58 protein-coding genes and 1 pseudogene (2 of these 59 only partly in view) are annotated in these 54,135 nt (G+C 69.0%); 31 read left to right on the top strand and 28 right to left on the bottom strand.

The features are described from left to right. The 5 genes from QLQ83_RS14750 to QLQ83_RS14730 all read right to left on the bottom strand — a co-directional run. On the bottom strand, nt 1-53 hold the 5' end (the start) of the coding sequence (locus tag QLQ83_RS14750) for a mechanosensitive ion channel family protein (protein WP_282736275.1). Its footprint begins 1,699 nt before the window's first position; only the first 53 of its 1,752 coding nucleotides appear in the window; it begins with the start codon at nt 51-53; its stop codon lies beyond the left edge, outside the window. 45 nt (nt 54-98) lie between these two features. Further along, nucleotides 99-1,154, bottom strand: coding sequence for a L,D-transpeptidase family protein (locus QLQ83_RS14745; RefSeq protein WP_407650044.1), 1,056 nt, complete (start codon nt 1,152-1,154; stop codon nt 99-101). Between the two features lie 132 nt (nt 1,155-1,286). Beyond that, complete coding sequence (locus QLQ83_RS14740) at nt 1,287-2,297, bottom strand: serine hydrolase (RefSeq protein WP_282736273.1); 1,011 nt, start codon at nt 2,295-2,297, stop codon at nt 1,287-1,289. Further along, nucleotides 2,294-3,430 carry a heparan-alpha-glucosaminide N-acetyltransferase domain-containing protein gene (locus tag QLQ83_RS14735; protein ID WP_282736272.1) on the bottom strand — a complete coding sequence of 379 codons (1,137 nt, stop codon included), beginning with the start codon at nt 3,428-3,430 and terminating at the stop codon, nt 2,294-2,296. The genes QLQ83_RS14740 and QLQ83_RS14735 overlap by 4 nt, the downstream gene beginning before the upstream one ends. Then, a complete protein-coding gene (locus tag QLQ83_RS14730; protein WP_282736271.1) occupies nt 3,430-3,789 on the bottom strand; it encodes a hypothetical protein in 360 nt (119 codons plus the stop codon). Before QLQ83_RS14730 ends, QLQ83_RS14735 begins: the two co-directional genes overlap by 1 nt. Before the next feature lie 162 nt (nt 3,790-3,951). On the opposite strand from QLQ83_RS14730, the gene QLQ83_RS14725 reads away from it, so the two are divergent. The 5 genes from QLQ83_RS14725 (at nt 3,952) to QLQ83_RS14705 (ending at nt 9,223) form a co-directional block, all read left to right on the top strand. Beyond that, entirely contained in the window at nt 3,952-5,106 is a 1,155-nt protein-coding gene (locus QLQ83_RS14725) for a ChaN family lipoprotein (protein ID WP_282736270.1), read from the top strand. Between the two features lie 146 nt (nt 5,107-5,252). After that, nucleotides 5,253-5,723: an aminoacyl-tRNA deacylase gene (locus QLQ83_RS14720; protein ID WP_282736269.1), complete on the top strand. Its 471-nt coding sequence runs from the start codon at nt 5,253-5,255 to the stop codon at nt 5,721-5,723. A 132-nt stretch (nt 5,724-5,855) separates the two neighbouring features. Continuing rightward, nucleotides 5,856-6,263 carry a glutaredoxin family protein gene (locus QLQ83_RS14715; protein WP_282736268.1) on the top strand — a complete coding sequence of 136 codons (408 nt, stop codon included), beginning with the start codon at nt 5,856-5,858 and terminating at the stop codon, nt 6,261-6,263. A gap of 88 nt (nt 6,264-6,351) precedes the next feature. Further along, complete coding sequence (locus QLQ83_RS14710; protein ID WP_282736267.1) at nt 6,352-8,115, top strand: chloride channel protein; 1,764 nt, start codon at nt 6,352-6,354, stop codon at nt 8,113-8,115. Further along, nucleotides 8,102-9,223 carry an extracellular solute-binding protein gene (locus QLQ83_RS14705; protein ID WP_282736266.1) on the top strand — a complete coding sequence of 374 codons (1,122 nt, stop codon included), beginning with the start codon at nt 8,102-8,104 and terminating at the stop codon, nt 9,221-9,223. Before QLQ83_RS14710 ends, QLQ83_RS14705 begins: the two co-directional genes overlap by 14 nt. A 15-nt stretch (nt 9,224-9,238) precedes the next feature. Here the strand turns inward: QLQ83_RS14705 and QLQ83_RS14700 are convergent, their stop codons facing one another. Together QLQ83_RS14700 and QLQ83_RS14695 are read right to left on the bottom strand one after the other, a co-directional pair. Beyond that, entirely contained in the window at nt 9,239-9,673 is a 435-nt protein-coding gene (locus QLQ83_RS14700; protein WP_282736265.1) for a GFA family protein, read from the bottom strand. A 61-nt stretch (nt 9,674-9,734) separates the two neighbouring features. Further along, nucleotides 9,735-10,940: a methyltransferase gene (locus QLQ83_RS14695; RefSeq protein ID WP_282736264.1), complete on the bottom strand. Its 1,206-nt coding sequence runs from the start codon at nt 10,938-10,940 to the stop codon at nt 9,735-9,737. Nucleotides 10,941-11,079: 139 nt separating this feature from the next. Between QLQ83_RS14695 and QLQ83_RS14690 the strand changes: the two genes are divergently transcribed. After that, a complete protein-coding gene (locus tag QLQ83_RS14690) occupies nt 11,080-11,946 on the top strand; it encodes an SDR family oxidoreductase (RefSeq protein WP_282736263.1) in 867 nt (288 codons plus the stop codon). 201 nt (nt 11,947-12,147) lie between these two features. On the opposite strand, the gene QLQ83_RS14685 is transcribed toward QLQ83_RS14690, so the two are convergent. Then, nucleotides 12,148-13,116, bottom strand: coding sequence for a YbgA family protein (locus QLQ83_RS14685; protein ID WP_282736262.1), 969 nt, complete (start codon nt 13,114-13,116; stop codon nt 12,148-12,150). A 124-nt stretch (nt 13,117-13,240) separates the two neighbouring features. Continuing rightward, nucleotides 13,241-13,705: a GFA family protein gene (locus QLQ83_RS14680; protein ID WP_282736261.1), complete on the bottom strand. Its 465-nt coding sequence runs from the start codon at nt 13,703-13,705 to the stop codon at nt 13,241-13,243. A gap of 229 nt (nt 13,706-13,934) precedes the next feature. On the opposite strand from QLQ83_RS14680, the gene QLQ83_RS14675 reads away from it, so the two are divergent. The 3 genes from QLQ83_RS14675 to QLQ83_RS14665 all read left to right on the top strand — a co-directional run bounded on the left by QLQ83_RS14675 (nt 13,935) and on the right by QLQ83_RS14665 (nt 19,155). Beyond that, nucleotides 13,935-17,414 carry a putative bifunctional diguanylate cyclase/phosphodiesterase gene (locus tag QLQ83_RS14675; protein WP_282736260.1) on the top strand — a complete coding sequence of 1,160 codons (3,480 nt, stop codon included), beginning with the start codon at nt 13,935-13,937 and terminating at the stop codon, nt 17,412-17,414. Between the two features lie 159 nt (nt 17,415-17,573). Beyond that, nucleotides 17,574-18,557 carry a Spy/CpxP family protein refolding chaperone gene (locus QLQ83_RS14670; protein ID WP_282736259.1) on the top strand — a complete coding sequence of 328 codons (984 nt, stop codon included), beginning with the start codon at nt 17,574-17,576 and terminating at the stop codon, nt 18,555-18,557. A gap of 250 nt (nt 18,558-18,807) precedes the next feature. After that, the gene (locus QLQ83_RS14665; RefSeq protein WP_282736258.1) at nt 18,808-19,155 is read left to right on the top strand and encodes a putative quinol monooxygenase; all 348 of its coding nucleotides are present in this window, start codon (nt 18,808-18,810) and stop codon (nt 19,153-19,155) included. A gap of 6 nt (nt 19,156-19,161) precedes the next feature. Here QLQ83_RS14665 and QLQ83_RS14660 read toward each other — a convergent pair whose 3' ends face one another. Together QLQ83_RS14660 and QLQ83_RS14655 are read right to left on the bottom strand one after the other, a co-directional pair. After that, entirely contained in the window at nt 19,162-19,890 is a 729-nt protein-coding gene (locus QLQ83_RS14660) for an aspartate racemase/maleate isomerase family protein (protein WP_282736257.1), read from the bottom strand. 108 nt (nt 19,891-19,998) lie between these two features. After that, a complete protein-coding gene (locus QLQ83_RS14655) occupies nt 19,999-20,280 on the bottom strand; it encodes a DUF503 domain-containing protein (RefSeq protein WP_282736256.1) in 282 nt (93 codons plus the stop codon). Nucleotides 20,281-20,418: 138 nt separating this feature from the next. On the opposite strand from QLQ83_RS14655, the gene QLQ83_RS14650 reads away from it, so the two are divergent. After that, entirely contained in the window at nt 20,419-21,084 is a 666-nt protein-coding gene (locus tag QLQ83_RS14650) for a glutathione S-transferase family protein (protein ID WP_282736255.1), read from the top strand. 19 nt (nt 21,085-21,103) lie between these two features. Here the strand turns inward: QLQ83_RS14650 and QLQ83_RS14645 are convergent, their stop codons facing one another. Continuing rightward, entirely contained in the window at nt 21,104-22,045 is a 942-nt protein-coding gene (locus QLQ83_RS14645; protein ID WP_282736254.1) for a pirin family protein, read from the bottom strand. 156 nt (nt 22,046-22,201) lie between these two features. On the opposite strand from QLQ83_RS14645, the gene QLQ83_RS14640 reads away from it, so the two are divergent. The 4 genes from QLQ83_RS14640 to QLQ83_RS14625 all read left to right on the top strand — a co-directional run bounded on the left by QLQ83_RS14640 (nt 22,202) and on the right by QLQ83_RS14625 (nt 23,653). Next, nucleotides 22,202-22,591, top strand: a complete 390-nt coding sequence (locus QLQ83_RS14640; RefSeq protein ID WP_282736253.1) for a gamma-glutamylcyclotransferase family protein — start codon at nt 22,202-22,204, stop codon at nt 22,589-22,591. Nucleotides 22,592-22,658: 67 nt separating this feature from the next. Further along, complete coding sequence (locus QLQ83_RS14635) at nt 22,659-22,982, top strand: hypothetical protein (protein ID WP_282736252.1); 324 nt, start codon at nt 22,659-22,661, stop codon at nt 22,980-22,982. 108 nt (nt 22,983-23,090) lie between these two features. Then, entirely contained in the window at nt 23,091-23,336 is a 246-nt protein-coding gene (locus tag QLQ83_RS14630; protein WP_282736251.1) for a type II toxin-antitoxin system CcdA family antitoxin, read from the top strand. After that, nucleotides 23,336-23,653 (top strand): CcdB family protein, encoded by a 318-nt coding sequence (locus tag QLQ83_RS14625; protein WP_282736250.1) that lies wholly within the window; start codon nt 23,336-23,338, stop codon nt 23,651-23,653. The genes QLQ83_RS14630 and QLQ83_RS14625 overlap by 1 nt, the downstream gene beginning before the upstream one ends. Before the next feature lie 29 nt (nt 23,654-23,682). On the opposite strand, the gene QLQ83_RS14620 is transcribed toward QLQ83_RS14625, so the two are convergent. The 5 genes and pseudogenes from QLQ83_RS14620 to QLQ83_RS14600 form a co-directional block, all read right to left on the bottom strand. Continuing rightward, complete coding sequence (locus QLQ83_RS14620; protein WP_282736249.1) at nt 23,683-24,135, bottom strand: hypothetical protein; 453 nt, start codon at nt 24,133-24,135, stop codon at nt 23,683-23,685. Nucleotides 24,136-24,157: 22 nt separating this feature from the next. Continuing rightward, nucleotides 24,158-24,565: a PhzF family phenazine biosynthesis protein gene (locus tag QLQ83_RS14615; RefSeq protein ID WP_282736248.1), complete on the bottom strand. Its 408-nt coding sequence runs from the start codon at nt 24,563-24,565 to the stop codon at nt 24,158-24,160. 95 nt (nt 24,566-24,660) lie between these two features. Continuing rightward, a pseudogene (locus QLQ83_RS14610) lies at nt 24,661-25,017 on the bottom strand (PhzF family phenazine biosynthesis protein); the annotation flags it as partial. Beyond that, on the bottom strand, nt 25,014-26,039 hold the full coding sequence (gene rhuM / locus QLQ83_RS14605) for a RhuM family protein (RefSeq protein WP_282736247.1): 1,026 nt from the start codon (nt 26,037-26,039) through the stop codon (nt 25,014-25,016). The pseudogene QLQ83_RS14610 and the gene rhuM, both read right to left, overlap by 4 nt. After that, nucleotides 26,036-26,281, bottom strand: a complete 246-nt coding sequence (locus QLQ83_RS14600) for a hypothetical protein (protein WP_282736246.1) — start codon at nt 26,279-26,281, stop codon at nt 26,036-26,038. Before QLQ83_RS14600 ends, rhuM begins: the two co-directional genes overlap by 4 nt. A 363-nt stretch (nt 26,282-26,644) precedes the next feature. Here QLQ83_RS14600 and QLQ83_RS14595 point away from each other — a divergent pair, with 363 nt between their 5' ends. The 4 genes from QLQ83_RS14595 to QLQ83_RS14580 all read left to right on the top strand — a co-directional run bounded on the left by QLQ83_RS14595 (nt 26,645) and on the right by QLQ83_RS14580 (nt 28,964). Then, nucleotides 26,645-26,923 carry a peptidylprolyl isomerase gene (locus QLQ83_RS14595; protein ID WP_106229285.1) on the top strand — a complete coding sequence of 93 codons (279 nt, stop codon included), beginning with the start codon at nt 26,645-26,647 and terminating at the stop codon, nt 26,921-26,923. A gap of 130 nt (nt 26,924-27,053) precedes the next feature. Next, on the top strand, nt 27,054-27,260 hold the full coding sequence (locus QLQ83_RS14590; protein WP_282736245.1) for a DUF6494 family protein: 207 nt from the start codon (nt 27,054-27,056) through the stop codon (nt 27,258-27,260). A 7-nt stretch (nt 27,261-27,267) separates the two neighbouring features. Continuing rightward, on the top strand, nt 27,268-28,191 hold the full coding sequence (locus QLQ83_RS14585; RefSeq protein ID WP_282736279.1) for an ABC transporter ATP-binding protein: 924 nt from the start codon (nt 27,268-27,270) through the stop codon (nt 28,189-28,191). Between the two features lie 2 nt (nt 28,192-28,193). Beyond that, entirely contained in the window at nt 28,194-28,964 is a 771-nt protein-coding gene (locus QLQ83_RS14580) for an ABC transporter permease (protein ID WP_282736244.1), read from the top strand. Between the two features lie 4 nt (nt 28,965-28,968). Here QLQ83_RS14580 and QLQ83_RS14575 read toward each other — a convergent pair whose 3' ends face one another. Then, entirely contained in the window at nt 28,969-29,877 is a 909-nt protein-coding gene (locus QLQ83_RS14575; RefSeq protein ID WP_282736243.1) for a carbamate kinase, read from the bottom strand. Between the two features lie 228 nt (nt 29,878-30,105). On the opposite strand from QLQ83_RS14575, the gene yejK reads away from it, so the two are divergent. The 3 genes from yejK to QLQ83_RS14560 all read left to right on the top strand — a co-directional run bounded on the left by yejK (nt 30,106) and on the right by QLQ83_RS14560 (nt 33,357). Next, nucleotides 30,106-31,113: a nucleoid-associated protein YejK gene (yejK, locus tag QLQ83_RS14570; RefSeq protein ID WP_282736242.1), complete on the top strand. Its 1,008-nt coding sequence runs from the start codon at nt 30,106-30,108 to the stop codon at nt 31,111-31,113. Nucleotides 31,114-31,207: 94 nt separating this feature from the next. Further along, a complete protein-coding gene (locus tag QLQ83_RS14565; protein ID WP_282736241.1) occupies nt 31,208-31,792 on the top strand; it encodes an NAD(P)H-dependent oxidoreductase in 585 nt (194 codons plus the stop codon). Between the two features lie 251 nt (nt 31,793-32,043). Further along, the gene (locus QLQ83_RS14560; RefSeq protein WP_282736240.1) at nt 32,044-33,357 is read left to right on the top strand and encodes a GGDEF domain-containing protein; all 1,314 of its coding nucleotides are present in this window, start codon (nt 32,044-32,046) and stop codon (nt 33,355-33,357) included. Here QLQ83_RS14560 and trxC read toward each other — a convergent pair. Next, a complete protein-coding gene (gene trxC, locus QLQ83_RS14555) occupies nt 33,272-33,709 on the bottom strand; it encodes a thioredoxin TrxC (protein WP_282736239.1) in 438 nt (145 codons plus the stop codon). The genes QLQ83_RS14560 and trxC overlap by 86 nt on opposite strands. Nucleotides 33,710-33,867: 158 nt before the next feature. Between trxC and QLQ83_RS14550 the strand changes: the two genes are divergently transcribed. Then, nucleotides 33,868-35,667 carry an ABC transporter transmembrane domain-containing protein gene (locus tag QLQ83_RS14550; protein ID WP_282736238.1) on the top strand — a complete coding sequence of 600 codons (1,800 nt, stop codon included), beginning with the start codon at nt 33,868-33,870 and terminating at the stop codon, nt 35,665-35,667. Between the two features lie 14 nt (nt 35,668-35,681). Here QLQ83_RS14550 and QLQ83_RS14545 read toward each other — a convergent pair whose 3' ends face one another. The 5 genes from QLQ83_RS14545 to QLQ83_RS14525 form a co-directional block, all read right to left on the bottom strand. Then, nucleotides 35,682-38,084 (bottom strand): DNA polymerase II, encoded by a 2,403-nt coding sequence (locus QLQ83_RS14545; protein WP_282736237.1) that lies wholly within the window; start codon nt 38,082-38,084, stop codon nt 35,682-35,684. Between the two features lie 20 nt (nt 38,085-38,104). After that, nucleotides 38,105-38,407, bottom strand: a complete 303-nt coding sequence (locus QLQ83_RS14540) for a DUF1294 domain-containing protein (RefSeq protein ID WP_282736236.1) — start codon at nt 38,405-38,407, stop codon at nt 38,105-38,107. Beyond that, nucleotides 38,404-39,174, bottom strand: coding sequence for a metallophosphoesterase (locus QLQ83_RS14535; protein ID WP_282736235.1), 771 nt, complete (start codon nt 39,172-39,174; stop codon nt 38,404-38,406). The genes QLQ83_RS14540 and QLQ83_RS14535 overlap by 4 nt, the downstream gene beginning before the upstream one ends. Nucleotides 39,175-39,315: 141 nt before the next feature. Then, nucleotides 39,316-39,630: a cupin domain-containing protein gene (locus tag QLQ83_RS14530; RefSeq protein ID WP_282736234.1), complete on the bottom strand. Its 315-nt coding sequence runs from the start codon at nt 39,628-39,630 to the stop codon at nt 39,316-39,318. A gap of 372 nt (nt 39,631-40,002) precedes the next feature. Beyond that, nucleotides 40,003-42,720, bottom strand: a complete 2,718-nt coding sequence (locus QLQ83_RS14525) for a cation-transporting P-type ATPase (protein WP_282736233.1) — start codon at nt 42,718-42,720, stop codon at nt 40,003-40,005. A 227-nt stretch (nt 42,721-42,947) separates the two neighbouring features. Between QLQ83_RS14525 and QLQ83_RS14520 the strand changes: the two genes are divergently transcribed. The 8 genes from QLQ83_RS14520 (at nt 42,948) to QLQ83_RS14485 (ending at nt 50,791) form a co-directional block, all read left to right on the top strand. Beyond that, nucleotides 42,948-43,844, top strand: coding sequence for an NAD(P)-dependent oxidoreductase (locus QLQ83_RS14520; RefSeq protein WP_282736232.1), 897 nt, complete (start codon nt 42,948-42,950; stop codon nt 43,842-43,844). Next, nucleotides 43,841-44,605 (top strand): SDR family oxidoreductase, encoded by a 765-nt coding sequence (locus QLQ83_RS14515; RefSeq protein ID WP_282736231.1) that lies wholly within the window; start codon nt 43,841-43,843, stop codon nt 44,603-44,605. The genes QLQ83_RS14520 and QLQ83_RS14515 overlap by 4 nt, the downstream gene beginning before the upstream one ends. Before the next feature lie 87 nt (nt 44,606-44,692). After that, nucleotides 44,693-45,547 (top strand): AAA family ATPase, encoded by an 855-nt coding sequence (locus QLQ83_RS14510; protein WP_282736230.1) that lies wholly within the window; start codon nt 44,693-44,695, stop codon nt 45,545-45,547. 3 nt (nt 45,548-45,550) lie between these two features. Next, a complete protein-coding gene (locus tag QLQ83_RS14505; protein ID WP_282736229.1) occupies nt 45,551-46,741 on the top strand; it encodes a vWA domain-containing protein in 1,191 nt (396 codons plus the stop codon). Nucleotides 46,742-46,858: 117 nt separating this feature from the next. After that, a complete protein-coding gene (locus QLQ83_RS14500; protein WP_282736228.1) occupies nt 46,859-47,494 on the top strand; it encodes a hypothetical protein in 636 nt (211 codons plus the stop codon). Further along, on the top strand, nt 47,491-48,246 hold the full coding sequence (locus QLQ83_RS14495; protein WP_282736227.1) for a DUF3307 domain-containing protein: 756 nt from the start codon (nt 47,491-47,493) through the stop codon (nt 48,244-48,246). Before QLQ83_RS14500 ends, QLQ83_RS14495 begins: the two co-directional genes overlap by 4 nt. A gap of 150 nt (nt 48,247-48,396) precedes the next feature. Further along, complete coding sequence (locus QLQ83_RS14490) at nt 48,397-50,118, top strand: proline--tRNA ligase (protein ID WP_282736226.1); 1,722 nt, start codon at nt 48,397-48,399, stop codon at nt 50,116-50,118. Between the two features lie 178 nt (nt 50,119-50,296). Continuing rightward, complete coding sequence (locus QLQ83_RS14485) at nt 50,297-50,791, top strand: transglycosylase SLT domain-containing protein (protein WP_326521415.1); 495 nt, start codon at nt 50,297-50,299, stop codon at nt 50,789-50,791. A gap of 176 nt (nt 50,792-50,967) precedes the next feature. Here QLQ83_RS14485 and ccoM read toward each other — a convergent pair whose 3' ends face one another. Genes ccoM through rfaH form a run of 3 tightly spaced genes read right to left on the bottom strand, consistent with a single transcriptional unit; the run spans nt 50,968 to nt 52,305 of the window. Next, nucleotides 50,968-51,216: a cytochrome c oxidase subunit CcoM gene (gene ccoM, locus QLQ83_RS14480; protein ID WP_282736225.1), complete on the bottom strand. Its 249-nt coding sequence runs from the start codon at nt 51,214-51,216 to the stop codon at nt 50,968-50,970. Next, a complete protein-coding gene (locus tag QLQ83_RS14475) occupies nt 51,213-51,719 on the bottom strand; it encodes an FKBP-type peptidyl-prolyl cis-trans isomerase (RefSeq protein ID WP_282736224.1) in 507 nt (168 codons plus the stop codon). The genes ccoM and QLQ83_RS14475 overlap by 4 nt, the downstream gene beginning before the upstream one ends. 43 nt (nt 51,720-51,762) lie before the next feature. After that, nucleotides 51,763-52,305 (bottom strand): transcription/translation regulatory transformer protein RfaH, encoded by a 543-nt coding sequence (gene rfaH / locus QLQ83_RS14470; protein ID WP_282736223.1) that lies wholly within the window; start codon nt 52,303-52,305, stop codon nt 51,763-51,765. A gap of 256 nt (nt 52,306-52,561) precedes the next feature. On the opposite strand from rfaH, the gene QLQ83_RS14465 reads away from it, so the two are divergent. Continuing rightward, nucleotides 52,562-53,923 (top strand): AmpG family muropeptide MFS transporter, encoded by a 1,362-nt coding sequence (locus tag QLQ83_RS14465; protein ID WP_282736222.1) that lies wholly within the window; start codon nt 52,562-52,564, stop codon nt 53,921-53,923. 22 nt (nt 53,924-53,945) lie between these two features. Here QLQ83_RS14465 and QLQ83_RS14460 read toward each other — a convergent pair whose 3' ends face one another. Next, nucleotides 53,946-54,135, bottom strand: partial view of an SEC-C domain-containing protein gene (locus QLQ83_RS14460; protein ID WP_282736221.1) — the 3' end only. 1,637 nt of this gene lie beyond the right edge of the window; 190 of the gene's 1,827 nt are visible here — the last part of the coding sequence; the start codon falls outside the window, past its right edge; its stop codon occupies nt 53,946-53,948.

Here is a 54,135-nt window from a genome sequence, read left to right as displayed (position 1 = left end):
CAGGAGACGGCCAGCAGCACCACCAGCAAGAACCAAGCGAGCGGGGTCTTCATAAGCGTCCTTCACGGGTTGTCGGAAACTCCCTGTTCCGGTCGTCGTCACCCCTCCTGGCGCGTCTCCAGCTGGCGGTGCCAGGGCCGCATCGCCAGGATCTCGTCGAACCACTGCAGCGACTCGGGCTCGATGGCCTCCTCCGCCAGCGGTGCCAGCGCCACCGGCTGCCAGCTGCTGGCCTCCAGCGACTCACGCAACCGGGCATAGTCCACCGGGATGTCGGCCGCGGCCTCGTTCGCCTGCAGCTGGCCCAGCGCCTCCAGCAGGTCGCCCATGCCGTTCTCCTGTTCCTCGAGCGGCTTGAACGACTGCACGTAGAGGCGCTCGCCTTCCTGGCCCACCTTCACCGGCATGTCGATGATGTTGACCCGCTCGCCGACCTCGATGCGCGAGAAGAGCGCCTCGATGGTCTCCGGCATCATGCGGATGCAGCCGCGACTGGCACGCATGCCGATGCCGTCCGGACGATTGGTGCCGTGGATCAGGTAGCCCGGGATGTCGAGCATGATGGCGTGCTGGCCCAGCGGGTTGTCCGGGCCGGGCGGCACCACTTCGGGCGGGGGCTCGCCGTTCTCCCTGGCTTCCTGGCGGACCGACTCGGGCGGGTACCAGGCCGGGTCCTTGAGCTTCATGGTGGTCTTGGTCACGCCCAGCGGGGTGTTGAAGCCCTCACGGCCGATGCCGATGGGGTAGGTCTCCACCCGCGGCGTCTCGCCTTCGGCAGTGTCAGGATAGTAGTAGAGACGCAGCTCGGACACGTTGATCACCACCCCCTCGCGTTGCGCCGGCGGCAGGATATAACGCGCCGGGACCACCACCTCGGTGCCCGGGTCAGGGGCCCAGAGGCTGACCTCAGGGTTGGCGTTGCGGATCTCCTCATAGCCGACGTTGTGCTCACGGGCGATGTCGAGCAGTGTCTGCCCCTCGCTCGTCTCGACGGTATAGACCTCGCCGACCATGTTGCCCGTCTCGGGCAGCGGGTAGTGGCCGCGGGGCCACTCCTTCTCGGCCATGGCCGTCACCGGCAGGAGCAGCAGCGCGAGGGACAGGGCCAGGGGGCGGCAGCGCCTGGCCACGGGGGGGGTCACGGAAGCGTTCATGGTGTTCATGGACTCGAGGATGTCGTCGGGGGAAAGGGGGTTGCTTTGAGAACAGTGTTTCATGGCACCCGCGTCACGGCAACCGGGGGCGAGGCAGGCCCGCCACCCGCACGCCGCGAGAGGAGCACCTGCTCACCACTCCTCGCGCAGGACCCGACCGACATCGCGCAGTGTGCGCTCGGCCAACGCCACGTCCGCCACCCCGCGGACACAGGCGACCACCACCAGCCGGTGCTCTTCGGTGTCGGCGATGCCTGCATCGCAGGCCCGGCGTCGCTGGGTCCCGGTCTTGTGGGCGAAGGGGATGGCCGGTCCGAAGCCGGCCTTGAGGCGTCGCTCCCCGCTGCGGGTCCGTGCCATCACGCGAAGCAGCCGCTCGGAGGCCTCGGGACCCAGCGCCTGCCCCTCGGCGAGCGCGGCCAGCAGCTCGGCGAAGCCATCCAGCCGGCCGCTGTTCAGTGCTCCGCCATAGTAGGCGTCGAAGGCGGCATCCAGGGAAGGCAGCCGCCAGGCCGAGCGCGGCACCCCGAGACGGCGAGACAGCCAGTCGAGCCGCGCCTGGTCGGAATCCCGCTTCTGCAGCTCGATGAAGTCGAGTCCGTCCAGGGCGAAGGCCTCGTGGTGCAACTGCGCGTAGACATGCCGACGCACGTCCACCAGGGTGGTGATCGGGCCCAGTCCCTCGGGCACCAGGGCCCGGGCCCGCGTATTGATCGCGGGGAGGCCGAGGTGACGGATCAGCATGTCCGTGGCGGTGTTGTCGCTGACCGTCAGCATCGCCTCGAGCAGCGTCTCGAGCGACAGCCGGGCGCCGGGCGGCGCCCAGTTGGTGGGGCCGGCGCCATCCACGTAGTCGCTCTCGGCCAGCGTCAGCCGCTCGTCGAGGGACAGCGCCCCCGCCTCCACCCGGGCCATCAGCTCGATGGCCACCGGCACCTTGACCAGGGAGGCCAGGTACCAGGGCTCCTCGTCCCGCCAGCCCCGGGTCCGTCCGCTGCCGAGCTCCCGGATGTGCACGCCCAGCTCGCCGGGAAAGCCGGCCTCCAGCGCCGCCAGGCGCGACTCGAGGGGCGCCGCGGCCCCCGGCGCCCCCCACAGCGAGAACAACGCCGCCCCGACCAGGCGAGTGAGCCAGCGCCTCATGATCGCGCCCCGATCCAGCGGGTCAGGGCGATCCAGGCCGCGGTGGCCGGCACCAGCGCCAGGCCGATGCCGAGCACCTGGGGATAGCCGTAGACCTGCCAGGCCTCGAGCAGCAGGCGGAAGACCCCGAAGATCACCACGATATGGAAGATGAAGGCCGCGAGGGCATCCGAACCGACGACCGTGATCGGGCGCAGCCAGGCCGCGGCACGCGCCCCCCCTGTCAGGCAGAGGGCGAGCACCAGCAGCGCCCCGCCGAGGCTGAAGAGCATGAAAGCGAGCGCCGGCGGGTGCTTGCCCGCGTTGCGGGCCACCGCCATCAGCGCCTCGTCGAGACCGGGGAGCGAGACCCCCACGAACCCCAGCAGCATGGCCGCGCCAACCCCGGCCAGGGCTGGCACCAGGCGACGGCGCAGCGCGTCGCGCTCGCGGCAACGCAGCATCCCCTCGCCGATCAGCAGGCCGAGCATCACCAGCGGCAGCCGCGAGAGCTGCCCCCAGGTGTAGTGGTCGTCGTGCTCGACGAGGATCGCCTTGAGCGGCTCGATGCCCCAGAAGGCGAAGTGGCGCTCCAGCCAGCCGGCCAGCAGCGCCACCGCCAGCGGGGCGACCAGCCGCGCCCAGAGCGGCATCCTGCGCCACAGGGGCAGCACCCAGGGGAGCCACAGCAGGGCGATGGCATAGAACCCCAGGATCTCCACCCAGATGGGGAAGCGCTGGTAGAGCAGGGTGTCGAGGATATCCTGCGGGCCGTAGAGCGGCAGCATCTCGACGACGGTCAGCACCTTGTACCAGAACAGCACCTCGACCCCGCGCAGCATCAGCTTCAGGCGCCGCCTGGGCCAGTCGGACGCGTCGGTCTTCGGCAGGAAGGCCACCGCCAGGGCGATGCCGAACACCATGATGAACAGCGACGAGGAAAACTTGGTGAGCAGGTGGATCGGCACCATGCCCCACTCCGGGACCTGACCGATGCCCAGCAGCCCGCTCACCGCATGGCTGACAATCATCAGGGCGATGGCGACGCCCCGGGCCAGGTCGATCGCCTCAATGCGTCCCTGCCCCGCCGGGAGGGAGGGGCACTCCCCCAGACGGACCTGGATCGCCCGCCGCGTTCCGTTCCCTTCTGGCATCACTCGCCCTCCAGCCGCTCGACGCTCTCCAGCGTCAGCCGTCGTCCCTCTCGAGGCGAGAAACGGAAGTGACCCTCGACCCGCACGGCCTCACCCAGGTGGGGGGCGATCCGCTCATGGGGAAATATCTCGACCCGGTTGAGGTCCTCGTCCTCGATCCAGTAGTGCAGCGGGTCCTCGAAGTGGCGCACCACGCCCCAGGTGGCGACCCGGCTGTCGTCATGGGCCGCGGGGTTGTTGGCCAGCACCGGCAGGGGCACCTCGGTGGGCGGCGCCTCCCCGCCACAGCCCGTGAGCAGCAGCCCGGCAAGCAGCGTCGCCGCCAGGCCAGCGGCGCTTCTGCGGTACGGTCTCGTCATGTCTCCCCCGCTGGTCGATGGTCGTCCGCCATGGACGACGCCGGCGCCAGTATCGCCGAAGCGCCGCGGCCCCGTCACCGCCAGGGGTATCTCGCCAGGGTTCTTTTCGCCCACGGGGCCTCGGGGTAGGCTGGGCGGATGCTCATCCACCGAGAGCCGCCGATGTCGCGATCCCGCTCCTTCCCCGTCCGCTCCCTCTGCGTCGGAACCGCCCTGGCCTGGCTGGCGCCGCTCGCCGCCCTGGCCGATGACTGCCCTGTCCCTGGCCAATGGCAGGTCGCCGGCGGCGAGACGCTGACCACCACCGGACTGATGGCGGAACTCGCCGGGACCGACGTAGTGCTGCTTGGCGAGCAGCATGACCGCCTCGACCACCACCGCTGGCAGCTCCACACCCTGGCCGCCCTGCATGCCCATCGCCCGGAGATGGTGATCGGCCTGGAGATGCTGCCTCGCGAGGCCCAGCCGGCGCTGGACGCCTGGGTGGCCGGCGAGCTCGACGAGGCGGCCTTCCTCGAGCAGAGCGACTGGCGCCGGGCCTGGGGCTTCGACCCCGACCTCTATCTGCCGATCCTCCACTTCGCACGCATGCAGCGGATCCCGCTGCTGGCGCTCAACGTCACCCCCGAGCTGCGTGGCCGCCTGGCCAGCGAGGGGTGGGCGGCGGTGCCCGAGCAGGAGCGCTTCGGCATCACGCCGCCGGCCCCGGCCCAGCCCGCCTACCGTGCGTCGCTTGAGGCGATCTACGCCGAGCATGCCGACCGCGACCAGGACCCGGCGAACCTCGAGCGCTTCATCGCGGCCCAGCTGGTCTGGGACCGCGCCATGGCCTCCGCCCTGGTCGATGCCGCCGCGGACGGCCCTCTGGTGGCAGGGCTGTTGGGCGAGGGCCACCTGGCCGACGGCGACGGCGTGCCCTACCAGCTCGACGACCTGGGCCTGGGCAACCACCGCAGCCTGCTCCCCTGGGCGCCGGGCCCCGACTGCCAGCTGCCTGCGGCGAAGGCCGATGCCCGCTATGTGCTGGGCGACGAGTCCGCCTTCCAGCCGCCCGACCCGCCGCGGCTGGGCGTGCTGATCGGCGAGCACGCGGAGGGCGTGCTCGTCCAGGGCATCGCGCCCGAGAGCGTGGCCGAGGCGGCCGGCCTTGCCGAGGGGGACGTCATCGTCAGCGCCGCCGGGCTGCCCATGGCGGTACCCGCCGACCTGACCGCCGTGATTGGCCGCCAGGCCCCCGGCACCCTGCTGCCGCTGGAGATTCGTCGCGACGGCGAGCGCCAGGAGGTGCTGGCGCGCTTCCCGCCCGCCGCAAGCTGAGCGCCCGGTGCGGCGAGCCGCTGCCCTCCCTCGGGAACCCCGCCGCCGGGCGGGAACGGCTATGCTGAAGGCATGGAGCGCACCATCGACGCAAGGGAGGCAATCACCTTTGTTCCCGGCCCGACGTGGCCGAAGGAGGAAGTGTCATGAGCATGCCCATGACGATACGGGAGTACCTCCGAGCCTGTGACATCGACTTCGAGGAGGTGCCCCACCCGCGCGAAGTGACGACCAGCCGCATCGCCCAGCAGGCCCATATCGCCGGCAACCAGCTGGCCAAGGCGGTCATGCTGCATGGCGATACGGGCTACCGCCTGGCCGTGCTCCCGAGCACCCGCGACGCCGACCTCGAGCGGCTCTCGGCGCTCTTCCACGAGAAGGTCGAGCTCGCCTCGGAGGACGAGATCGCCGACTGCTTCAAGGATTGCGACCCCGGCGCCACCACCCCGGTGGGTCAGGCCTACGGCCTTCAGGTCTACATCGATGACCTGCTGCGCCACCAGCCCGACATCTACTTCGAGGCCGGTGACCACGAGACCCTGGTGCACATGAGCGGCAGCGAGTTCGACCGCCTGATGACCGCCAGCCCACACGGCCAGATCAGCCGCCACCACTGACAAGCCACCTGGAGGCGAGACGGGCCACGACCGGCAGGGTCGCGGCCCGTCGACGTTCTCGCAACCGAAGGCCACGACAGGCATCATGGGCGCCCCTGACCCATCCATCGTCCGCGAGGATCACCACCGCCGATGAGAATCCTGATTCGTACCTTCTTCCGCGGCCTGCGCCTGGTGCTGGCGCCGGTCATGCTGGTCTCCGAGAAACTCTCTACCCCCCAGGCCGTCGAGCGCAGCCCGGAGGCACAGGCCCGGGTCGACGAGGCGTGCCGTAACCTGGCGCTCTACCAGTTCCGGACCTGCCCGTTCTGCATCAGGGTGCGCAAGGAGATCGCCCGCCTGGGCCTGGACATCGAGCTGCGCGATGCCCAGCTCGACCCCGACCACCGCCGCGCGCTTGCCGAGGGCGGCGGGCGGGTCAAGGTGCCCTGCCTGAAGATCGCCCACGACGACGGCCCGGACGAGTGGCTCTACGAGTCCGACGAGATCAACGCCTGGCTACATCGCCGCTTCGCCACGGCCGACGCCCAGGCCGCCTGACCCCGCCGCGCCCGAGAGGGCGCATCGGCGACGCCCGGCGGGCGGGACGGCACTTGCCCTGCGCCGGGTGGCCGCCTACACCTTGAGGATGGACACCCTTCCGGCACGCCCCGCTTCCGGTCGCGGTCCGCTGGCCGTCGTCCGCTTCCTGGGCCTGGTGCTCCTGGGGGCCCTCGTCGGCGCCGTCGCCGCCCTCGCCGCCGTGGCCTTCGTCAGCGCGGTGCTGGTGCTCAATGAGCTGCTGCTGATCTCGCCGCGCAGCCGCATGATGTTCGACCACCCCGGCCTGCTGCTGGCCGCCACGATCGCGGTGCCCGCGCTGGGTGGCCTGGTGGTCGGGCAGTTGCACCGCACGATCCCCGAACGGCGCCCCCATGCGCCCGCCGACGTGATCGCCGCGGTACAGACCCGCCGCGGCCGGCTGCCGGCCCGGGCCGGGGGCATCTCGGCGCTGAGCGCGCTGATCTCGCTTGGCACAGGGGCCTCGGTGGGGCAGTACGGCCCCCTGGTGCACCTGGGCGCCACCCTGGGCTCGCTTGGCGCCCGGCTGCTGCGCCTGGGGCGCTCCGACGACAACATCACCATCGCCTGCGGGGTGGCCGCGGCCATCGCCACCGCCTTCAATGCCCCCCTGGCGGGTATCGTCTTCGCCCACGAGGTGGTGCTGCGCCACTACGCGCTGCGCGCCTTTGCCCCGGTGGCCGCGGCGGCGCTCGTCGGCTACGTGATCGCCACCAGCGTGCTCGAGCGCGGCGCCCTCTTCCACGTCGCCGACACCGCCGTGCCTCGCCCCTGGGAGTTCGTGGCCTTCCTCGCCATCGGCGGCCTGGGGGCCCTGGTCGCCGGGGCCTACATGCACGCCATCCTCGGTGTCACGCGCCTGGCCGGCACCCTGCCGCTCGCCCCGCCGCTGCGCCCCGTCCTGGCCGGCGCCCTGCTGGGGATCACCGCCCTCTGGGTCCCTGACATCCTCGGCATGGGCCAGGAGACCCTGCGCTTCGCCACCATCGCCGGCGCCTTCGGCAGCGCCGAACTGCTGCTGGTGCTGATGCTGAAGATCGCCGCCACGGGGCTCTGCCTGGGCATGGGCTTCAGCGGCGGAGTGTTCAGCCCGGCGCTGGTCATCGGCACCCTGTTCGGCGCCCTCTGCGGGAGCCTGGTCGGCCAAGTCAGCGGTGCGCCTCAGGAGACCTTCGTCTTCTATGCCGTGTGCGGCATGGTGGCGGTGACCTCGCCGGTGATCGGCGCGCCCCTGACCAGCCTGCTGATCGTCTTCGAGCTGACCGGCAGCTATGCACTGACCACCGCCGCCCTGGCCAGCGTGACCCTGGCCAGCCCCATCGCCGCCCAGCTCTTCGGCCGCTCGCTGTTCGACATCCAGCTCGAGCGCCGCGGCCTGGACCTCTCCGCCGGGCGCGGGCGAGCCGTGCTGCGCACCACTCCGGTGACCGAGTACCTGACCGACGACTGCGTGACCCTTCACCCGCGGACCCCGGTGGCCGAGGCGGTGACCGCCCTCTGCAGAGCCCGCCATGGCGAGGGCTACCTGGTCGATGGCCGGGGACGCTACCTGGGCTGCGTGGGCCTGGCCGACCTGGAGGCCGCGCGGGAGGCGGTGACGGGGCCGGCGCGGGTCGGCGAGGTGGCGACCCTGGCGCGACCGGTGTTGCAGCCGGACACCTCGCTGTGGGACGCCATGGCCGAGCTGCAGGACGTCACCGGCGAGGCCCTGCCGGTGGTCGACCCCGCCGCGGATGACGCCTTCCAAGGCGTGGTCTTCGAGTCGAGCATCGCCCGCGCCTACCTGGCCCACAGCGACGAACTGAGGCGTGAGGAACATGGCACGGGATAAGCGCAGCCGGTGGTTGGCGAGCGCACCGAAGTTGACGCTACTGGGGCTGGCGCTGTTCGCCGCCGTACCCGGACAGGCGGACGACGACACCCTCACCGTGCTGAGCTGGGGCGGGGCCTACGAGCGCGCCCAGCAGGCCGCCCTCTTCTCCCCCTATACCGCCGCCACCGGCACGCGCATCGAGGTGGGCCAGTACGACGGGGGGCTCGAAGGCCTGCGCCGCGCCATGGCCGAGGGGGAGGTGCCCTGGGACCTGATCGACATGACCCGCAGCGAGGCCATGGCCGCCTGTGCGGAGGGGATGCTCGAGCCGCTCTCGCCCGCGCTGCTGGCGCCGGCCCCGGACGGCACGCCGCCGGAGGAGGACTTCCTCCCGGATTCCTTCGGGCGCTGCGCCATCACCCACAGCATCTTCGCCACCGTGGTCGCCTACCGCCCCGATGCCTTCCCCGGCAAGCGCCCCGACAGCATCGCGGACCTGTTCGACCAGCAGCGCTTCCCCGGGCCCCGGGCGCTGCAGCGCACCCCGGCAGTCAATCTGGAATGGGCGCTGCTCTCCTATCGCGTGCCTCACGAGGAGCTCTATGGCCTGCTGAGCACCCGGCGCGGCCTGGACCTGGCGCTGGCGCGCCTCGACGAGCTGGAGGAGATCCGCTGGTGGGAGGCCGGCGACGCCCCGCCGCGGCTGCTGGCCGAGGGCGAGGTGGTGATGGCCTCGGGCTACAACGGCCGCTTCTTCGATGCCATGGTCAACCGCGGGGCACCCATCGAGATCCTCTGGGACGGCCAGGTCCAGGAGCACGAGACCTGGGCGATCCCCCGCGGCGCCCCGCATCCCGAGGCGGCCCGCGACTTCCTGCGCTTCGCCACCACCACCGAGCGCCTCGCTGACCTGGCGCGCCACATTCCCTATGGCCCGGCCCGTCGCTCGGCGGCGGTCCTTGTCACTACCCACCCCGACAGCGGCGTGGACATGCGCCTGCACATTCCCACCCATCCGCTGAATGCCGAACGCGCCCTGGCCAAGGACGAAGCGTGGTATGCCCGCACCCTGGGGCGCATCCACGACTACTTCCGGACCTGGCTGGCCAGGCGGGAGGCGGAGTGACGCCCTCCGACCACCTCACTCGTCGAGGGTCTCCCCCGTGCCGCCCATCTCGGCGGGCACGTCGCGCATCTTGGGCAGGCCATCGGCAATGCGCAGCACCGACTCCTGATAGTGGACATGCAGGGCCGGTTCGAAGGTCAGGTCGGGGAGGATCGCCGCATAGACATCGACCAGCCCCATATCGGGATGCTCGGTCAGCACATGCCCGCCGCAGCTTCGGCACCACTGGCGCAGACTGGCCGGCGTCCTGTGGTAGCTGCCCAGCGTGTCGGCCCCCTGCACCACGTCCACCGCCGCCGGCTTCCACAGCGTGAAGGCGTTCACCGGGCCCGCCGACCAGTGGCGGCAGTCCTCGCAGTGGCAGTAGCCCATGGCCTCCGGCTCGCCGGTTACCCTCAGCTGGACGGCACCGCAGAAACAGGCGCCGTGATAGGTCTTGGCATCGCTCATGTCACACCTCCCGGGCGGGTTCCTCCGAACAAGGGAATTCCCTGCAGTGTAGAAGCTCTCTCTAGCCCCGCGAGGCCCGAAGGAGCAGGTTGCGCGGGGTCAGTTCGCGCGCGCAGAAGGTGCCGAGCTCGACCCTGAAGCCCGCCTCCTCGAGGCGTCGCTGGCGGTCCAGCACCAGCCACACCTCCAGCGGGCGCCGGAAGAGGTGGCGGACCAGCTCCAGCCGGGTGACCTCGGCCTGGCGGCGCTGGCCTTCCTGCTCGAAGGCGCGCCAGTCGATGCCCGCCGGCAGGGCCAGCCTCTTGCGCTCGGCCGCCCAGCGGCAGAAGCCGGCGAAGCTCTCGGGCATCCGGCCATAGGCGAGGCTCGGCACCGGCAGGTAGGCATCCCGGCCCCGTACCTGGCGCTGCAGGGCATCGAAGCCCAGCCGCCAGGCATTGGCTCGCTCGCGATGGCGGCGCACGTGGCGCGGGGCGGTCACGGTCTCCTGCACCGCCATGGCCAGGTCCTCCCGGGAGAGCGACAAGCCATGGGCGACGGCCAGCTCGCGTCCCCGCCGCGAGAACGGCCGATAGTGCGCCCAGGCGGTGCGATGATAGCAGCAGGGCGCCAGGGTCACGGCGCTGCCCTGCTCGGCGGCCAGCTCGATCAGCCGCCCGTGCAGGTCACCGCAGGCATGCAGGGCCGCCACCTGGGTGTCCGCCGTGAGCCAGCGGGCGGCATCGGGTGCCAGCACGTCCTGCCGTACCAGCTGCACCCGGGCCCCCTGTCGCTCGGCCAGCGCCTGACCGTCGTGGCAGAGCGCGGCCTGCCACTCCAGGCCGGTGACCTCGCGGTCGAGATGGCGGGACAGGGTGCGGGACAGGTGGCCCTTGCCCGCGCACCATTCCAGCAGCGAGGCCCTTGGCAGTGCAGCCATCCGGGGCACGAAGGCCGCGACCTGCTGCCACTTGCGCCCACCCATGTGCTCGGCCCACTGCGCCGACAGGCAGGGCCCTTCGCCGGGCAGCTCGGGGAGCTCGACCAGGGCCGCGAGCTCTGCCACCGGCAGGCGCTCGGCCAGGGGGGAGGCGGTGAAGGGGTCGGCCTGCAGCCGCGCGCACTCGGCGTCATCGAGTGAGCGCAGGCTGTCGACGAGGTCGGGATGCGCCTCGGCCCAGGGAGGCCGGCGATGCTGGAACGGCATCGGCCGCCACAGCGGCTGCCACTCGGCCAGCAGCGCGGTCAACCGTGCGAAGCGCTCGGCATGGGAGGGGGACTCGGGCATGGTGTATCAGTCTCGGAACAGGGGCGCATTGTAGGGGCTTCGCGGCCGGCTTGCATGGCCGGGCCCCAGGCGACAGAGTGCGGGATGCACCCTCCGAGCGTCCTCGAACCCGACCGCCCACCTGCCTGGAGCCCCGCCGATGCCCGCCTCTCCCGATGCCTCCCCCCGCAGCGTGCTGGTCACCGGCTGCTCCAGCGGTATCGGCCATGCCGCTGCCCATGCCCTGGCCGGACGCGGCTGGCGGGTCTTCGCCACTGCCCGACGCGAGACGGACCTGGCCAGGCTGCGCAACGCGGGCCTCGAGGCCGTGGCGCTGGAGCTGGACGACAGCGCCTCGATCGACGCCTGCGTTGCGCAGGTGCTGGAAGCGACCGGCGGACGGCTCGATGCCCTGTTCAACAACGCCGCCTACGGCCAGCCCGGGGCCGTGGAGGATCTCGGCCGCGAGGTGCTGCGTGCCCAGCTGGAGACCAATCTGCTCGGCACGCATGAACTCACCTGCCGGGTGCTGCCGGCGATGCGCCGCCAAGGACACGGGCGCATCGTGCAGAACAGCTCGGTCCTGGGCCTGGCCGCCCTGCCCTATCGTGGCGCCTACGTCTGCTCCAAGTTCGCCCTGGAGGGGCTGACCGACACGCTGCGTCTGGAGCTGAGCGGCAGCGGCATCCACGTCAGCCTGATCGAGCCGGGGCCCATCACCAGCCGCTTTCGCGAGAATGCCTACCGCGCCTTCAAGGCGCATATCGATACCGCCCACAGCGCCCATGCCGACACCTATCGCGCCGTCGAGGCACGGCTGGCCGGCGACGACGGCGGCGGGCGCTTCACCCTCGGCGCCGAGGCGGTGGTCGACAAGCTGGTGCATGCCCTGGAGAGCTCGCGTCCCAGGGCGCGCTACTATGTGACCCTGCCGACCCACCTGATCGGCACCCTCAGGCGCCTGCTCGGCACCCGGGCCCTGGACAGGGTGCTGCTGCGCTCGACCCGCGACGAGCGGCAGCCCTGAGGGCACGTCGAACTGTACGAACCCGGTAGCCAGCCACAGAAGTAACGACTTCCCCCTGGGAGCGCACGGTCCAGCGTTCCGGCTTGCGGCGCGATGGAGCTGGGTGCTCTTTGCCGGGGAGGCCTGCGGCCTCCAATCGCGACACGAGTGTCGCTCCCACAGGTAGGCTGAGTGCCCATTGCCGGAGAGACCTTCGCCTCTTCAGATGGTATTGCGCAGCCCCAGCTCGTAGGGATGCGGGTCCAGGTAGGTCTGCTCGCGGACATAGTCAGAGCCGTGGCGCTTCACGTAGTGGTTGAGCAGGCGTATCGGCACCACCAGGTGCACGTGCCCCAGGCGATAGTCCTCGATGGCCGCCAGCAGGTCCTGGCGGGTCTCGCCGTCCACCGCCTCCCTGAGGTAGCCCAGCACGTGCATCAGCGCATTGGCGTGGGTCTTGCGGGTCGCCGGCCGGCCCACCGACGCCATGAAGCGCTGCAGGTAGTGGGCCATGGCCTCCTCCAGCGGGAGCTTGCTCGACTCGGCCAGGTAACGCCCCAGTTCGCGATAGGCCTCCACGTGATGGGCCATCAGCAGGTACTTCTGGCGGCTGTGGAACTGCAGCAGGGCATGATAGCTGGGGGCGGCTTCCACTCGGCGCTTCCAGTCATCGAAGGCGTAGACCCGGGTGATGAAGTTCTCGCGCAGCACCGGGTCATTCATGCGCGCCTCTTCTTCCAGCGGCAGCTCCGGGAAGTGGCGGCGCAGGGCGCGCACGAAGGCGCCCGAGTCGGCATGGCTGGGCATGCCGTTGGGGTGGTAGACCTTGACCCGCTCCAGCCCGCAGCTCGGCGACCCCTTCATCAGGATGAACCCGCGCAGGTGGCGGTGGCTGGCGGCAAAATCCGCGCTGACCTCACCCAGCCGCTCGGTGACATCGAGGCCGGGATCCCGGGTTCCCTGCACGCGGGGCTCCTCGCCCTGTAGCCCGACCAGCCGGATGGGATCGCGGGGCACGCCGAGACCGGCCTCGAGCTCGGGGCAGAAGGGCTCGAAGGCGAAGCGGTCCTGGAGGACCTCCAGACAGTAGCGGGAACGCTTGTGCCCGCCGTTGTAGCGCACCTGCTCGCCCATCAGGCAGGCGCTGATACCCACCGGAATCAAGTCACCGCTGGCCGCCTGATCCGCCATTGCCGCTCGCCTCCTCTCAGACATGCATCCCTCGCCGTGCATCGCTTGCCGGGTGCTTCCCCCGGCACACCCAATCGGGCAGCGCCATTGTGGCACAGCCGTAGCGTAGTGCCAGTCCCGGCGACTAGCGTTCCAGGCCCAGGCGCCGGTGCCACTCGGCGAGGCTCTCCTCGGGATAGCCGGCGAAGCACCTGTCGTTGTCGCGAGCCTCGACCCAGGTGGCCTTGCTGTCGAGCAGCAGGTGGACCCGCTCGGGCGGGACCGGCAACTCGCTGTCGATCGCCGAGGCGAAGGGATGCACCAGCTCGGGCCAGCTGGGATCGAAGACCCACAGCGCGCTGGCACAGCGACCGCAGAAGTGGCGCTCGCCCGGGCTCTCCTCGCCGTCGATCACGGCATGGTAGACCCGCGTATGCTCGGCGCCCACCACCTCGAGGGTCTCGGCGCGGGCCCCCAGGTTGATGGCGTAGCCGCCACCGCCGGCGGTCTTGCGGCAGATCGAGCAGTAACAGCGCTGATAGGGATAGGGGTGGGGTGAGTCGACGCGAAAGTGCACCGCGCCGCAGTGGCAGGAACCTTCGAGCAGCATGACGATACCTCGCTTGAGAACACGGGCATGTGGGCCATCGGCCTCCGGCAGGACCGGGCACGCCCGGTGAGCGTCGTGGGTTGGCCCCTGGTTGACGGTTCACCCGGGGCGTGGCGGGTAGGATGCTTGCCAAGCCGGACCCAGCCCCTCAGGATGACCATCCTGACCGATTGGTGCAACGCAGTAGCGGCAGCGAATGACACGATAACGCCAGGACAGGGACGACCGCATGGACCTGAACAACCGCGACCTCGCCCTGCAGGCGATCCTGCTGATCCTGCTGGCCGGCAGCCTGCTGATGGGCCTTGGCGGCCTGCTGCTCGACCTCTTTCCGCGGTTCCCCATGCCGCCGCAGCTGGACATCAGTCTGGACGGCTCGCTCGCCATCCTGATGATCGGGGGCGGACTGACCGGCGTGGTGCGCGGCAACCGCTGCTGCCGGGTCGCGGCGTTGCTGGGCATGTTGGCCCTCGGCGGCTACAGCCTGGGGCACAACCTCCTGGCGGGAGCCGAGGACGACGGCCTCTCCTGGCTGACCGGCCGGCGACGGCTGCACACGACCCCGGCGCTGCTGACCCTCCTGGTGGCGCTGTGCTGCGCGGTAGGGATCGCAAGTGAGTGGCGGCGTCGCGTCTGGCGCACGGCCGGCGGACTGGCCCTGGTGCTCGGCCTGCTGGGGGTGGCGGCCCTGCTGGGCCCCGGCACGCCCCCCCTGCTCGCCTGGCTGGCCCACGACTTCACTATGCTGGGGGCCCTGTTCAGCGTAGTGCTGGGGGCCGGCATGCTGATCATCGCCGACCACCACAGCCGTCCCATCCTGGCCCTGCCACGCCACGCCGTCACCGTCGGCGTGACCGGCGTCGTCCTGAGCATGGCCCTGTGGCTGCTGGGCAGCTGGACCCAGCACAACGAGCAGCTGGCCAGCGCCGAGAAGCTGGCCGGCAACCTGGCGATGAACCTCGAGGAGGTCACCCGCTCGCGAGCCGAGCTCATCCAGCGCATGGCCAAGCGCTGGCAGGCGGCCGGCGGCCTGCCCGAGACGCAGGTCCGCGAGGAGGAGGCGCGCAACTACTTCAAGGACGAGGCAAGCCTGCAGGCCCTGGCGTTCCTCGACGGCGAGAAGCAGTCGCTGTGGCGCCGCGGCCGGCACCCCGGAGCCCTGCTGTGGCTGATGGACCGGCTGGTGGAGCCGGAGACCCTGGCCTGGCTGCGCGAGGTCGAGCGCCAGGGCAGCGAGATGGCCTGGCGCTTCCCCGACCCCGCAAGGCCTCGGATGGTGACACTGGCCGTGCGCGCCAGCGGCAACAGCGACCAGCTGATGCTGGCGGTCCTCGACCTCGACGTGCTGATCCACGAGACGATGCGCCGCAACACCGGCGACTTCCGGGTCACCATCGCCGGCGCCGGGCAGCCGATCAGCGTGCTGCCGCCCCCGTCGCCGAGCGATGGCTGGCACCCCCTGGCCACCGCCGAGGCCCGCCTGCCCGACGGCCCCCGGCTCACCCTGACCGCCGCCGCCACTCCCCCGCTGTTCGCCTCGCTGCATGGCATCCTGCCCCTCGGGGCCGGTCTGGTAGGGCTGCTGCTCACCTACCAGCTGATCATCGGCCGCTCGCTGGTGGCGATCCGCGACGAGCAGGCCCGCGCCCTGAGCACCAGCGAGCAGCGCTTCCGGTCGCTCTTCACCCAGCACCCGGATGCGGTGTTCGCCATGGACCGCCATGGGACCTATCGCAGCCTGAACCCCATGACCCAGGCCATCATCGGGATGGGGGAGCGCGACTGGCGGGGCCTGACCTTCCGGGACATCGTGCACGAGGACTCGACGTCTTCCATCGACCTGCAGCGCGTGGAGGCCGGCTTCCAGACGGCCGCCAGCGGCCGGCCGCACAGCCTGACCATGCGCTACCACCGCCAGGACGCCCCGCCCCAGGACCTGGAGGTGACTTTCCTGCCGATCCTGGTGAACGGGCAGGTCGACGGCGTCTTCGGGATCGCCAAGAACATCAGCGAGCGCATTGCCGCCGCCGAGCGCCAGCGCATCCTGGAACGCAGCCTGGAGGCCAGCAGCAACGCCGTGGTCATCACCGACGCCCGGCAGCCGGGCCACCCGGCGGTCTACGTCAACCCCGCCTTCACCCGCATCACCGGCTACCTGGCCCGGGACGTGCTGGGCCAATCGCCACGCTTCCTGGGAGGACCGGACACCGACGCCCGGGATGTCGCGCAGATCCGCGCCGCGCTGGCCGAGGGACGCACCCTCTCGATCACGTTGCGTGCCCACCGCCGCGACGGCTCGCCGTTCTGGAATCAGGTCTTCCTATCGCCGGTTCATGATGACGACGGCGTGGTGACCCACTTCGTGGCCATCATGAACGACATCTCCGAGCGCAAGGAGCAGGAGAACCAGCTGGCCTACCAGGCCACCCACGACGCCCTCACGGGGCTCGCCAACCGCGCCCTGTTCGGCGACCGCCTGGTCCACGACGTCGCCCTGGCCCGGCGCCATGCGCAGATCCTGGCGGTGCTGTTCATCGACCTGGACGAGTTCAAGCCGATCAACGACACCCTGGGTCACAAGGTGGGTGACCAGTTGCTGATCAGTGTCGCCCGGCGCCTGGCCACGGGACTGCGCGTCAGCGACACCCTGGCCCGCTTCGGCGGCGACGAGTTCGTGCTGCTGCTGCCGGACCTCGACCATCCCGGCGAGGCCGAGGAGGTGGCCGAACGCCTGCTGCTTCAGCTGAGCCGCCCCCACAAGGTCAACGGCCATGAGCTGCATATCTCGGCGAGCATCGGTATCGCCCTCAACGACGAACCCCGGCAGGACCCCGAGAAGCTCCTGCAGCATGCCGACATGGCCATGTACAAGGCCAAGCAGCAGGGGCGCAACGCCTTCCAGTGCTATACCGGCGATCTGGACAGCAAGCTCTCCCTGCGGGTGATGCTGCGCAACGAGTTGCAGGAGGCCATCGATCACGACCAGCTGGTGCTGCACTATCAGCCGCTGCTCGATGCCGCCGGTCGCGTCGACGGTCTGGAGGCGCTGGTGCGCTGGCGCCACCCCGTCAAGGGGTTCATCTCCCCCGCCGACTTCATCCCGCTCTCCGAGGAGACCGGCCAGATCATTCCGCTGAGCCGCTGGGTGATGGCGCAGGCCTGCCGCGACGCCCGAACCCTTGTCGACCAGGGGCTGCTCGCGGGACGCATGGCCGTCAATCTCTCGCCGATGCAGTTCCACCGGCCGAGCTTCCTGGCCACCCTGAGGGGGGTCCTGGACGAGACCGGCCTGCCGGCCTCGCATCTGGAGCTGGAGCTCACGGAGGGCATCCTGATGCGCGATACCGAGGGCGCCATCGACATCCTCAATGCCCTGAACGGCATGGGTATCAGCACCGCCATCGACGACTTCGGCACCGGTTTCTCGAGCCTGGGCTACCTGCGCACGCTGCCCATCGACAAGATCAAGATTGACCGGACCTTCGTCAAGCACGTGACCGAAAGCGACAAGGATGCCGCCATCTGCCAGGGGGTCATCACCCTGGCCCGCGAGCTCGACCTGAGGGTGGTAGCCGAGGGGATAGAGACCCACGACCAGCACGACTACCTGAGGCATCACGGCTGCGAGGTCTTCCAGGGCTACCTGTTCGCCCGGCCGATGCCCCTGGACGCGCTGGTCGAGTGGCTGGAGGCGCATCCGCGGCCGTGAGGGGCATCGCGCTGTTTCACACGCCTCGGGATAGATTGATGCCGGTCAAGGGGGAACGCCCCTGGCGGACTATGCTGGAGGACAGGTCACCACCGCGGACTCGGCGCCACGGTGATCAGGCATAACGCGCCAGCAATGTGAATCCACAGGAGATGCCTCATGAACCTTCGCAAGCAGTCGCTCGCCATCGGACTGGCCATGGCCGTGGGGACAGGCGCCAGCGGCACCGCCCTCGCCCAGGGGATGATGGACAACGACCAGGACGGCCAGGGCTATGGCCAAGGCCAGGGCCAGATGGGTCCCGGCATGATGGGACCGGGCTACGGTCGGGGCCAGGGCCAGATGGGCCCCGGCATGATGGGTCCGGGCTATGGTCAGGGTCAGGGCCAGATGGGGCCCGGCATGATGGGACCGGGCTATGGTCAGGGTCAGGGCCAGATGGGCCCCGGCATGATGGGTCCGGGCTATGGTCAGGGCCAGGGCCAGATGGGGCCCGGCATGATGGGTCCGGGCTATGGTCAGGGCCAGGGCCAGATGGGGCCCGGCATGATGGGTCCGGGCTACGGTCAGGGTCAGGGCCAGATGGGCCCCTGCATGATGGGTCCGGGCTATGGTCAGGGCCAGGGCCAGATGGGCCCCGGCATGATGGGGCCGGGCTATGGTCAGGGTCAGGGCCGGATGGGCCCCGGCATGATGATGGGTCCGGGCTATGGTCAGGGTCAGGGCCAGATGGGCCCCGGCATGATGATGGGTCCAGGCTATGGTCAGGGTCAGGGCCAGATGGGCCCCGGCATGATGATGGGTCCGGGCCAGATGGGACCCGGCATGATGGGATTCGGCCAGGGGGGCTTGTATCAGCTGTTCGATGAGGAGCAGCGCAGCGCCGCACGCGAACTGATGCAGGAACAGCGTCCCGCCCGGGTCGAACGCATGAACCGGATGATGGAGTTGCGCGAGGAGATGTTCAGCTTGATGCAACAGGAGCGCCCCGATCCCGACGAGGTGCAGACGCTGCATACCCGCATGGCCGAGTTGCAGGGCGAGATGATGGCCGATCAGCTGCGCCTGCATCATCAGATGCAGGACCTGCTCACCGACGAGCAGCGTCAGCAGCTGCGGGAGGCCATGCCCTACCGCCGGTAACGCCCAGCCCGAGGCGACAGCCGGCCGTGAACGCGCCGTCGTGAAAGGGAGCCGGGGGCGCGCTCGGGTATCACGAGCCAACTGGCCGCTTTCCGCCGGGCACGGCAGGAGAGCGGCGAGCCCCGAAGGACAGGCCGCTGATCAAGGGCCCTGAGCCCGCCAGGATTCATGACACGGCATCGGGAATGCGATGGTGGCGATGGACGCTTGTTGGTATCGTCTGCGCGCCAATCATCCACCCGGAGTCACCATGTCACAGAAGATCTACTGCATCGCCAGCTTCAAGCCCAAGCCCGGCCGGGAGGCTGCCGTCTTCGAGGCACTGCAGGCCCTCGAGCCGAATGCCCACCGCGAGGACGCCTGCCTGCAGTACACCGTGACTCGCCACATCGACAACCCCTTTGCCCAGGGTACCGGCTATCCCATCGTCTTCCACGAGATCTGGGCCAACCGAGCGGCCTTCGAGGCGCACTGCCAGCGTCGTGAGATACGTGAGTTCTTTGCCCGCCAGGTCGAGGACCCGAACGGCGACATCGAGGATGCCAACGTCTGCGTCTATAGCGACGAACCGGCTGATTTCGACGCTCCCGCGCTATGAAGGGCGTCAGCTCGCGGCGAGAGGGCCGAGCAACCTCTCGGACTGGCTTGCACCGCCTAGCCGCTTCAGCCCGGCCCACAGGGTCACCTGGTTGGCGGTGAGCACCACGCGGCCGGCCTCGCGGCTCAGGGCCTCGCGCAGGAACAGCGAGTTGACCGCCGTATCGGGCACCAGCAGCGGCCGCGAGGCGTCGGGGTAGCGGGCGCAGAAGCGACACACCTCAGCCAGGATGTCGGCGCGGTGGGAATCGGCAGCATAGGGGCAGTCCAGTGTCTTGTCGTTGACCACGCTGACGCCTCCCTCACGCAGGAAGCTCACCAGCCGCAGGGTCACCTCGTCCGGATAGGGGCTGAGCAGGTCCACCCGGGTGTGGCCGAGGGCGGCCAGCGCTTCATGAAAGGCCAGCGCCGTGCTGGTAACCGGCACGCCCAGCCGGGACGCCAGGGCCGCACTCTGTTCCCTGGCCCAGTCGAGCCCGCCGATGAAGCTGGCGCTGTTGCAGGCCCATACCACGGCCTTGGCACCGCTCTCCTCCACCAGGGTCCGGCCCACCGGCGCCAGCCGCTCCACCTCGCCGAGCGCCAGCAACGCCGTCAGCGCATGGTGGCCGTCGCTCGCCACCTTGCCCACCTGGATCCGCGGCAGCCCGCTTACCTCGTCGCCGAGGGTATACCACTCGTAGTCATCCGGTCCGTCGTCGGGCAGCAGGATGCCCAGGCAGGATTCTGGCGACATGCGATGACCTCCCGGTCTGGCTGTTGACGTTGCACAACTGGTCAAGCCTAGGCTATCGCAGTTCCCCCAGCGCCTGGCAATGCCCCTTAAGGCTCACGGCGGTCACGCTCAGAGGAACTCACGTGTGGCATCCAGTACCCGGCCGTCGACCGTGCGCTGCAGCTTGTCCTCGATCTCGCTGCACAGCGACTCCACGTCCCGCGAGGTGGAGCCCACCACCACGAAGGTCCACTCGCTGGCTTCGTGGCGGTCAAGGTCGCCGCTCTCGCAGACCGCAATCGACGGATGGCGTCCGAATCGCTCGTGCAGGCCGCCCATGCGCTGGCGCTTCTCCTTCAGCGAGCGGCACCCCGGCAGGGCGATCCTGAGGGTGAGGACGGCGATATGCATAAAGGACTCCTCTGGCCTGCAGGGGCATCTTCCCGGGGAGACGCCTGGCACACCGGGCGTCTATCCAGACTGAGGGCAGCATAGTAGTCTTTTCCCGTCGCCGGCCCCGACGGGGGGACGATCACGCCAGGAGACCCCATGATCCGCCTCCATCACTGTGTCAGCGCCCGCTCCTTCTGCCCCCTCTGGATGCTCGAGGAACTGGGGTTGCCCTATGAGCTGATCCTGCACGACTTCCCGCCGCGGGTGCACGGCGAGGCCTTGCTGGCGATCAATCCGCTGGGCACCGTGCCCGCCTTCCTGGACGGCGAGGTGTGCATGACCGAGTCGGCGGCCATCTGCCAGTATCTCGCCGCCCGCCATCCCGAGGCCGGCCTGGACGTGACCTGCCAGGATCCCGCCTATGGCGACTACCTCAACTTCCTGCACTTCGGCGAGGCGACCCTGACCTTCCCGCAGACCCTGGTGCTGCGCTACGGCCAGTTCGAGCCCCCGGAGCGCCGCCTGCCCCAAGTGGTGGAGGACTACAGCCGGTGGTTCCTGTCCCGGCTGCGGACCCTGGAGCCCCGGCTCGCGACACGGCGCTGGCTCTGTGCCGAGCGCTTCACCGCCGCCGACGTCTCGGTGGGCTACGCCCTGCTGCTGGCCAGCCACCTGGGGCTGGAGGAACGCTTCAAGCCGAACGTGCGCGACTACTGGGCGCGCCTCCAGGCACGCGAGGCCTTCCGGCGTACCCTGGAGGCCCAGCATGACGCCGCCGTGGCCCAGGGCGTCTCGCCGACGGCGGCCATGGCGCTCCGCTGACCGGTAAGCCACCGGCAGGCTAGACCTTCCAGGGAATCGGCGGCGGCATCAGCCGCTCGCCGTCATACTCGGGGACGCTGCCGAAGCGCTCGCCGCCGGCTTCCCATTCGCGCTGGGCCTCGGCGATCTCGGCCCTGCTGTGGCCGACGAAGTTCCACCAGATCACCACCTCCTCGCCGAGCGGTTCGCCACCCAGCAGCAGCGCCCTGGCGCCCGCCGGCAGCGTCAGCTCCAGCGTCTCCCGTCCACGCCCCAGGTAGGCCAGCTCGTCGGCGGCGAACGTCTCGCCGTCCAGCGTCACCTCCCCTTCCAATGGCAGCACGGCATATTCGAACGCGTGGCGCAGCCCCAATCGCAGGGTGGCCGCCGCCTCGGCGGCGAGGTCCAGCCCCACCAGCGGCGAGAAGGACAGCGTGGGGGCCCGGCGCCCGGCGAACTCCCCGACCAGCAGGGTCAAGGCCACGCCCTGGTCACGCCACACCGGCAACTCGGGGTAATGGTCGAAGCGCGGCGTCGTGTGACGCTGGGCGAAGGGCAGCGCGATCCACAGCTGGGCGGCATGCAGTTGCGGATCCTCCAGCAACGACTCCTCGGTATGGCTGATGCCGCGCCCCGCCGTCATCAGGTTGACCTGCCCCGGGCGGATCACCTGCTCGCTACCCAGGCTGTCGCGATGCAGCACACGCCCCGCGATCATCCAGGTAAAGGTCTGCAGGCCGATATGCGGATGCGGCCCCACGCGCATGCCGCGGCTTTCGCCCTTGAACACCACCGGCCCAGCGTGGTCGAGGAAGCACCAGCCGCCCACCAGGCGCCGTTGCCGCGACGGCAGTACCCGGTGGATCGGGATGCCGCCGACCTCGGCGCGGCGCGATGACACATGCTGCAGTTCTCGCCGCCCCTCGACCACGGGGCAGTCCAGCGAGGATGACGGGGTCGCATCCTTGATCATGTTGCTCATGGGAAGGTCCTCCGGGCCCAGCGACGACGCTGATGGCAGTATGGCACTGGCATGCCCGGGACGCCCCGGGCGAACAACCGCGACGGCATGGCATCGAGCCAGGGGCCGAGGGTATCCTCCCGACAGGCACATGACAGCATTCCGGAGCCGGCCCGCATGCACACTCCCGCCCTCGCCATCACCCGCACGCCCCTGGTCGCCGTCTACGGCACCCTGAAGCGCGGGCTGCGCAACCACCACTGGCTGGAAGGCGCCCACTTCCTGGGGGCGGACGTCCTCACCTCGGCGACCCTCTACGACCTCGGGCCCTATCCCGCGGCCAAGCCCGAGGCCTCGCGGGGCATCGAGGTGGAGGTGTTCGAGGTCAGCGCTCGGCTGCTGGCCGGGCTGGATCGGCTCGAGGACTATCGGGTGCGGACGCCGAAGCATGGCGACTACGAGCGCGTCATCCAGGCCACCGCCTTCGGCCCCGCCTGGCTCTACCTCTACAACCGCGAGGTGGCCGGCTGCCCGGTGATCCGCGAAGGGGCCTGGCGGCCCCGATAGTCCTGCGGCTGTGGTATAAACGCGGACGCTAAGGAACCCCACCCGGAATGTCACCAAGGAGACGGCCATGGTCCGCTTCATGCTCTACCTCGCCGCGCTGGCCGGCCTGGCCTATGGCGGGCTCTACTTCTACTACGACGTGGAGGTCAAGCGCGCCCTCGACCAGCGCCTCGACGACCTCGGCCTCACCGCCGTGGAGGTCAGGCGCGTCGACTTCGCGCCCATGGCGCCCCTGGCCAGCGACAGCCGTGTCAGCGCCGAGGTGACCTACGGCGGCGCCGAGGCGAGCCTCGACATCCGCGTCATCGGCCATCCGGTGTTCTCCGACGAGACCCGCCTGGAGCTCGACAGCCTGCAGGCCCTGCGGCTGACCCTCGGCTCCGGCGGCTGATACGGCAGCTCTCGGCCCGACCGACGCCCGCTGCGTGGGACTCCCTTGTTGTGAAGCATTAGTGCGCATACGCTATACGCATATCCCTTCGCAACGGGAGACTGCACCATGTCGCCACTCTTCGATGTCACAGCACCCAAGAAACCCACCAATGTCAGCATCAACAGCGACCTGCTCCAACGCGCGAGGCGCCTGGGGATCAACCTCTCTGCCACCTTCGAGAGCGCACTGACCGAGCGGGTGCGTACCGCGCAGCAGGAGCAGTGGCGGCGGGAAAATGTAGCTGCCATCCGAGCCTACAATCGCACCGTGGAGGAGCACGGCACCTTCGGTGATGGCGAACGGCAGTTCTGATGGCCCAGTTCAACGCCTACGAAAACAGAAACCCGGCCTCGCGCGAACGCTATCCCTACCTGCTTGATATCCAGAGCGACCTGCTCGAAGAGCTATGCACGACTGTTGTCGTACCACTCTGCCCTGCCACTCAAGCCGAAAGCGTGCGAATGACCTACCTGAATCCCATCATCGAGATCGATGGTGAACGCTACATCGCCTTGACGCAGGAACTCGCCGGAATTGAAAGGAAGCGTCTCGGCAGAGCCGTGCATGACCTTGGCATGAATCGCGACCGGATCATGGCCGCTATCGACTTCCTGATGACCGGCATCTGATTCAACCTGCGGCCACCTATTATGGCGGCCTACCGATCCAGCCCCAGATACTTGATCCGGCGATACAGCGCCAGAAGAGTCCCACCGCCAAGCATCATGCCAAGGCCCGCCGCCACCACGAAAAGGGCGTCGTAGGCGACGGCGCCTGCAGCCGAGTAGGCCGCCACCAGCATGCCGACGTGGCGCACCACCAGGGTGAAACCGATCAGGAAGGTGCCGGCACGCACCAGGTCGTCATCCTTGACCCGCCCTGCCTCCTCTACCTCACCATGCAGCTTGCCAGCCAGCCGGCCGGCGAAGCACCAGAGCAGCACCCCGCCCACCATCGGCACCGCCACCGTGGCAACCAGCACCGGCAGCAGTTCACCGTACCAGCGCTCGCCGACATTTGGGCCGAGCAGCGCCGGCAGCAACGAGAACAGCGTGTTCAGGAAGAGATAGAGACCCAGCAGCCGGATCAGCAGGATGGAGAAGGGCTTCATGGGGCCTCCGGTAATTAGGCAGTCAGCCTGGCAGGTGCAACGTTCCTCTTCCCACGATCACTGCCTGTCCCGCAATGCGGATCGCAAGGTCGTCTTCGGTGCGCTCAACCTCGGCAAGGATGCGGCTTGGGCGACCCATCTCGATACCCTGTTCGATCCGCCAGTGCCATCGACCAACTCCCTTCTTCTGCGCCAGATGCCCCGTCAGGGCCGCGGCAGCACTGCCGGTCGCCGGGTCTTCGCGCACACCACCCTGGGTGGACAACATCCTGGCTCTCACGATTTCTGTTGCATCAGCCTGATTACCGGCCACATAGAGATAGATCTGATCCTGGCCGCTGGGTGACACCCATTCCGTCCAGGCACTCGGCGATGGCCGTGCCCTCTCGAGGGCTTCCAACGAATCGAGCTCGACCAGGTGATAGGGCACCCCGCAGGAGGCAAGCACCGGCTCGGGTTTGCCTCCAGCCCCAGCAGCTCAGCGGCGGCGGCCTGGTTCAAGGTGCTGGCCAGAATGCTGACCGCCTCTGCCGTGGTAAAACGGGCCAGTTCGTGCTCGATCTCCAAGACCAGGGGGCCGATGCCGGCCTCGAGAACCAGAGGATGGTCAGGCTCTGCCATGCCCAGCTCCACCAGCAGGTGGGCAGTGCCTACCGTCGGATGGCCAGCGAAGGGCAGTTCCGCGGTGGGCGTGAAGATGCGGATGGGATAACGATGCTGGTCGGTTGCCTCACCAACGAACACCGTCTCGGAGAGGTTCAGCTCGTTGGCGATGGCCTGCATGGTGCCGGTGTCCAGTTCGCTTTCGTGGGGGAAAACCGCCAGCGGGTTGCCAGCAAAGGCTCGGTCTGTGAAGACATCGAGCAGGAAGTATTCAGTCATACAGCCTCGCCTGAAACCCGAGCTTCAGAGCTGGCCAGCATGTTCATGATCAGCCGGACCATGATCTCCTTGTTGGCCGGGTCTGACTCGGCGATCAGCAGCGTCAGGGCGGCGAGGCCCACGTCGTTGACCACCACCTCGCCATAGGCATTGAGCAGGCGATCGTTGCGGTAGAGGAAGTCGACGAAGAGGTAGGCCGCGCTGCGCTTGTTGCCATCGGCGAAGGGGTGGTTCTTGACCACAAAGTAGAGCAGGTGCGCGGCCTTGGCCTCCACCGAGGGATAGGCCGGCTCGCCGAAGATCGTCTGGTCCAGGTTGCCGAGCAGCGAATCGAGGCCGTCGCCACGCTCGCGGGCGAACAGGTCTGTGGCCTCGCCCTTGGCGATCAGCTCTGCCTTCAGCGAAGCCAGCGCCGTGCGGGCCTCTTCCAGGGTCGGCAGCCGGCCACCAGCCTCGGCGCGAGGCTCGGTGAGCAGGCCCTCGTCGTAGCGCTGCAGCAGCAGGAAGGTCTGGGCATAGCGGGTGACAATATCCACCAAGCCCCGTCCGCTCGTGGCATCCAGCGCCGGGCTGCCGGCGGTCTTGCGCACCATGGCCATGGCGGCCTCCAGCTCGCGGGCGTTCTCCTCGAAGCGCTGGCGGTTCAGCGTCCAGCCCTGGGAGAGGTGCTCGCGCAGCACCCGGGTGGCCCATTGGCGGAACTGCACTGCGCACCGGGAGTTGACGCGATAGCCCACCGAGATGATGGCATCGAGGTTGTAGTGCTGAAGCTTGCGGCGCACCTGTCGCTTACCTTCCGTTCGAACTACTAAGAAATCCTTAGCAGTTGCCGGTTCTTCCAACTCCTTGTCCGCATATATGTTTTTCAGGTGCATCAGGACGTTCTCGGGCGTCGTATCGAAGACTTCGCCCATCTGCCGCTGCGTCAGCCAGACGGTATCTCGCTCGGCATCCAGCCGCACCTCGACCGCCTGGTCTGCCTCCTGGTAGATGACGATGGGTGCCTGGCTCTCGGTGCTCATGCCGTCGCCTCCTCCACCGCTGCCTCGGCCTCCCTGACCGTCAGCTCGCCGGAGAAGGCGTTCTGCAGCAGGGACTGCTTCAGTTCACCAAAATTGGCGTAAGCGACGCGGCGCTGCAAGAGATAATCCCGGTGATTGAGGAAGAGCAGCCAGGAGGTCTGCTCGGTGTAGTCCAGCTCGGTGGCGCAGCCGGCCTCCTTCCACAGCACGTCCTCGATGTTCTTGAAGGTCTGCTCGAACATGGGGGGGTCGCGGTTCCTTGCGATGAGAATCGTGGGGGCAATGCTACGCCGCGGCATCAGCCTGTGCCAATCGCCCGTGGCGGAGAGATTCGCGCTGCCAGCAGCGCTCCCACGAAGATCGGCTGAGTGCCTGGAATGGGCACGGTGGCAACCACAGGGATTCGCGAAGCAAGCTTCGCTCCCACGAAGACCCGCTGGGTGCCGAGTGAGTGTGGTGACGACGGAGAGGTTCGCGCTGCCAGCAGCGCGCCCACGAAGATCAGTCGGATGCCATGCGTAGGGCTCCCACGAAAACCGGAAAGTGGCGTGATATGCTCGGGGGCACATCAACCGGCATCCCTGCCGAACATCAAGGAGAGCAACATGGCTCAGGCAAGCGCACGTCATATCCTGGTGGACAGCGAAGCGAAGTGTAATGAACTCAAGGCCGAGATCGAGGGCGGTCGCGACTTCGCCGAGGTCGCCCGCGAGCACTCCTCCTGCCCGTCCGGCAAGCAGGGCGGCGAGCTCGGCACCTTCGGCCCGGGCCAGATGGTGCCGGAGTTCGACAAGGCGGTCTTCGAGGGGGAAGTGGGCAAGGTGCAGGGCCCAGTAAAGACCCAGTTCGGTTACCACCTGCTGGAGGTCACCGAGCGCAGCTGATCTCCTGACTCGCCGGGATCGACGCCGTGCATGGCCGCCATGCACGGCTTTTTCTTGTACAACCCCTGTATCATCCGGCCAGTCGCGCTAGGATGGAGGGCATCAGCGATCACCACAGGAGAAGCAGAGAATGAACGACGAGGCCTTTCAACAGAGCATCCGCAAGCTGCTGAAGACGGTGGGCGTCACTACCCAGCAGGAGATCGAGAAGGCCGTGCAGCGAGGGCTCGCCGAAGGACACCTCAAGGGCAACGAGAGGCTGCCGGCACGGGTGACCGTGGAGGTGGATGGCTTGAACCTGGCGCTCGACTTCGACGGGGACATCACCCTTGAGTGATGCGCCTATGATCCAGGTCGAGGGGCTCTCGAAGACCTTCGCCGATGGCTTCAAGGCGCTGGTGGATGTCGACCTCACGATCCAGCGGGGCGAGATCTTCGCCCTGCTCGGCCCCAACGGCGCGGGCAAGACGACCCTGATCAGCGTGATCTGCGGCCTGGTCAACGCCAGCAGCGGCCGAGTCCTGGTGGATGGTCACGACAACGTCGGCGACTACCGCGCCGCACGGGCGTTGATCGGCCTGGTACCCCAGGAGCTGACCAACGAGGCCTTCACCACGGTGTGGGACACGGTGAGCTTCAGCCGCGGGCTGTTCGGCAAGCCGCAGGACCCGGCGCACATCGAGAAGGTACTGCGCTCACTGACGCTGTGGGAGAAGCGCAACAGCCGGCTGCTGGAGCTCTCCGGTGGCATGAAGCGCCGGGTGCTGATCGCCAAGGCGCTCTCCCACGAGCCCCAGGTGCTGTTCCTGGACGAGCCCACCGCGGGCGTGGACGTGGAACTGCGCCGCGAGATGTGGGAGGTGGTGCGCGGGCTGCGCGACCAGGGGGTGACCATCATCCTCACCACCCACTACATCGAGGAGGCCGAGGAGATGGCCGACCGCATCGGGGTAATCCGCCGCGGGGAGATCGTGCTGGTGGAGAACACCCACGCGCTGATGCGCAAGCTCGGCAGCAAGGAGCTGACCCTGCACCTGCAGGAGCCGCTGCAGGCGGTGCCGGAGTCGCTGGCGGGCCACGGCCTGGCACTCGCCAACGAGGGCCATGCGCTGGTCTACAGCTACGATGCCGCCAGTCAGCGGGGGGGCTCGACGATCTCGGGACTGCTGGCCGACCTCGAGGCAGTGGGGCTGCGGGTCAAGGACCTGCACACCCGCCAGAGTTCGCTGGAGGACATCTTCGTCAGCCTGGTCCAGGAGCGACACTGAGCATGAAGCGTTTCAACCTGCAATCCGTCAAGACCCTCTATCTCGCCGAGATGGCGCGCAGCCTGCGCACCGTGCTGCAGAGTATCGTCTCGCCGGTGATCTCTACCTCGCTCTACTTCGTGGTGTTCGGCGCGGCCATCGGCACGCGGATCAGTGAGGTGGATGGCATCAGCTATGGCGCCTTCATCGTGCCGGGCCTGATCATGCTGATGCTGCTCACCCAGAGCGTCTCCAACGCCTCCTTCGGCATCTTCTTCCCGCGCTTCTCGGGCTCGATCTACGAGATCCTCTCGGCGCCGATGTCCTATGTCGAGGTGGTGCTGGGCTATGTAGGCGCGGCGGCGACCAAGTCGCTGATCCTCGGCGCCATCGTGCTGGTCACGGCGCGGCTCTTCGTGCCCTACTCCATCGACCATCCGCTGATGATGGTGGTGTTCCTGGTGCTTACCGCGCTGACCTTCAGCCTGCTCGGCTTCATCATCGGCATCTGGGCCGACGGCTTCGAGAAGCTGCAACTGGTGCCGCTGCTGGTGATCACCCCCCTGACCTTCCTGGGCGGCACCTTCTACTCCATCGACATGCTGCCGCCCTTCTGGCAGGCGGTGACCCTGGCCAACCCGGTGGTCTACCTGATCAGCGGCTTCCGCTGGAGCTTCTACGGCATCAGCGATGTCAGCCCGCTGGTCAGCCTGGGCATGATCCTGCTGTTCCTGGCCGCGGCGCTCGCGGTGGTGGGCTGGATCTTCCGCAGCGGCTACCGCCTGAAGCCCTGACCCCTCACGCGCTGATCAGGGTCCCGGCCTGGCCATCGAGAATACGGCCGGCGTCCTCCAGCGCCCCGATACCGGCGACGCCACCCCGGGCCAGGACGAACTCACAGGCGGCCGCCACCTTGGGGCCCATAGAGCCCGGCGCGAAGGTCCGGCTGGCCAGGTCGCCCGGCGTGACTCGGCCCAACGGCCGGGGCGCCGGGCCACCCCAGCCATCGTAGACCGCCGCCACGTCGGTCAGCAGCAGCAGGGCATCGGCGTCCAGCCGCGCCGCCAGTAGCCCGGCGGCATGATCCTTGTCGATGACCGCCTCCACGCCCTCCAGGCGTCCGCCGACCCCGCGCACCGTGGGAATGCCGCCACCCCCCGCACAGATCACCACCACCCCGGCCTCCATCAGGCGGCGGATGATGTCGATGGGCAGGATGCGCCGCGGCAGCGGCGAGGCGACCACGCGCCGCCAGTGGCCGGTGGCCTCCTCGACGAAGGCCCAGCCCTTCTCGGCCTTGAGCCGCTGCATGGTGTCGCGGTCGTAGCCGGGACCGATGGCCTTGGACGGGGTCAGGAAGGCGGGGTCGTCGGCATCCACCTCGACCCGGGTCAGCAGGCTGGCGCAGCTGGCACCGGGCGGCATCGCGTTGAGCAGCTCGGCCTCGATCAGGTAGCCGATGATGCCCTCGGTCGCGGCGTCCAGCACGTCCAGCGGATAGGGGGCGACCTCGGCGTAGGCCTGCGCCTGGAGGGCCAGCAGGCCCACCTGGGGGCCGTTGCCATGGGTCACCACCAGCTGGTGGCGGCCGGCGAGCTCGGCCAGGGCGACCGCCGCGCGCCGCACGTTGTGGCGCTGGTTGTCGATGGTCATGGGCTCGCCACGCCGCAACAGGGCATTGCCGCCCAGGGCTACCACGATTCGCATGCAAGCCGCCTCCGGCGTGGGTGTGTTCGGGGCCTCGATGTCGGGTCACGCGGCAGGACGAGGCCCGGACAAGGCGCAGGCGCGGTCTCGGCGACGTCCCCTTTCATCAGCATAGTCCGGTGCTGGGCTGCCACGACCCTCGACCAGCCCCGAGCCCCGAGGCCGGCTATCGAGGTGCGCCCGGGGCGGGTATCATCGCCCTCCTCGCCACCTCACCGCGGAGCTCCCATGCCGATCCTGCACAGCATCATCCATCGCATCGACAAGGCCGCCGGCGAGGCGCCGATGAGCCTGGTGCCCGCCACGGCGGAGCTGCCCCCCTCCCCGGCCCTGGACGACCTGCTGGCCGGCTTCAACGATGCCTTCAATGCCAAGCCCAAGGCCTGGGGCCACTTCGCCGAGACGACGCCCGAGGGCGAGGTGAGCTCACCCTTCGCCAGCGAGCTTTCCGACTACCTCGACGGGGGCCGCGACTTCGTCGCCTTCTCCCGCGACCTGGCGGGCCGAATCGCCGAACTGGTCGGCGCTCACCTCTCGCTCTCCGGCGACCTGCTGGTGCTCCACCACCAGTTCGGCGACACCCGCTACCTGAGCCTTGCGCTGCTGCACCATCGAGAGGGCTTCGGCATCGACGCCAACCTCGCCGTGGTACCTGTGCGCCAGCTTAATCTGGCGCAGATGACCCTGGCGGCACGCCTCAACCTCAACCAGTGGCAGGCCGGAGCCTCGAAGCAGTACCTCTCCTGGACCCGCGACCGCGGCGGCAAGAAGCTCGCCGAGGGGTTCGCCACCCTGCTCGGCGCCGAGGAGGGCGTGGATGCCAGCGGCGAGACCCGCACCCTGCTCAAGGCCTTCAGCGACTACGTCGAGCGGGAGGACCTGCCCGAGGATGCCAGCCGCGAAAAGACCGACGCGCTGATCGACTACGCCAGCGACCAGGCCCGCCGCGGCGAGCCGATGACCCTGGAGGCGCTCTCGGAGGTCCTCGACGAGCAGCAGCCGAAGGCCTTCTACGACCATATCCGCAACGCCGACTATGGCCTCTCCCCGGAGATCCCGCCGGACCGGCGCACCCTCAGCCAGTTCCGCCGCTTCACCGGCCGCGCCGGCGGCGTGTCGATCAGCTTCGATTCCTACCTGCTCGGCTCCGGCGTGGAATACGACGAGGACCAGGACCGGCTGATCATCAAGCAGGTGCCCAGGCAGCTGCGCGAACAGCTCAAGCGCCAGGGCTGAGCACGGGCCGGCACTCGACCACCATGCCGTGTCCCGGAGGGCGCACATCCCGCTATGCTGAAGCCCTGACCCATGTCACTGCGGGAGAGCCGCCATGCGCCGCATCCTTATCCTTCAGGGCCACCCCGATGCCAACGCCCCCCACCTGCTGCATGTCCTGGCCGAGCACTACCGCCTGGGTGCGGAGACGGCGGGGCACGAGGTGCGCACGGTGAGGGTAACCGACCTGGACTTCCCGCTGCTGCGCAGCCAGCAGGCCTGGACCGAGGAACGCATGCCCGCCTCGCTCGACGAGGCAGCGGACGCCATCCGCTGGTGCGAGCACCTGGTGTTGTTCTTCCCGCTGTGGCTCGGCGACATGCCGGCGCTGGTGAAGGGGTTCCTCGAACAGGTGATGCGACCGCACTTCGCCTTCGAGTACGAGAAAGGCAACCCCCTGGGCCGCAAGGGGCTGAAGGGACGCTCGGCGCGCGTCGTGGTGACCATGGGCATGCCGGCAGCGATCTACCGCCACCTCTATCGCGCCCACAGCGTCAGGTCGCTGGAACGCAATATCCTGGGGTTCGTGGGCTTCGCACCGGTGCGCGAGACACTGATCGGTTCGGTGGAGGCGCTCGATGCGGACGACTGTCGCAAGTGGTTCACCCGCCTGGAGAAGATGGGTGCCAAGGCAGAATAACCGCTGAGTTCCCTCTAGTACGTGACTCACACTTGCTCTGTAAGCGATCGCTTACAAGAACCGTGAGCCTACTGTGACACTTGCGCGAGGTGACTGGCGGGAAGCGGAAATTGCCACCATGCTTCCCCGGTACCGCTGCCGTTTGAGCAGGCACCACGGCAGGACTTCCATCAGACGACCCACTCAAGGGAAATGGGCGGCCGTTGTCATGACTGTCATGAAAATGGACGCCGTCCCTCAAGGAAGTGCGAATGGCTACCGACGCAGGGAATGCCAATGAACTCGATTGGCGTGGCGAGTTTCGGGACTCCGCCAAGGAGGCCCTGTTCCGCCGCACCATGCAGGCCCACGACGCCTGCCAGCTGCGTCATGCCCTGGTGGTAGCCACCGTCCTCTTCCTCGCCTTCAGCCTGACGGATTTCAGCCTGCTGGGATCGAGTACCACCTTCCTGGTGCTGCTGGCCATGCGTGCTACGGTCGCCGCAAGCTTCCTGCTGCTGGCCCTGGCGGTATGGCGGCGCCCCTCCCTGGCCCAGACTCCAATGCCGATCAACCTGGTCTGCCTGCTGGCCGTCAGTGGCGTGCTGCTCACCATCCCCCTGAAGCCGGATGACCTCGTGACCAGCCTCGCCTCGATCGTGACTGCCAGCATGGCTCTCTACCTCTTCATACCCAACCGGCTGCCCTGGATGCTGGCCAGCAACGCCTACCTGCTCGGCGGCTTCCTTATCTTGGTGGTCGTGTGGTCACCGCTGCCCGGCGGGGTCCTGGCGAACAGCCTGCTGCTGTTGGGCTTCGTCAACCTGCTCTGCTGGCTGACGGTCTCGCGGATCCACCGGCTGCAACGCGCCCAGTTTGCCAGCCTGCTGGAGGAGCGCGCGATCAACCGCCGGCTGAAGGAGGAGATCGAGGAGCGCAATCAGTTGGAACAGCGCCTGCGTCATATGGCCAGGACCGACGAGCTGACGGGGATCACCAACCGCCGGCGCTTCTTCGAACTGGCCGAACAGGAGCGTCGCAGGGCCCACCGTGACGGTACCCCCCTGTCGCTGTGCATGGTGGATATCGACTACTTCAAGGCCATCAACGACATACATGGCCATGCCATCGGCGACCTGGCGCTGACGGTGGTCGCCGCCCGCTGCCAGTCGGTACTGCGCGAGAGCGACATCATCGGCCGCTACGGCGGAGAGGAGTTCGTCATCGCCCTGCCCCTGGCCAACCTCTTGACCGCCCGGGAGATCGCCGAACGACTGCGTCAGGCCGTCTGCCGGCAACCCCTGGAGGTCAAGGGCGTGGTGCTGGACCTGACGGTCACGGTCGGCATCAGCCGTGTCGACGATGGCGAGATGACCCTCGACCCAGGCCTGCTGCGCGCCGACCGGGCCCTCTATGCCGGCAAGGAGAGCGGGCGCAACTGCGTGGTGATGACACCCCAGGGTCCCGAGCTGACCCTGCTGGAGAGCGTACCGACGGCCGTCACGCCAGGTGCGGTCCGAGCCACTGCCTCAGTTGCGGCCCCTGCAGCAATCCCGGCTGGCGGGCGACTTCCCGGCCGTTCCTGAAGACGATCAGGGTGGGAATGCTGCGGATGCCGAAACGCGCCGCCAGCACCTGCTCGGCCTCGGTATCGAGCTTGGCGAAGCGCAGGCGGGGCTCGAGGTCACGAGCGGCCTCGGCGAAGATCGGCGCCATCATCTTGCAGGGCCCACACCAGCTGGCCCAGAAGTCCACCACCACCGGCAGCTCGCTGCGCTCCACCAGGGCCGGGAAGTTGGCCGCGGTGAGCGCCACCGGCTCGCCGGTGAACAGCGCCTGCTTGCACTTTCCGCATTTCGGCCCGTGGCCCAGGCGCTCCCGGGCCACGCGATTGATGGCCCCGCAGTGGGGGCAGCCCAGGGTAAGGGAATCGGCCATCTCGCTCTCCATACGGGAAGGGTTTCCCGCACTATGCTGGCGCCCGGCGGGCGCTTCAAGCGGCATCGCGTCGCAGGCTGTCATTCCCCGCCATGCAGTGGCTTGCCCGGGCTGCTATCGTCGCGGCAACACTCCCCGACCCTGCCGCCGAGACTGCCATGGCCACACGACCCGACCCCCGCGTGCTGCTGAGCCTGCTGGCCCTGCTGCGCCCCTATCGCTGGCGCCTGGTGCTGGCCGCCCTGGCGCTGCTCGCCGCCGCGGCCAGCGTGCTGCTGCTCGGCCAGGGGCTTCGGCTGGTCATCGACCAGGGGTTCATAGCGCAGGATCGCGCACGGCTCAACCAGGCCCTCGGCCTGATGCTCGGGGTGGTGGCGGTACTGGCGATGGCCTCGGCGCTGCGCTACTACCTGGTCACCTGGATCGGCGAGCGGCTGGCGGCCGACCTGCGGCGCCGGGTCTTCGACCACCTGCTCGAGCTCGAGCCCGGCTTCTTCGAGAGCAGTGCCGGGGAGAGCGGCGGCGCCGGGGAGATCACCTCGCGGCTGACGGCGGACACCAGCGTGCTGCAGAGCCTGTTCGGCTCGTCGATCTCACTGGCGCTGCGTAACCTGCTGATGCTGGTCGGGTCGGTGGCACTGATGCTGGTGACCCAGCCGTGGCTATCGGCCATCGTGCTGCTGGGCATCCCCGCCACCGTGCTTCCGATCCTCTGGTTCGGACGCCGGGTGCGACGCCTCTCGCGCTTCAGCCAGGACCGGGTGGCGGAGCTCGGCCGCTATGCCGGCGAGGCCCTGGCCGGCATCCGCACCGTCCAGGCCTTCACCCACGAGGCACACGATCGCCAGGCCTATGGGGCACGGGTCGAGGAGGCCTTCGCCACCGCCGTGGCCCGCACTCGCCAGCGTGCCTGGCTGACGGGCATTGCCATGCTGGCGGTCTTCGCCGCGGTCGCCGTGATGCTCTGGCAGGGCGGCCAGGCGGTCCTGGCCGGCAGCATGACCGCCGGCGAGCTCTCGGCCTTCGTCTTCTATGCCGTGCTGGCGGCGGGCGCCGTGGCGACGCTGGCCGAGGTCGCGGGCGACGTTCAGCGCGCCGCCGGGGCCGCCGAGCGCCTGCTGGAACTGCTGGAGGCACGACCGACGATTCGGGCGCCTGCGCGTCCCGTACCGCTGCCCAGGCCGCTCTCCGGCGAGATTCATCTGGAGGCTGTGAGCTTCACCTATCCCGGCCGCGAATCCCCAGCGCTGGAGGCGCTCGACCTGCGGGTCCTCCCGGGCGAGCGGGTGGCGCTGGTGGGGCCCTCCGGAGCCGGCAAGAGCACCCTGCTCGCGCTGCTGCTGCGCTTCCATGACCCGGACCGGGGCTCCCTGCGACTGGACGGCATCGACCTGCGCGACCTGGACCCACGCGAACTGCGCTCGGCGCTGGGCCTGGTGGCCCAGGAGCCGGTACTCTTCACCGGCACCGTGGCCGAGAACCTGCGCTTCGGCTGGCCCAGGGCCAACCTCGAGGACCTGCGCAGGGCCGCCGGGGATGCCAATGCCCTGGACTTCATCGAGGCCCTGCCCCGGGGATTCGACACCTCGCTCGGCCCCGGCGGCGTGCAGCTCTCCGGCGGACAGCGCCAGCGCCTGGCCATCGCCCGGGCGCTGCTCAAGGCGCCCCGGGTGCTGCTGCTCGACGAGGCGACCAGCGCCCTTGACGCGGAGAGCGAACGGCTGGTGCAGCAGGCCCTGGACCGGCTGATGGTGGGCCGCACCAGCCTGGTGATCGCCCATCGCCTGGCCACCGTGGTCGCCGCCGACCGCCTGCTGGTGCTGGACCAGGGCCGGCTGGTGGCCAGCGGCCGCCACGAGGACCTTCTCGAATCGAGTCCGCTCTACCGCCACCTGGCCGAGCTGCAGTTCGGGCGCCATCCCGCGGCCGCCATGACCGACTCCCCTTCGCTCCCCTGACCGGGCCTGTCGGCTCAGAACAGCCCCAGCTGGCGGTCGATCAGGCTTTCGAAGTCGTCGCCGACGAAGGGCAGGATGGCGTCGGCCACCGGCTGCAGCTGGCGGGTCAGGTAGTGGTCGGTATCGATGGGGGACGAGTGGGCTTCCAGGGGTTCGGGGCCGGCCACTGTCATCACGTAGCGGATCCAGCCGCCGTTCTGGTACTGGCGCGCCCGGCCCAGGCGGTCGTTCTCCGCGTCGGCCAGCCTGGCAGCGCGCACGTGGGGCGGCACGTTGCGCTGATAGTCACCCAGACGACGGCGCAGCCGCTTGCGATAGACCAGCCGCTCATCGAGTTCCCCTGACCGGGCACGCTTCATGAAGGCCTGCACGAAGTCGCGCACGTAGTCACGCCAGGGCTCACCGGTGAAGATGCGCCGGTAGAGCGCCTGCTGGAATTCCTTGGCGAGCTCCGTCCAGTCGCTGCGCACTGTCTCCAGCCCCTTGAAGACCATCCGCTCCTCGCCGTCGGCATCACGAACCAGCCCGGCATAGCGCTTCTTGCTGCCCGCCTCGGTGCCTCGGATGGTGGGCATCAGGAAGCGCCGGTAATGGGTCTCGAACTGCAGCTCCAGGGCGCTCTCGAGGCCGTACTCACGGGCCAGGTGCTCGCGCCACCAGGCGTTGACCCGGTTCACCAGCCGCCGGCCGACCTCCGTAACATCGGCCTCATCGAAGACCCCACCCAGCCAGACGAAGGTGGAGTCGGTATCGCCGTAGATCACGGTAACCCCTTCGGCCTCGATCAGCTCCCGGGTGCGCCGCATGATCTCATGGCCGCGCATGGTGATCGACGAGGCGAGCCGCGCATCGAAGAAGCGGCAGCCCTTCGAGCCGAGGACCCCGTAGAAGCTGTTCATGATGATCTTCAGCGCCTGGGAGAGCGGCGCATTGCCGGCACCCTTGGCGGCCTCGCGTCCCGCCCATACCCGGGCCACGATCGCCGGCAGGGCGTGCCGGCTGCGCGAGAAGCGCGCGCCGCGAAAGCCCGGCACCGAGGCGGCGTCCGAGGGGTCGGCGAGCCCCTCCACCAGACCCGCCGGGTCGATCAGGAAGCTGCGGATGATCGAGGGGTAGAGGCTCTTGAAGTCGAGTACCAGCACCGAGTCGTAGAGGCCGGGCCGCGAGTCCATGACGAAGCCGCCGGGGCTCTCGTCCGGCTGCCCTTCGCCGAGATTGGGGGCCACCAGCCCCAGGCGATGCAGCCGGGGCAGGTAGAGGTGGGTGAAGGCCGCCACCGAGCCGCCGCTGCGATCGGCGGGCAGGCCGGTGACGGTGGCCCGTTCGAGCAGGAATTCCAGCAGCTCGGTCGCCTCGAAGATTCGCGTGACTAGCTCGCAGTCCCTGAGGTTGTAGCGGGCCAGCGCCGGCTTGTCTTCGGCGAACATGCGCAGGATGCCCTCGAGGCGCTGGTAGGGATTGTCGATCGCCTTGCCCTCACCAAGCAGCGTCCGGGCGACGTTCTCCAGGCTGAACGAGGGGAAGTGCCAGGTGGCCGAGCGCAGCGCCTCGATGCCGTCGACGATCAGCCGACCGGGGGCGGAGGCGAAGAAGTGGTTGGGCTGGTGCCCATGGGGGCGCCACTCCATCTCGGCGCCACCCCGCCCCAACCGCAGTGGTATGCCGAGCGCGCGGGCATGCTCGTGCAGGATGCGCAGGTCGAACTGCACCAGGTTCCAGCCGATGATGGCATCGGGGTCGAACTCGGCGAACCAGGCATTGAGCCGCGTGAGCAGCTCGGCTCGGGAGTCGCAGTAATCGAGCGCGAAGTCGAGCTCGCCCGCCTCGCTCTCGTCCTCGCCAGGGTGCGGCCCCAGCATGTAGACCTGACGTGCCCCGCAGCCCTCCAGCGCAATCGAATAGAGCTCGCCCCGGGCGCTGGTCTCGATATCCAGCGACACCGTGCGCAGCCGCGGGCGATAGTCCGTCGCGGGCCGCAGGCGCGCCTCCGCCAGGCCGCCCTCTCCGTCCGGCGTGCCGGTAACCGCCACGGGCGCGGTGATGAAGCGCTCCATCAGGTAGCGCTCCGGCGGGCGAATGTCGGCCTCGTACAGCGCCAGGCCGGCCTTGTTGAGGCGCCGCTCGAGGGCAATCAGCTGGCGATGCTGACGGCAATAGAGACCCAGCACCGGGCGCCGGTGGAAGTCGCGCAGCTCGAGCTCAGACAGCGTGACGCCCGGCTCGCCGGCGAGCAGCGCCTCGGCCCGGGCGCGCTGCTGGGCCGGCAGGAAGGCCACCGAGGGCTGCACCGGCAGGCGCACCCTGAGCGGGCCGTCGTCGGTGGCCAGCCAGACACTGACCTCTGTGCCCCGCGGGGTGTCCTCCCAGTGCCGAGTCAGGATGAAGCCGTGACGTGTCATGCCGTCCCGATCTGTCATGCGATGGTCCGACAAGGGCCCTACTCGAGGCTCGCCAGCTGGCGTAGGCCCGCGGCGGCATCCGCCGTGGCAAGCCACGCCACCAGGCCAATGTTGAGGGCCGCACAGCCCCACAGGATCATGCCGAAGGGCTGCTTGCGCGTCTTGTGGCGAAAACCGCGCCGGGCCAGCAGGGCGCCCGGCCAGCCGCCGACGACGGCGACGAGGTGCAGGGTCGACTCGCGGATGCGCCGCTCGCCTCGCCGCGCCGCGGCCTTGTCGATGCCATAGAGGATCACCGCCGCCAGGCTCGCCAGCAGGTAGGCACCGATGAGCAGCGTCATGGGGCGTTCACCTCGATGATCAGGTCGGGGGCGAAGAGCGGCGGGACGAACTCGTCGGGGTAGCCGCCGGGGTTGGCGATGACCCGGGTGCCGCCGGACTCGAGGTCCACCGGCTCATGGACATGGCCATGGAGCCAGAGGTCCGTGCGGCCCATGAGCTGCGGCAGATGGGAGGCGAAGGCCGGCGACAGCGCATCGCCACGGTAGCGCCCCGGGATGCAGTCGGCCAGGGGCGCATGGTGGCTGATCACCACCCTCGGGCCGCTGAACGGCCGGGCCAGTTCGGCCTCCAGCCAGGCCAGGGCCTCGGCATGCAGGCGGCGGCTCTCCGCCGGGGTGAACACCGCCCCCTCCGGCTGCTCGATGATGCGGAAATCCGGCATCAGGTCCAGTGCCCTGGCCTCGGTGAGTGCCGGGTCGTGTTCCGGCTGACCGGCGTAGAGGGCGAAGTCGGTCCACAGCGTGGTGCCGTGAAAGCGCACGCCGTCCAGGGTCAACGTGCGGTTGTCCAGCAGGTGGATGCCGAGCCGTGCGGCCACGGCGGCCAGTTCACGGCGCAGCGCGGGCATGCCCGTGCCGTAGAACTCGTGGTTGCCGGGAACATAGAGGATGGGGGTGCCGGCAAAGCGCTCCGCTGCCCAGCCGAGCCCCTGGATGCCGGCGTGAATGTCACCGGCGAGGATCACCGCATCGGCGCTGGCCTCCGGCAGTGCCGGTGGGCTGTCGAAGTGTTCCAGGTGCAGGTCGGAGAGAAGCCTCAGGCGCATCGTCGGTTCCCTGTGCAGCGAGCCATCCGCGCCAGTGTGAGGCACGGACCGGACGAACACTAGCGCCCGCTCGGCACCCTGTGGCCGCTCCTTGTGCCCTGACGGCGACGCCGCCAGGGGTCGCGCCTCGCCGGGCCGGCCTCAGTCGTAGTGGACCGCCAGCCATATGGTCTCCTCGTCCGGGTCGGTCCAGGCGACACGATGCCGGCAGTGGGCGGGGATCGTCAGGTGGTCGCCCGGGCCCAGCGTCACCGGCTCGCCGCGCTCGAAGGCCACCATCCCCCGGCCCTTGAGCACCAGCACCCACTCGTGGCGCGGCTGGTCGTACCAGCCGGTGGCCGGCGAGGTGTGGCCGCGCGACACGATGCGCTCCACCATCACTCCGCGGCCGCGCACGACCTCCTCGAACAGCTCTTCGGGGAGGGCCTCGGGTATCGCCTCGAACAGGTTCGCCATCGACTGTCACTCCTCCATATAGCGGGTCATGCGCCGACGCATGACCGGATCATTTCTCGCCTCACTGCCCTGACCCTAGCAGCCCGGCTGCCACGAGCGCTCCTCTTTCGAGCACACATAAAAAAGGCCCCCCGAAGGGGACCAGTAGGAGCACGCCAGCTCACTCGGTGAATCGCCACTCTGGCTCGGCGATCATGGCCATTACTTTGCGAGGATCGCGCCAAGAATGTGATCTTTTCAATTAATACAAAATGTTATAGAAAACACGCGGTTCAGGGACCTGGTCCGGACCGCGCGAATGCATGCGGCACTGCACCATACGAGCGCCTTCCGGCATCGGGATGCGCCATGGCGAGGCGGTGCCGCGCCGGTTCACGCCCGGGAGATGCCTCGTTCACGCCGCTTGATGAGGGCCTTCTCGAGTTCCACCAGGACGAAGAGCACCACGCCGAAGGCCAGGATGCTAGCCCACTCCTTCCCACCCAGGGGTGCGGTGCCGAACAGGAACTGAAACGGTGGCGCATAGGTGAAGAGCGCCTGCAGGATGACCAGCACGCCCACGGCCACCAGCACCGCACGGTTGCCCAGCAGGCCGGCGCGGTTGCAGGTCGGCTCGAGGATGTAGCGGCTGTTGAAGAGGTAGGCGATCTCACCCATCACCAGGGCGTTGATGGCCACGGTACGGGCGAGTTCGATCTCCACACCCTGCTGCTCCATCCACAGGAAGTGCCCGAAGGTCCCCGCCAGCAGCAGGACCGACACGAAGACCACCCGCCAGATCAGGAAACCGGAGAGGATCGGGGTGCCGGGATCGCGTGGGCGGCGGCGCATGACGCCGGGCTCGGCGGGTTCGAAGGCCAGGGCCAGGCTCAGGGTCACCGCAGTGACCATGTTCACCCACAGCACCTGGGCCGGCAGCAGTGGCAGGGTCATCCCCAGCAGCACGGCGGCCATGATCGTCAGCGCCTCGCCGCCGCTGGTGGGCAGGATATAGAGAATGGCCTTGCGCAGGTTGTCGTAGACGGTACGGCCCTCCTCCACCGCATGGACGATGGAGGCGAAGTTGTCGTCGGCCAGCACCATGGCGGCCGCTTCACGGGCGGCCTCCGAGCCCTTGATCCCCATGGCGATCCCCACGTCGGCGCGCTTGAGGGCAGGTGCATCGTTGACGCCGTCACCGGTCATGGCCACCACCTGGCCGCCCGCCTGGAGGGCGCGCACCAGGCGCAGCTTGTGTTCCGGCGTGGCACGGGCGAAGACATCTACCTCGCGCACCAGGCTTTCCAGCTCCGCATCGGAGGCCTGCTCCAGGGCGTGCCCCGGGATCACCCCGCCCGCGGTGGCAATGCCGAGCTCGTCGGCGATGGCCCGGGCAGTGACCGCATGGTCGCCGGTGATCATCTTCACCACGATGCCAGCCTGCTGGCACTGCTGCACTGCGGCAATCGCCTCTTCACGGGGCGGGTCGATGAGACCGCACACCGCCACCAGGGTCAGGCCGCCCTCCTCGACGTCGGGGAAGCTCAGGGTGCGCTGATCCGCGTCCACCTGCTTGACCGCCACCGCCAGCAGCCGCTGGCCAAGGGCGGCGACCGTTTCCATGCGCCGCTCCCAGCGCGGCAGGTCGAGCGGGCGGTCGCCATCTCGGGTGCGCTCGCGGTCGCAGACGGCCAGCACCCGCTCGGGCGCCCCCTTGAGGAAGAGCAGGCCGTGACCGTCCTCGTGGTGATGGTGGAGGGTGACCATGAACTTGTAGAGGGACTCGAAGGGGATCACGTCGGCACGGGGATAGCGCCTGGCGACCTCCCGGGCATCCAGCCCCGCCTTGAGCCCGGCGACCACCAGCGCCCCTTCCGTGGGGTCGCCCTCCAGCTGCCAGCCATCGTCCCGCTGCTGGAGCTCGGCATCGTTGCACAGCAGGATGCTCCGCAGCGCCTCGGCCAGCACCGGATGATGCTCGACCTCCACCGCCTCGCCCGCGCGGCTGAAGCCACCCCGGGGCTCGTAGCCGACCCCGCTGACCTCGAACTGCTCCTCGGCGGTGAGCAGGGTCTTCACGGTCATCTCGTTGCGGGTCAGGGTGCCGGTCTTGTCGGTGCAGATGGTGGTGACCGAGCCCAGGGTCTCCACCGCCGGCAGGCGACGGATGATGGCATTGCGTACCGCCATGCGCTGCACGCCGATGGCCAGGGTGATGGTCATGATCGCCGGCAGGCCCTCGGGGATGGCCGCCACCGCCAGGCTGACGGCGGCCAGGAAGGTCTCCACAAGGTCGTAGTGGCGCCCCCAGTAGCCGAAGGCGAAGGTCATGGCGGCCAGCACCACGATGGCGCCCGACAGCCAGCGTCCGAAGACGGCGATATCGCGCAGCAGCGGCGTGATCAGGGTCTCCACCTCGCCGAGCAGCATGGAGATGCGCCCGATCTCGGTGTCCGCGCCGGTCCCCACCACCACCCCCCGTCCCTGGCCGAAGGCCACCAGGGTGCCGGAGAAGGCCATGCAGCGCCGGTCGCCCAGGTCGGCCTCCGCGTCCACGGCCGCGGGCTGCTTGTCCACGGGCACGGATTCGCCGGTGAGCATTGCCTCGTCGATGCGCAGGTTGTGGCTTTGCAGCAGACGCAGGTCGGCGGGCACCCGGTCCCCGGCCTGGAGGAACACCAGGTCGCCGGGCACCAGCTCCTCGGCGGGAACCGTGTGCCGCTGCCCGTCGCGCAGCACCTGGGCTCGGGGCGAGAGCATGCCGCGGATCGCCTCCAGGGCCTGCTCCGCCTTGCCCTCCTGGAGGAAGCCGACGATAGCATTGATCAGCACCACCCCCAGGATCACCCCGGTGTCGACCCAGTGCTGCAGCAGGGCCGTGCCCAGCGCGGCGGCCAGCAGCACATAGATCAGCACGTTGTGGAACTGCCGCAGGAAGCGACGCAGCGGGCCGCTGCGTGGCGGCGCCGGCAGGCGGTTGTGGCCATGGCGCGCCAGCCGCTCCAACACCTGCTCGGCGGTCAGGCCCTGTTCCGAGGCCGCAAGCCCGGCGAGGACCGCGGCGGGCGCCTGGCTGTGCCAGGCGGGCTCGCGGCGAGGTTCCCCGCTCATGCCGAGGGCTCCAGGCGCGTGTCGTTGCGCTTTTCCGATGGCGTCTCCCACCACTCCTTCCGCATGGCACTCCCCTGTCGAGGCTTCACCCTCCCCGGCCCTGTCGCCGCCGGTCCCGTTCCCCTTCGCTTCTCGCACATTCCTGCCTCGCCGAACAGGCCGAGTTGCTGAAAAACCCGTTCATCACGCATGCTGCATCTCCAGTCCAATTCGCCAGGAGACCCTCCATGACCCAGCCTCGCCTCGGCTTCATCGGTATCGGCCTGATGGGCCATCCCATGACGCGTCGACTGCTGGCCGCGGGATTCGACGTGACCGTGTGGAACCGCACCCCCGCCAAGGCCGCCCCCCTGGGCGAGGCCGGCGCCCGGGTAGCTGGCTCCATCGCCGAGCTGATGGAGGCAGTGGACGTGGTACTGCTCTGCCTGGCCAATACCGCCGTGGTGGAGGAGGTGGTGTTCGGCGAGGGAGGCGTGGCCCAGCACGGCCGTGCCGGCCAGCGGCTGGTCGACCTCTCCAGCAGTGACCCTGCCGCGACGCGTGACTTCGCCGACTGGCTCGAGAGCGAATGCGGCATGTGCTGGGTGGATGCGCCGGTCTCCGGTGGCGTCGCCGGCGCCGAGGCGGGCAGCCTGGCCATCATGTGCGGCGGCGACGCCGAGGATATCGCGGCGCTCCGGCCGTTGCTGGCGCCCCTCTCCGCCCGGGTGACCCATATGGGCCCGGTGGGCAGCGGCCAGGTGACCAAGGTCTGCAACCAGATGGTGGTCGGCTGCCAGGCGGCGGTACTGGCCGAGATGGTGGCCCTGGCCGAGGCGAGCGGCGTCGATGCCACCCGGCTCGTCGAGGCGCTCTCCGGCGGCTTCGCCGACTCGACCCCCTTCCGGATCCTCACCCCGCGCATGGCGGCGAGCGACTTCGCCGACCCGCCCTGGCACCTGCGTACCCTGCTCAAGGACCTGGACATGGCGGTGGCCCAGAGCCAGCGCAGCCACAGCGCCACGCCCATGAGCGGCCTGGCCGCCCAGCTGATGCGCGCCCATGCCAGCCGCGGCCACGCCGAGTACGACCCGGCGATCCTGGTGGAGGCCTTTCGCCCCGTCGGCGAGGGGGATAAGGCATGAGCGAGCCAAGGGTGGTCTACCTCACCGGCGGCGCCCAGGGGATCGGCCTGGGCATCGCCGAGCACCTGCTGGCCCGTGGCGACTGCGTGGCGCTGACCGACATCGACGCCGAGGCGCTGGCCGAGTGCCGCGAGCGCCTGGGTCATGCCGAACGCCTGCTGGCCATCGTCTCGGACGTGCGCGACGAGGCTCGGGTCGCGGAGAGCCTCGAGGCGACGGTGGCACGCTTCGGCCGGCTCGACGGGGTCATCCATAACGCCGGCCTGGCCGACCCCTTCCAGGGCCCGGTGGAGTCGCTGCCGCTCGCCACCTGGCAGGCCTACCTGGACACCAACCTCACCGGCGCGATGCTCTGCGCCAAGCATGCCGCGCCCCACCTGCGCGAGAGCCGCGGCGCCATGGTGCTGATGGCCTCCACCCGGGCGCTGCAGTCGGAGCCCGATACCGAGGCCTATGCCGCCAGCAAGGGCGGCGTGGTCGCGCTTACCCATGCGCTGGCCGTGAGCCTGGGTCCCGAGATTCGCGTCAACGCCATCAGCCCGGGGTGGATCGAGGTCGGCGACTGGCAGAAGGCGTCGAATCGCACGCCGGTGGAGCACCGCGAGGTCGATCGCGACCAGCACCCGGTCGGACGCGTCGGCCGCCCCGAGGACATCGCCACCATGGCGGCCTTCCTGCTCTCCGACGAGGCGGGCTTTATCACCGGCCAGAACCTGGTGGTGGACGGCGGCATGACGCGCCGGATGATCTACGCCGACTGAGATGGCGGCAGGATTTGTCGCCTCCCGCCCCCTTCCGTACACTCGTTCGACTTTTTCTCCCATCTGCGACCAGCCGAGGCATGACCCATGGCGTTTGATTCCACTTCCACCTACGTGGCCACCGAGGCCCTCAAGCAGGCGGTCAACGCCGCCGTGACCCTGGAGCGCCCGCTGCTGATCAAGGGCGAGCCGGGCACCGGCAAGACCCTGCTCGCCGAGGAACTGGCGGCCTCGTTGGGCACGCGACTGCATACCTGGCACATCAAGTCCTCCACCAAGGCGGCCCAGGGGCTCTACGAGTACGATGCGGTGAGCCGCCTGCGCGACTCCCAGTTGGGGGTCGAAGGGGTGGAGAACGTCGCCAACTACATCAGGCCCGGCAAGCTGTGGGAAGCCTTCACCGCGGACGAGCGGGTGGTGCTGCTGATCGACGAGATCGACAAGGCGGACATCGAATTCCCCAACGACCTGCTCCAGGAGCTGGATCGCATGGAGTTCCATGTCTACGAGACCGGCGAGACCATCCGCGCCAGGCACCGCCCGATCATCGTCATCACCTCCAACAACGAGAAGGAGCTCCCCGACGCCTTCCTGCGCCGCTGCTTCTTCCACTACATCGAGTTCCCCGACCGCGAGACCATGCAGGCGATCGTCGACGTGCACTTCCCCGAGATCGCCCCGAAGCTGGTCGGCGAGGCGCTGGAGGTGTTCTTCGACCTGCGCCAAGCCCCGGGCCTCAAGAAGAAGCCCTCCACCTCGGAGCTGGTGGACTGGCTGAAGCTCTTGATGGCCGACGACCTGGCACGGGAGGCGCTCTACCAGCGCGATCCGGCCAAGGCGATCCCGCCGTTGGCGGGGGCCCTGGTGAAAAATGAACAAGATACACAGTTACTGGAACGGCTGGCGTTCATGATGCGCCGCCAGGGCAACCCGAGGCGCTGACCCATGTTTATCGGCCTGTTCGAGACCCTCAAGCGCGCCGGGGTGCCGGTGTCGCTGCGCGAGCTGCTCGACCTCCATGCGGTGGTGGAACGCGGTGTGGTGTTCGCCGACATGGAGGCCTTCTACCGGATCTCCCGCACCGTGATGGTCAAGGACGAGCGCCACTTCGACCGCTTCGATCGCGCCTTCGCCGCCTGGTTCGAGGGGCTGGAGAGCCTGGACGCGGCCATCGAGGCGCTGATCCCCGACGACTGGCTGCGCCGCGAGTTCGAGAAGCAGCTTTCCGACGAGGAGAAGGCACGGATCAAGTCCCTGGGCGGGCTCGAGAAACTGATCGAGACCTTCAAGCAGCGCCTGGAGGAGCAGAAGGAGCGCCACGCCGGCGGCAACAAGTGGATTGGCACCGGCGGCACCAGCCCCTTTGGCGCCTACGGCTACAACCCCGAGGGCATTCGCATCGGTCAGGAGGGCTCACGCCATCGCCGTGCGGTGAAGGTGTGGGACGAACGCCGCTTCCGCGACTACGACGACTCCCTGGAACTGGGCACCCGCAATATCAAGATGGCGCTGCGCCGGCTGCGCAAGTTCGCACGCCAGGGCGCGGCGGAGGAGTTCGACGTGGACGCCACCATCCGCGAGACCGCCCGGGATGCCGGCCTGCTCAACGTGCAGATGCGCCCGGAGCGCCACAACGCGGTGAAGGTGCTGCTGCTGCTCGACGTGGGCGGCTCCATGGATGACCACATTCGCACCTGCGAGGAGCTCTTCTCGGCGGCCCGGGCCGAATTCAAGCACCTGGAGACCTACTACTTCCACAACTGCGTCTACGAGGGGCTTTGGCGCAGCAATGCTCACGACCAGGCCCGCCGCCACACCGAGCGCATCCCGACGCTGGATGTGCTGCATACCTATAGCGACGACTACCAGGTGGTGATCGTCGGCGACGCCGCCATGTCGCCGTACGAGATCACCCATCCCGGCGGCAGCGTGGAGCACTTCAACGACGAGGCCGGGGCCGTGTGGCTCAGGCGACTGGTGGAGAAGTTCCCGCGCCTGGCGTGGCTCAACCCCATGCCGCCGCGCGCCTGGGAGTTCACCCACTCCACCCAACTGATCCGTGAGCTGATCAATGATCGCATGTACCCCATGACCCTCGAGGGACTCGAGGGCGCCATGCGGGAGCTGGCCCGGTAGCAATAGATAGCCCTTATGGGCTATTCATCAGAAATATAGCCCTTTAAGGCTATCGAGATGACAAATAGCCCTGAAGGGCTATACTCGAGGCACGCTCCCGGAGAAGGATGGAACCCCATGCCAAAGCGCATCGCGGTGCTGACCGGCGACGTGATCGACTCGCGCAAGGTCGAGGACCGGCCTCGCCTCTACCGGCTGCTGGACGAGAGCCTGGCCGAGCTGGCCTCCCGGCATGGCGGCCACGGCGAACGCTTCCGGGGCGACGGCTTCCAGCTCGCCCTGCCCCGGGCGGCGCCGGCCATGGAGGCGGCGATAGCCCTGCGGGCAGCGCTGATCGAGCACTCCGAGCCCGACCAGCGCTGGGATGCCCGTATCGCCGTAGCGGTCGGGCCGGCGGAGCGTGGCGTCGCGGCGGCTGACGGTGCCACCTTCGTCGCCTCGGGTCGCGCCCTGGATGCCCTGGCCGATACCACCGCCCACCTGTCGCTGACTCGGCTCGAGGCACCCGAGGACCCCGGCCTCGCCCTGCTGGTGCGCTTCATCGACGACCTGCTCGACGGCTGGTCGCCCTACTCCGCCGAGGTCGTCGGCCTGAGCCTGCGCCATGACGCCTCCCAGCAGGCCCTGGCCGAGCGCCTCGGCATCCGCCAGCCCAGCGTGCACAAGCGCCTGCGTGCCGCCCGCTGGGCCCTGCTCTCCGACACCCTCGACTACCTGCGACAGCGCCTCGCCGACGAGGAGGGCGCGCCATGAGCGCCAATGCCCTGTCGCTGCTCATGGGCCTGGTACTCGCCCACCTGGTCGGCGACTTCCTGCTGCAGCCGCGGACGTGGGTGGAGGAGCGCTATCGGCTGCGCCACCGCTCTCCGCGCCTGTTCCAGCATGCCGGCCTGCACGGCCTGCTCGCCGGGGGGGTGCTGCTGGTGGCGAGTGCGGCCATGCCCCGGGGCCTGGCCGCGGTGCTGCTCGGTGCCCTGGCGGTGGCCACCAGCCACTGGCTGATCGACCTGGGCAAGGCCCGGCTGCCGGCCGGTGAACTGCGCTGGTTCCTGCTCGACCAGGCCGCTCACCTGCTGGTGCTGCTGGGGCTCTGGCTGGCCTGGCTCGGCAGCCTGGCCCCGCTGCGGGAGTTCGTCGTCTGGCTCGCCTCACCGACGGTGCTGGGGATGGCGGCCGCCTACCTGCTGGTGACGCGCCCGCTGTCGATCGCCATCGCCCTGGTCATGCAGCGCTGGAGCGAGCAGCTCGAGGAGACCGGCACCCTGGCCAGCGCCGGGGCGCGCATCGGCGTACTGGAACGGCTGCTGGTGCTGACCCTGGTGCTGCTGGACCAACTCACCGCGGTCGGCTTCCTGCTCGCCGCCAAGTCGGTGCTGCGCTTCGGCGACCTGCGCGACTCACGCGACCGCAAGCTCACGGAGTACGTGCTGCTCGGCACCCTGCTCAGCGTCTCCACCACCCTGGTGCTGGGCATGCTGGTACGCCTGCTGCTGCTCGAGGGCTGAACGGGCCGACGATCCCCGGCCCCCGCATCGGTGAGACACAAGCTTTTGCCGCCCCGGACAGCGGGCCGTACAATGCTCGGTCATTGCCGCCGACCTGCGCGGCCCCGCTTCCGTCACCCGCACGAACACGCTCGAGGAACCGCCGGACCCATGCGCGCTAGCCAACTGTTGATCGCCACCCTGAAGGAAACCCCCGCCGACGCCGAGATCATCAGCCATCAGCTGATGCTGCGTTCGGGGATGATCCGCCGCCTCACCTCCGGCCTCTACACCTGGCTGCCACTGGGCCTCAAGACCCTGCGCAAGGTCGAGCGCATCGTTCGCGAGGAGATGGATCGCGCCGGGGCCCAGGAGGTGTTGATGCCGGCGGTGCAGCCCGCCGAGCTGTGGCAGGAGTCGGGCCGCTGGGAGCAGTATGGCCCGGAGCTCTTGCGCCTCAAGGACCGTCACGACCGCGACTACTGCGTCGGCCCCACCCACGAGGAGGTGATCACCGACCTGGTGCGCAAGGAGATCGCCAGCTACAAGCAGCTGCCGGCCAACTTCTACCAGATCCAGACCAAGTTCCGCGACGAGATCCGGCCGCGCTTCGGGGTGATGCGCTCCCGCGAGTTCATCATGAAGGACGCCTACTCCTTCCACGTGGACGAGGCCTCGCTGATGGAGACCTACCAGGTGATGTATGACGCCTATGTGCGCATCTTCACCCGCCTGGGCCTGGACTTCCGTCCGGTGATCGCCGACAACGGCGCCATCGGCGGCACCGGCTCGCACGAGTTCCACGTACTGGCCGACTCCGGCGAGGACGACATCGTCTTCTCCACCGAGTCCGACTACGCCGCCAACATGGAGAAGGCCGATGCCCTGCCCGCGCCACTGGGCAGCGACGTCCGGCGCCCGGCCCCCGGCGAGGAGCTGCGCCTGGTCGACACCCCGAATGCCCGGACCATCGCCGCCCTGGTGGAACAGCACGGCCTGCCCATCGAGAAGACCCTCAAGACCCTGATGGTTCACGCCGCCGAGGGCGGCCTGGTGGCCCTGCTGGTACGCGGCGACCACGAACTGAACGAGGTGAAGGCCGAGAACCTCCCCGAGGTGGCCGCCCCGTTGACCATGGCCAGCGAGGAGGAGATCCGCGCCGCGGTGGGCGCCGGCCCCGGCTCGCTGGGCCCGGTGAACCTGGAGATGCCGATCATCATCGACCGCTCGGTCGCCCTGATGAGCGACTTCGGCGCCGGGGCCAACGTCGATGGCAAGCACTACTTCGGGATCAACTGGGAGCGCGACGTGCCGCTGCCCCCTGTCTACGACATCCGCAACGTGGTCGAGGGCGATCCCTCGCCGGACGGCAAGGGCACGCTTTCCATCAAGCGCGGCATCGAGGTGGGCCACGTCTTCCAGCTGGGACGCAAGTACAGCGAGGCGATGAACGCCACCGTGCTCGGCGACGAAGGTCGTGCCGTGCATCCCTGGATGGGCTGCTATGGTATCGGTGTGACCCGCGTGGTGGCCGCCGCCATCGAGCAGAACCACGACGACGCCGGCATCATCTGGCCCGATGCCATCGCCCCCTTCCAGATCGCGATGGTGCCGATGAACGCCCACAAGTCGCAGCGGGTGCGCGAGGAGTCCGAGCGGCTGTATCAGGCCCTCACCGCCGCCGGCTTCGAGGTGCTGCTGGACGACCGCGACCTGCGCCCCGGCGTGCGGTTCGCCGACCACGAGCTGATGGGCATCCCCCACCGCCTGGTGGTCGGTGATCGCGGCCTGGACAAGGGAGAACTGGAGTACAAGGGACGCCGTGACAGTGACGCTACCATGGTACCGGCCGAGCAGATCCTCGACTTCCTGGGCGAGAAGGTCGCTCGCTGAGGGCGGCCGGGCCGCCGCCCTGGCGGTGGCCTGCTGCCTCTTCACCACCGCCGCGCTGGCCCAGGGCGACGGGGACTTCATCGCCGCCCTGCCCGCTTCGCTCGCGCCCGAGACGCCCGCGCCCTTCGTGCGGGCCCTGCCGGAGGCCCCTGCCAGCCTGCGCGGCACCCTCGACAGCATCCGCGGAGCACCCGTGGCGCCCGCCGTGATATGGGCTGCGCGCCAGTGGCTCAATGACATGGAGCCGCGCCTTGCCCGCTACCTGCCGGAGCCAGCCAGGCGCCGCGAACTGCTGGGCCGCATCCACCATGAGGCGCGGCTGGCCGGCCTGGCGCCGGAGCTGGTGCTGGCGGTGATCCAGGTGGAGAGCGCCTTCAGGGCCGAGGCCGTCTCCTCGGCTGGCGCCGTGGGCCTGATGCAGATCATGCCGTTCTGGATCCGCGAGCTGGGCCTGCCGGCCGATGACCTCAAGGACCCGCGTCGCAACCTGCGCTATGGCTGCACGATCCTCGCCCACTACCTGGCCGTGGAACGCGGTGACCTGACCCGGGCGCTGGCCCGCTACAACGGCAGCCTGGGCAAGACCTGGTACCCGGAGCGGGTGATGCGTGCCCTGGCCCGCCACTGGTCGCCGGCGAGTCCCGCCCCGGTGCGCACCACCGCCGAGCGCTGACTTCGGGCCGGGACGACCGGCTCCGCTCTAGCCGGCCGCTCGTGCCTCCCTCCTTGCTGAAGATCCGTGCCGCGTTTCCCGGCAAAGTGCGATGAACCGAAAAAAAGCCGACCCAAGCGGGTCGGCTACTGGGGGGAATGCTCCCCCCTCCCCTGACGACTCTAGAAGCGGCTGGATCAGTGCTTGTTCTTGCGATGGTGGTCGCGGACGATGAACGCGACCCAGCCCCCCATGAAAGCGACCATCATCGCGACGGTTACGAGCCCGAAGATTACGGCGTCATCCAGATACATGGTGGTGTCCTCCCGTCCCGATGTGATGGGTGAACTGTAGCCCGTCACGTGGAGAGGAAAGCTGACCTGAATCAAGTTTCTCCGCGCCCTCGCCGGGTCGCGGGAAATCCGTTGATCCAGGTCAGTTTTCACGGCAGCTTCTTGTCCTCGACCTCGCCGGGATCGGTGCCCGGGGGCAGCGGATGGCCCTTGACGAGCTCGGCACGGGTGGCGTCGCGCACTTCCAGCACCTCGACTCGGTAGCACAGGACCTGACCGGCCAGCGGATGGTTGGTGTCGATGACCACGGCGTCATCACGCACCTCGAGCACGGTGACGATCTCGGGGCCGTCGTCACCCGGGGTCTGGAAGCGCATGCCCGGCGCGACCTCCTCCACCGGGAAGGCATGGCGGCCGACCTCGCGCACCAGCGCCTCGTCGCGCAGGCCATAGGCCTCGGCCGGCATCAGGGTGACGGAGAGCTGGGCGCCGGCGTCCTGGCCCGCCAGGGCGCGCTCCAGGCCGGCCATGATGTTGCCGTGCCCATGCAGGTATTCGAGGGGCTGCCGGCGGGCACGGGAGTCATCGAGGACACTGCCGTCCCGGTCGCTGAGCACATAGTGCAGGGTCACGACCCGTTGAGGGGCGATGGTCATGGGGTCTCCTGAGGCGGGTGACTGAGTGAGGGAGGCGCGCCGCCTAATCGCGGCGGCGCAGCTGGCCGACGGGCATCTCCAGGCGCTGTTGCTTGTGCAGCATGTTGAGCAGCACGATGGCGCGCTCCTCGCCCTTGTGGCTGGCGAACACGGCCTGGAGGTCCTTGAAGGGGCCCTCGGTGATCTCCACCGCCTCGCCGGCGCGGAAGTAGACGTTCGAGGTCGCGTCCTCTTCGGCGCTGCCATGCGTGAGCAGCGTCTCGACCAGTTCATCGCTGACCGGCACCGGCATGTCCAGGCCGAAGGTGACGATCTTCAGCACGCCGCGGGTGGAGCGGATGGGTCGCCAGTTGCTGGCCAGCCGGTCGAGCCGGATGAACAGGTAGTAGGGGAACAACGGCTCGCTGACCCACTCGAGCTTGCCGCGGCGTTTCTTCTGGACCTGGAGCACGGGGTGGAAGATCTCGTAGCCCTGGTTGGTCAGGTGCTCGGCGGCGCGGAAGGACTCTCCGCCCTTGCACTGGATTACGTACCAGCGGGGCACGGCATCATCGGCCTCGGCCTGGCGAATCTCGGAATCGCTCATGTCGCTCCTGATAAGGGTTCCTGCAAGGAGCTGTCGGATTTGACGGATCTCGCAGCAGATCAGCGACAAGTACGACAGGCTCCTAGTATCACTGCCGGGGCTCTGCAACAATCCCACCGCATGCCAGCCCGGAGGATATCGCACGGCTGACATGGGCCGGACGCTGCCCGGCCCGGCTGCCGATCCGGGATTTTACCATCGATGATCGAGGCCTGCGTGGCCTCTGTCGCGCCCACTGCAAGGAGTGCTCCCCGACATGCCGTCCCCCACCGCCCGACGCAGCTGGCGCGATGCCCTGGCCATCTACCTGCGAGCGCCGGTCATCACCATGCTGTTCCTGGGCTTCTCCGCCGGCCTGCCCTTCCTGCTGGTGTTCTCGACCCTCTCGGCCTGGCTGCGCAGCACCGGGGTCGAGGTGGCGGCCATCGGCTTCTTCGCCTGGATCGGCATGCTCTACTCGATCAAGTTCTTCTGGGCCCCGGTGGTGGATCGGCTCGCCCTGCCGCTGCTGACCCGCACCTTCGGCCAGCGCCGAGGCTGGATGCTGCTGGCCCAGGCGATGATCGCCATTGGCCTGGTCGGGCTGGCCGGGGTCGACCCGGTGGGCCACCTGCCCCTGGTGGCCGCCTTCGCCCTGCTGGTGGCCTTCGGCAGCGCGACCCAGGACATCGCCATCGACGCCTTCCGCATCGAGTCCGCCCCGGACGATATCCAGGCCGCCATGGCCTCGACCTACATCATCGGCTATCGCGGCGGACTGCTGGCGGCCGGCGCGGGCGCCCTCTACGTGGCCTCGCTGGCCTCGTGGGAGGCGGCCTACCTGACCATGGCGGCGCTGGTGGGGATCGGGGTGGTCACGGTGCTGCTGCGCCCGGAACCCGAGCGACTCTCGCTGACCACCCAGCTGATCCACGAGCCGAGGGTACGGGCCTTCCTGCGGGCCTCCCGCGGCCGGGCGAAGCCGCTGCGGCGGCTCGGAGCCTGGGTGATCGGGGCGATCGTCTGCCCCTTCACCGACTTCTTCACCCGCCACCGACACAAGGCGCTGTGGCTGCTGCTGTTCGTGGCGGTGTTCCGGATCAGCGACCTGGCCATGGCCTCCATGGCCAACCCCCTCTACATCGACCTCGGCTTCACGCTGGCCACCATCGCCAATGTCACCAACGTCTTCGGCATCGCCATGAGCATTGGCGGCGGGATCCTCGGGGGGCTGCTGGTGGCCCGCTACGGCATCGGGCCGATCCTGGTCCTGGGGGCGGTGGCCGCGGCGCTGACCAACCTGCTGTTCGTGGCCCTGGCAATGGCCGGCCAGAGCCTACCGATGCTGGTGATGGCGATCATCGGCGACAACCTGGCCAACGGCCTGGCCAGCGCCGTGTTCATCGCCTTCCTCTCGAGCCTCACTTCGCGTGCCTACACGGCCACCCAGTACGCACTCTTCTCGTCGCTGATGACCCTGCCCGGCAAGTTCCTCAGCGGCTTCGGCGGCCTGGTGGTGAGTGGGGAGGGCTATGCCACCTTCTTCCTGATCTCCACGCTGCTCGGGCTGCCGGCCGTGCTGCTGGCGATCTGGATCAGCCGCGACCGCGAGCTGGTGCCGGCCCCCCGGGCCGCCTGATCGCCGTGGACCTATCGCTCGGTCAGTCGGCCAGCCGCGCCTGCAGCCAGGCCAGCGCCCCCGGCGTGGTTCGCCACTGGTCGCGCATCAAGGTGCGATACTGCCAGGCCTCGGCACGGGAACCGGGCTCGGCGACGCCCTCGCCACCGCCGACCGGTCGCGGGTTCTCGGCGCACAGCATGGCCACGGCATGGGGGTTGTGGCGGGCCACC

Origin of the sequence: Halomonas rhizosphaerae (assembly GCF_030010555.1) — a bacterium.
In the GTDB taxonomy this organism is placed as follows: Bacteria; Pseudomonadota; Gammaproteobacteria; order Pseudomonadales; family Halomonadaceae; genus Halomonas; species Halomonas rhizosphaerae.
This window is presented reverse-complemented; position numbering and strand designations above follow the sequence as displayed.

Bases quoted from the DNA above. Each gene is read 5' to 3' on its own strand.
- QLQ83_RS14630 (WP_282736251.1), top strand. From the start codon at position 23,091: ATGTCGCCACTCTTCGATGTCACAGCACCCAAGAAACCCACCAATGTC.
- QLQ83_RS14540 (WP_282736236.1), bottom strand. From the start codon at position 38,407: ATGACGCTGCTCATCGGTGCCTACCTGCTGGCGAGCCTGGCGGCGGTG.
- QLQ83_RS14690 (WP_282736263.1), top strand. From the start codon at position 11,080: ATGCCCGCCTCTCCCGATGCCTCCCCCCGCAGCGTGCTGGTCACCGGC.
- QLQ83_RS14465 (WP_282736222.1), top strand. From the start codon at position 52,562: ATGCCGTCCCCCACCGCCCGACGCAGCTGGCGCGATGCCCTGGCCATC.
- QLQ83_RS14660 (WP_282736257.1), bottom strand. From the start codon at position 19,890: ATGTCGCCAGAATCCTGCCTGGGCATCCTGCTGCCCGACGACGGACCG.
- QLQ83_RS14560 (WP_282736240.1), top strand. From the start codon at position 32,044: ATGGCTACCGACGCAGGGAATGCCAATGAACTCGATTGGCGTGGCGAG.
- QLQ83_RS14625 (WP_282736250.1), top strand. From the start codon at position 23,336: ATGGCCCAGTTCAACGCCTACGAAAACAGAAACCCGGCCTCGCGCGAA.
- QLQ83_RS14520 (WP_282736232.1), top strand. From the start codon at position 42,948: ATGACCCAGCCTCGCCTCGGCTTCATCGGTATCGGCCTGATGGGCCAT.
- QLQ83_RS14565 (WP_282736241.1), top strand. From the start codon at position 31,208: ATGCGCCGCATCCTTATCCTTCAGGGCCACCCCGATGCCAACGCCCCC.
- rfaH (WP_282736223.1), bottom strand. From the start codon at position 52,305: ATGAGCGATTCCGAGATTCGCCAGGCCGAGGCCGATGATGCCGTGCCC.
- QLQ83_RS14720 (WP_282736269.1), top strand. From the start codon at position 5,253: ATGAGCATGCCCATGACGATACGGGAGTACCTCCGAGCCTGTGACATC.
- QLQ83_RS14710 (WP_282736267.1), top strand. From the start codon at position 6,352: ATGGACACCCTTCCGGCACGCCCCGCTTCCGGTCGCGGTCCGCTGGCC.
- QLQ83_RS14645 (WP_282736254.1), bottom strand. From the start codon at position 22,045: ATGAGCAACATGATCAAGGATGCGACCCCGTCATCCTCGCTGGACTGC.
- QLQ83_RS14675 (WP_282736260.1), top strand. From the start codon at position 13,935: ATGGACCTGAACAACCGCGACCTCGCCCTGCAGGCGATCCTGCTGATC.
- QLQ83_RS14650 (WP_282736255.1), top strand. From the start codon at position 20,419: ATGATCCGCCTCCATCACTGTGTCAGCGCCCGCTCCTTCTGCCCCCTC.
- QLQ83_RS14600 (WP_282736246.1), bottom strand. From the start codon at position 26,281: ATGTTCGAGCAGACCTTCAAGAACATCGAGGACGTGCTGTGGAAGGAG.
- QLQ83_RS14545 (WP_282736237.1), bottom strand. From the start codon at position 38,084: ATGACAGATCGGGACGGCATGACACGTCACGGCTTCATCCTGACTCGG.
- QLQ83_RS14490 (WP_282736226.1), top strand. From the start codon at position 48,397: ATGCGCGCTAGCCAACTGTTGATCGCCACCCTGAAGGAAACCCCCGCC.
- QLQ83_RS14500 (WP_282736228.1), top strand. From the start codon at position 46,859: ATGCCAAAGCGCATCGCGGTGCTGACCGGCGACGTGATCGACTCGCGC.
- QLQ83_RS14670 (WP_282736259.1), top strand. From the start codon at position 17,574: ATGAACCTTCGCAAGCAGTCGCTCGCCATCGGACTGGCCATGGCCGTG.
- QLQ83_RS14665 (WP_282736258.1), top strand. From the start codon at position 18,808: ATGTCACAGAAGATCTACTGCATCGCCAGCTTCAAGCCCAAGCCCGGC.
- QLQ83_RS14680 (WP_282736261.1), bottom strand. From the start codon at position 13,705: ATGCTGCTCGAAGGTTCCTGCCACTGCGGCGCGGTGCACTTTCGCGTC.
- QLQ83_RS14550 (WP_282736238.1), top strand. From the start codon at position 33,868: ATGGCCACACGACCCGACCCCCGCGTGCTGCTGAGCCTGCTGGCCCTG.
- QLQ83_RS14640 (WP_282736253.1), top strand. From the start codon at position 22,202: ATGCACACTCCCGCCCTCGCCATCACCCGCACGCCCCTGGTCGCCGTC.
- QLQ83_RS14695 (WP_282736264.1), bottom strand. From the start codon at position 10,940: ATGCCCGAGTCCCCCTCCCATGCCGAGCGCTTCGCACGGTTGACCGCG.
- QLQ83_RS14590 (WP_282736245.1), top strand. From the start codon at position 27,054: ATGAACGACGAGGCCTTTCAACAGAGCATCCGCAAGCTGCTGAAGACG.
- trxC (WP_282736239.1), bottom strand. From the start codon at position 33,709: ATGGCCGATTCCCTTACCCTGGGCTGCCCCCACTGCGGGGCCATCAAT.
- QLQ83_RS14635 (WP_282736252.1), top strand. From the start codon at position 22,659: ATGGTCCGCTTCATGCTCTACCTCGCCGCGCTGGCCGGCCTGGCCTAT.
- QLQ83_RS14530 (WP_282736234.1), bottom strand. From the start codon at position 39,630: ATGGCGAACCTGTTCGAGGCGATACCCGAGGCCCTCCCCGAAGAGCTG.
- QLQ83_RS14705 (WP_282736266.1), top strand. From the start codon at position 8,102: ATGGCACGGGATAAGCGCAGCCGGTGGTTGGCGAGCGCACCGAAGTTG.
- QLQ83_RS14515 (WP_282736231.1), top strand. From the start codon at position 43,841: ATGAGCGAGCCAAGGGTGGTCTACCTCACCGGCGGCGCCCAGGGGATC.
- QLQ83_RS14510 (WP_282736230.1), top strand. From the start codon at position 44,693: ATGGCGTTTGATTCCACTTCCACCTACGTGGCCACCGAGGCCCTCAAG.
- yejK (WP_282736242.1), top strand. From the start codon at position 30,106: ATGCCGATCCTGCACAGCATCATCCATCGCATCGACAAGGCCGCCGGC.
- QLQ83_RS14745 (WP_407650044.1), bottom strand. From the start codon at position 1,154: ATGAACGCTTCCGTGACCCCCCCCGTGGCCAGGCGCTGCCGCCCCCTG.
- QLQ83_RS14735 (WP_282736272.1), bottom strand. From the start codon at position 3,430: ATGCCAGAAGGGAACGGAACGCGGCGGGCGATCCAGGTCCGTCTGGGG.
- QLQ83_RS14700 (WP_282736265.1), bottom strand. From the start codon at position 9,673: ATGAGCGATGCCAAGACCTATCACGGCGCCTGTTTCTGCGGTGCCGTC.
- QLQ83_RS14715 (WP_282736268.1), top strand. From the start codon at position 5,856: ATGAGAATCCTGATTCGTACCTTCTTCCGCGGCCTGCGCCTGGTGCTG.
- QLQ83_RS14505 (WP_282736229.1), top strand. From the start codon at position 45,551: ATGTTTATCGGCCTGTTCGAGACCCTCAAGCGCGCCGGGGTGCCGGTG.
- QLQ83_RS14575 (WP_282736243.1), bottom strand. From the start codon at position 29,877: ATGCGAATCGTGGTAGCCCTGGGCGGCAATGCCCTGTTGCGGCGTGGC.
- QLQ83_RS14685 (WP_282736262.1), bottom strand. From the start codon at position 13,116: ATGGCGGATCAGGCGGCCAGCGGTGACTTGATTCCGGTGGGTATCAGC.
- QLQ83_RS14595 (WP_106229285.1), top strand. From the start codon at position 26,645: ATGGCTCAGGCAAGCGCACGTCATATCCTGGTGGACAGCGAAGCGAAG.
- QLQ83_RS14475 (WP_282736224.1), bottom strand. From the start codon at position 51,719: ATGACCATCGCCCCTCAACGGGTCGTGACCCTGCACTATGTGCTCAGC.
- QLQ83_RS14495 (WP_282736227.1), top strand. From the start codon at position 47,491: ATGAGCGCCAATGCCCTGTCGCTGCTCATGGGCCTGGTACTCGCCCAC.
- QLQ83_RS14740 (WP_282736273.1), bottom strand. From the start codon at position 2,297: ATGAGGCGCTGGCTCACTCGCCTGGTCGGGGCGGCGTTGTTCTCGCTG.
- QLQ83_RS14525 (WP_282736233.1), bottom strand. From the start codon at position 42,720: ATGAGCGGGGAACCTCGCCGCGAGCCCGCCTGGCACAGCCAGGCGCCC.
- QLQ83_RS14580 (WP_282736244.1), top strand. From the start codon at position 28,194: ATGAAGCGTTTCAACCTGCAATCCGTCAAGACCCTCTATCTCGCCGAG.
- QLQ83_RS14655 (WP_282736256.1), bottom strand. From the start codon at position 20,280: ATGCATATCGCCGTCCTCACCCTCAGGATCGCCCTGCCGGGGTGCCGC.
- QLQ83_RS14585 (WP_282736279.1), top strand. From the start codon at position 27,268: ATGATCCAGGTCGAGGGGCTCTCGAAGACCTTCGCCGATGGCTTCAAG.
- QLQ83_RS14730 (WP_282736271.1), bottom strand. From the start codon at position 3,789: ATGACGAGACCGTACCGCAGAAGCGCCGCTGGCCTGGCGGCGACGCTG.
- QLQ83_RS14725 (WP_282736270.1), top strand. From the start codon at position 3,952: ATGTCGCGATCCCGCTCCTTCCCCGTCCGCTCCCTCTGCGTCGGAACC.
- rhuM (WP_282736247.1), bottom strand. From the start codon at position 26,039: ATGAGCACCGAGAGCCAGGCACCCATCGTCATCTACCAGGAGGCAGAC.
- QLQ83_RS14620 (WP_282736249.1), bottom strand. From the start codon at position 24,135: ATGAAGCCCTTCTCCATCCTGCTGATCCGGCTGCTGGGTCTCTATCTC.
- QLQ83_RS14535 (WP_282736235.1), bottom strand. From the start codon at position 39,174: ATGCGCCTGAGGCTTCTCTCCGACCTGCACCTGGAACACTTCGACAGC.